Source organism: Streptomyces yongxingensis, assembly GCF_055597465.1.
Genome location: NZ_CM145717.1, coordinates 10158705 through 10216139, shown reverse-complemented (window position 1 = coordinate 10216139; position 57435 = coordinate 10158705). Strand labels below are relative to the sequence as shown.

The 57435-nt window shown below is 71.4% G+C and carries 47 protein-coding genes (2 of these 47 running past the window's edge); 26 read left to right on the top strand and 21 right to left on the bottom strand.

Features of this window, described 5'->3' with window-relative positions:
• The 3 genes from ACZ6TD_RS43260 to ACZ6TD_RS43250 form a co-directional block, all read left to right on the top strand.
• Positions 1–1011, top strand: the 3' portion of a protein-coding gene (locus tag ACZ6TD_RS43260; RefSeq protein ID WP_471347057.1) for an MFS transporter. The gene continues 240 nt to the left of window position 1, outside the view; the window shows 1011 of its 1251 coding nt (coding positions 241–1251); its start codon lies off the left edge, out of view; it ends in the stop codon at positions 1009–1011.
• Positions 1012–1074: 63 nt separating this feature from the next.
• Entirely contained in the window at positions 1075–1278 is a 204-nt protein-coding gene (locus ACZ6TD_RS43255) for an MbtH family protein (RefSeq protein WP_137976358.1), read from the top strand.
• 149 nt (positions 1279–1427) lie between these two features.
• Positions 1428–2291, top strand: a complete 864-nt coding sequence (locus ACZ6TD_RS43250) for an SAM-dependent methyltransferase (protein ID WP_471347055.1) — start codon at positions 1428–1430, stop codon at positions 2289–2291.
• A 20-nt stretch (positions 2292–2311) separates the two neighbouring features.
• On the opposite strand, the gene ACZ6TD_RS43245 is transcribed toward ACZ6TD_RS43250, so the two are convergent.
• Together ACZ6TD_RS43245 and ACZ6TD_RS43240 are read right to left on the bottom strand one after the other, a co-directional pair.
• A complete protein-coding gene (locus ACZ6TD_RS43245; RefSeq protein ID WP_201851960.1) occupies positions 2312–2527 on the bottom strand; it encodes a ferredoxin in 216 nt (71 codons plus the stop codon).
• A gap of 5 nt (positions 2528–2532) precedes the next feature.
• Entirely contained in the window at positions 2533–3726 is a 1194-nt protein-coding gene (locus ACZ6TD_RS43240; protein WP_471347053.1) for a cytochrome P450, read from the bottom strand.
• A 132-nt stretch (positions 3727–3858) separates the two neighbouring features.
• Here ACZ6TD_RS43240 and ACZ6TD_RS43235 point away from each other — a divergent pair, with 132 nt between their 5' ends.
• A complete protein-coding gene (locus tag ACZ6TD_RS43235; protein ID WP_471347051.1) occupies positions 3859–4452 on the top strand; it encodes a TetR/AcrR family transcriptional regulator in 594 nt (197 codons plus the stop codon).
• A gap of 59 nt (positions 4453–4511) precedes the next feature.
• On the opposite strand, the gene ACZ6TD_RS43230 is transcribed toward ACZ6TD_RS43235, so the two are convergent.
• The 4 genes from ACZ6TD_RS43230 to ACZ6TD_RS43215 form a co-directional block, all read right to left on the bottom strand.
• On the bottom strand, positions 4512–7196 hold the full coding sequence (locus tag ACZ6TD_RS43230) for an SMI1/KNR4 family protein (RefSeq protein WP_471347049.1): 2685 nt from the start codon (positions 7194–7196) through the stop codon (positions 4512–4514).
• 131 nt (positions 7197–7327) lie between these two features.
• Positions 7328–8689 carry an NAD(P)/FAD-dependent oxidoreductase gene (locus ACZ6TD_RS43225; protein WP_471347047.1) on the bottom strand — a complete coding sequence of 454 codons (1362 nt, stop codon included), beginning with the start codon at positions 8687–8689 and terminating at the stop codon, positions 7328–7330.
• 73 nt (positions 8690–8762) lie between these two features.
• On the bottom strand, positions 8763–10712 hold the full coding sequence (locus ACZ6TD_RS43220; protein WP_471347045.1) for a beta-N-acetylglucosaminidase domain-containing protein: 1950 nt from the start codon (positions 10710–10712) through the stop codon (positions 8763–8765).
• A gap of 416 nt (positions 10713–11128) precedes the next feature.
• Positions 11129–11563, bottom strand: coding sequence for an SRPBCC family protein (locus ACZ6TD_RS43215; protein ID WP_471347043.1), 435 nt, complete (start codon positions 11561–11563; stop codon positions 11129–11131).
• A gap of 259 nt (positions 11564–11822) precedes the next feature.
• Between ACZ6TD_RS43215 and ACZ6TD_RS43210 the strand changes: the two genes are divergently transcribed.
• A complete protein-coding gene (locus ACZ6TD_RS43210) occupies positions 11823–13340 on the top strand; it encodes a glycoside hydrolase family 28 protein (RefSeq protein WP_471347042.1) in 1518 nt (505 codons plus the stop codon).
• A gap of 102 nt (positions 13341–13442) precedes the next feature.
• Here ACZ6TD_RS43210 and ACZ6TD_RS43205 read toward each other — a convergent pair whose 3' ends face one another.
• Both ACZ6TD_RS43205 and ACZ6TD_RS43200 read right to left on the bottom strand, forming a co-directional pair.
• A complete protein-coding gene (locus tag ACZ6TD_RS43205) occupies positions 13443–15680 on the bottom strand; it encodes a HelD family protein (protein ID WP_471347040.1) in 2238 nt (745 codons plus the stop codon).
• Between the two features lie 137 nt (positions 15681–15817).
• Positions 15818–16777 (bottom strand): NAD(P)-dependent alcohol dehydrogenase, encoded by a 960-nt coding sequence (locus ACZ6TD_RS43200; protein ID WP_471347037.1) that lies wholly within the window; start codon positions 16775–16777, stop codon positions 15818–15820.
• Positions 16778–16867: 90 nt separating this feature from the next.
• Between ACZ6TD_RS43200 and ACZ6TD_RS43195 the strand changes: the two genes are divergently transcribed.
• Positions 16868–17551 (top strand): TetR/AcrR family transcriptional regulator, encoded by a 684-nt coding sequence (locus tag ACZ6TD_RS43195; RefSeq protein WP_471347036.1) that lies wholly within the window; start codon positions 16868–16870, stop codon positions 17549–17551.
• A 1-nt stretch (position 17552) separates the two neighbouring features.
• Here ACZ6TD_RS43195 and ACZ6TD_RS43190 read toward each other — a convergent pair whose 3' ends face one another.
• The 3 genes from ACZ6TD_RS43190 to ACZ6TD_RS43180 form a co-directional block, all read right to left on the bottom strand.
• A complete protein-coding gene (locus tag ACZ6TD_RS43190) occupies positions 17553–18074 on the bottom strand; it encodes a CAP domain-containing protein (RefSeq protein ID WP_471347034.1) in 522 nt (173 codons plus the stop codon).
• 349 nt (positions 18075–18423) lie between these two features.
• Positions 18424–20115 (bottom strand): phospholipid carrier-dependent glycosyltransferase, encoded by a 1692-nt coding sequence (locus ACZ6TD_RS43185; protein WP_471347032.1) that lies wholly within the window; start codon positions 20113–20115, stop codon positions 18424–18426.
• Positions 20116–20246: 131 nt separating this feature from the next.
• Complete coding sequence (locus tag ACZ6TD_RS43180; RefSeq protein ID WP_471358571.1) at positions 20247–20810, bottom strand: TetR/AcrR family transcriptional regulator; 564 nt, start codon at positions 20808–20810, stop codon at positions 20247–20249.
• Between the two features lie 177 nt (positions 20811–20987).
• Here ACZ6TD_RS43180 and ACZ6TD_RS43175 point away from each other — a divergent pair, with 177 nt between their 5' ends.
• The gene (locus ACZ6TD_RS43175) at positions 20988–22553 is read left to right on the top strand and encodes an MDR family MFS transporter (protein WP_471347030.1); all 1566 of its coding nucleotides are present in this window, start codon (positions 20988–20990) and stop codon (positions 22551–22553) included.
• A gap of 12 nt (positions 22554–22565) precedes the next feature.
• Here the strand turns inward: ACZ6TD_RS43175 and ACZ6TD_RS43170 are convergent, their stop codons facing one another.
• Genes ACZ6TD_RS43170 through ACZ6TD_RS43160 form a run of 3 tightly spaced genes read right to left on the bottom strand, consistent with a single transcriptional unit; the run spans position 22566 to position 25829 of the window.
• Positions 22566–23564: a TIGR03842 family LLM class F420-dependent oxidoreductase gene (locus ACZ6TD_RS43170; protein ID WP_471347028.1), complete on the bottom strand. Its 999-nt coding sequence runs from the start codon at positions 23562–23564 to the stop codon at positions 22566–22568.
• 22 nt (positions 23565–23586) lie between these two features.
• The gene (gene hydA, locus ACZ6TD_RS43165; protein ID WP_471347026.1) at positions 23587–24990 is read right to left on the bottom strand and encodes a dihydropyrimidinase; all 1404 of its coding nucleotides are present in this window, start codon (positions 24988–24990) and stop codon (positions 23587–23589) included.
• The gene (locus ACZ6TD_RS43160) at positions 24987–25829 is read right to left on the bottom strand and encodes a nitrilase-related carbon-nitrogen hydrolase (protein ID WP_471347024.1); all 843 of its coding nucleotides are present in this window, start codon (positions 25827–25829) and stop codon (positions 24987–24989) included. Before ACZ6TD_RS43160 ends, hydA begins: the two co-directional genes overlap by 4 nt.
• A 284-nt stretch (positions 25830–26113) precedes the next feature.
• Here ACZ6TD_RS43160 and ACZ6TD_RS43155 point away from each other — a divergent pair, with 284 nt between their 5' ends.
• From ACZ6TD_RS43155 to add, 11 genes are all read left to right on the top strand, one after another.
• Positions 26114–26722, top strand: a complete 609-nt coding sequence (locus tag ACZ6TD_RS43155) for a helix-turn-helix domain-containing protein (protein ID WP_471347022.1) — start codon at positions 26114–26116, stop codon at positions 26720–26722.
• 348 nt (positions 26723–27070) lie between these two features.
• Positions 27071–28438, top strand: coding sequence for an FAD-dependent oxidoreductase (locus tag ACZ6TD_RS43150; protein WP_471347021.1), 1368 nt, complete (start codon positions 27071–27073; stop codon positions 28436–28438).
• The gene (locus ACZ6TD_RS43145) at positions 28435–29625 is read left to right on the top strand and encodes a CaiB/BaiF CoA transferase family protein (protein ID WP_471347019.1); all 1191 of its coding nucleotides are present in this window, start codon (positions 28435–28437) and stop codon (positions 29623–29625) included. Before ACZ6TD_RS43150 ends, ACZ6TD_RS43145 begins: the two co-directional genes overlap by 4 nt.
• Positions 29622–30431, top strand: a complete 810-nt coding sequence (locus tag ACZ6TD_RS43140) for an enoyl-CoA hydratase-related protein (protein WP_471347017.1) — start codon at positions 29622–29624, stop codon at positions 30429–30431. The genes ACZ6TD_RS43145 and ACZ6TD_RS43140 overlap by 4 nt, the downstream gene beginning before the upstream one ends.
• 60 nt (positions 30432–30491) lie before the next feature.
• Positions 30492–31412, top strand: coding sequence for a dihydrodipicolinate synthase family protein (locus ACZ6TD_RS43135; RefSeq protein ID WP_471347016.1), 921 nt, complete (start codon positions 30492–30494; stop codon positions 31410–31412).
• Positions 31412–32185 carry an SDR family oxidoreductase gene (locus tag ACZ6TD_RS43130; protein ID WP_471347015.1) on the top strand — a complete coding sequence of 258 codons (774 nt, stop codon included), beginning with the start codon at positions 31412–31414 and terminating at the stop codon, positions 32183–32185. Before ACZ6TD_RS43135 ends, ACZ6TD_RS43130 begins: the two co-directional genes overlap by 1 nt.
• Positions 32186–32216: 31 nt before the next feature.
• On the top strand, positions 32217–33656 hold the full coding sequence (locus ACZ6TD_RS43125) for an aldehyde dehydrogenase family protein (protein WP_471347013.1): 1440 nt from the start codon (positions 32217–32219) through the stop codon (positions 33654–33656).
• Positions 33657–33790: 134 nt separating this feature from the next.
• Entirely contained in the window at positions 33791–34819 is a 1029-nt protein-coding gene (locus tag ACZ6TD_RS43120) for an ABC transporter substrate-binding protein (RefSeq protein ID WP_471347011.1), read from the top strand.
• 23 nt (positions 34820–34842) lie between these two features.
• Positions 34843–35706 (top strand): ABC transporter ATP-binding protein, encoded by an 864-nt coding sequence (locus ACZ6TD_RS43115; RefSeq protein ID WP_471347010.1) that lies wholly within the window; start codon positions 34843–34845, stop codon positions 35704–35706.
• Positions 35706–36548: an ABC transporter permease gene (locus ACZ6TD_RS43110; protein ID WP_471347008.1), complete on the top strand. Its 843-nt coding sequence runs from the start codon at positions 35706–35708 to the stop codon at positions 36546–36548. The genes ACZ6TD_RS43115 and ACZ6TD_RS43110 overlap by 1 nt, the downstream gene beginning before the upstream one ends.
• The gene (gene add, locus ACZ6TD_RS43105; protein ID WP_471347007.1) at positions 36548–37543 is read left to right on the top strand and encodes an adenosine deaminase; all 996 of its coding nucleotides are present in this window, start codon (positions 36548–36550) and stop codon (positions 37541–37543) included. Before ACZ6TD_RS43110 ends, add begins: the two co-directional genes overlap by 1 nt.
• Positions 37544–37560: 17 nt before the next feature.
• On the opposite strand, the gene ACZ6TD_RS43100 is transcribed toward add, so the two are convergent.
• The 5 genes from ACZ6TD_RS43100 to ACZ6TD_RS43080 form a co-directional block, all read right to left on the bottom strand.
• Complete coding sequence (locus ACZ6TD_RS43100) at positions 37561–40431, bottom strand: NHLP bacteriocin export ABC transporter permease/ATPase subunit (protein ID WP_471347005.1); 2871 nt, start codon at positions 40429–40431, stop codon at positions 37561–37563.
• Between the two features lies 1 nt (position 40432).
• Positions 40433–42715 carry an NHLP family bacteriocin export ABC transporter peptidase/permease/ATPase subunit gene (locus tag ACZ6TD_RS43095; RefSeq protein WP_471347004.1) on the bottom strand — a complete coding sequence of 761 codons (2283 nt, stop codon included), beginning with the start codon at positions 42713–42715 and terminating at the stop codon, positions 40433–40435.
• Positions 42712–43518 carry a hypothetical protein gene (locus ACZ6TD_RS43090; RefSeq protein WP_471347002.1) on the bottom strand — a complete coding sequence of 269 codons (807 nt, stop codon included), beginning with the start codon at positions 43516–43518 and terminating at the stop codon, positions 42712–42714. Before ACZ6TD_RS43090 ends, ACZ6TD_RS43095 begins: the two co-directional genes overlap by 4 nt.
• 107 nt (positions 43519–43625) lie before the next feature.
• Positions 43626–43844, bottom strand: a complete 219-nt coding sequence (locus ACZ6TD_RS43085) for a type A2 lantipeptide (RefSeq protein ID WP_137976382.1) — start codon at positions 43842–43844, stop codon at positions 43626–43628.
• A gap of 464 nt (positions 43845–44308) precedes the next feature.
• Positions 44309–45328: a glutathione S-transferase family protein gene (locus tag ACZ6TD_RS43080; protein ID WP_471347001.1), complete on the bottom strand. Its 1020-nt coding sequence runs from the start codon at positions 45326–45328 to the stop codon at positions 44309–44311.
• A 222-nt stretch (positions 45329–45550) separates the two neighbouring features.
• Here ACZ6TD_RS43080 and ACZ6TD_RS43075 point away from each other — a divergent pair, with 222 nt between their 5' ends.
• A complete protein-coding gene (locus tag ACZ6TD_RS43075; RefSeq protein ID WP_471346999.1) occupies positions 45551–46516 on the top strand; it encodes a DMT family transporter in 966 nt (321 codons plus the stop codon).
• 178 nt (positions 46517–46694) lie between these two features.
• On the opposite strand, the gene ACZ6TD_RS43070 is transcribed toward ACZ6TD_RS43075, so the two are convergent.
• A complete protein-coding gene (locus ACZ6TD_RS43070; protein WP_471346997.1) occupies positions 46695–48272 on the bottom strand; it encodes a helix-turn-helix domain-containing protein in 1578 nt (525 codons plus the stop codon).
• Positions 48273–48511: 239 nt separating this feature from the next.
• On the opposite strand from ACZ6TD_RS43070, the gene ACZ6TD_RS43065 reads away from it, so the two are divergent.
• Positions 48512–48997: a hypothetical protein gene (locus ACZ6TD_RS43065; RefSeq protein WP_471346996.1), complete on the top strand. Its 486-nt coding sequence runs from the start codon at positions 48512–48514 to the stop codon at positions 48995–48997.
• Between the two features lie 68 nt (positions 48998–49065).
• Here the strand turns inward: ACZ6TD_RS43065 and ACZ6TD_RS43060 are convergent, their stop codons facing one another.
• Entirely contained in the window at positions 49066–49674 is a 609-nt protein-coding gene (locus ACZ6TD_RS43060) for a TetR/AcrR family transcriptional regulator (RefSeq protein WP_471346994.1), read from the bottom strand.
• A gap of 174 nt (positions 49675–49848) precedes the next feature.
• On the opposite strand from ACZ6TD_RS43060, the gene ACZ6TD_RS43055 reads away from it, so the two are divergent.
• The 6 genes from ACZ6TD_RS43055 to ACZ6TD_RS43030 form a co-directional block, all read left to right on the top strand.
• The gene (locus ACZ6TD_RS43055; RefSeq protein WP_471346992.1) at positions 49849–51072 is read left to right on the top strand and encodes a cytochrome P450; all 1224 of its coding nucleotides are present in this window, start codon (positions 49849–49851) and stop codon (positions 51070–51072) included.
• A gap of 152 nt (positions 51073–51224) precedes the next feature.
• Complete coding sequence (locus tag ACZ6TD_RS43050) at positions 51225–52367, top strand: amidase domain-containing protein (RefSeq protein ID WP_471346990.1); 1143 nt, start codon at positions 51225–51227, stop codon at positions 52365–52367.
• A 152-nt stretch (positions 52368–52519) separates the two neighbouring features.
• Complete coding sequence (locus ACZ6TD_RS43045) at positions 52520–53281, top strand: GNAT family N-acetyltransferase (RefSeq protein ID WP_471346988.1); 762 nt, start codon at positions 52520–52522, stop codon at positions 53279–53281.
• 258 nt (positions 53282–53539) lie between these two features.
• A complete protein-coding gene (locus ACZ6TD_RS43040; RefSeq protein ID WP_471346986.1) occupies positions 53540–56047 on the top strand; it encodes a beta-glucosidase in 2508 nt (835 codons plus the stop codon).
• A 94-nt stretch (positions 56048–56141) separates the two neighbouring features.
• Positions 56142–56936: an SDR family NAD(P)-dependent oxidoreductase gene (locus tag ACZ6TD_RS43035; RefSeq protein WP_471346984.1), complete on the top strand. Its 795-nt coding sequence runs from the start codon at positions 56142–56144 to the stop codon at positions 56934–56936.
• Positions 56937–57072: 136 nt separating this feature from the next.
• A protein-coding gene (locus ACZ6TD_RS43030; RefSeq protein WP_471346983.1) for a hypothetical protein crosses the window boundary here: on the top strand, positions 57073–57435 show its 5' portion. 306 nt of this gene lie beyond the right edge of the window; 363 of the gene's 669 nt are visible here — the first part of the coding sequence; it begins with the start codon at positions 57073–57075; the stop codon falls past the right edge of the window.

The following is a 57435-nucleotide window of genomic DNA, read 5'->3' as shown; positions in this document are numbered from 1 at the left end:
CGCAAGGCCATCATGCTGGGCTGTGAGGCGACCCAGGCGGTCTCCGCCATCAGCCTGGTGGCCGCCGTGTGGGCGGGCGCGGCCACCGTCTGGCACATGGTCGTCGTGGCGGCGGTGTTCGGGGCGAGCGCGGCGCTCTTCGAACCCGCGGAGAGCGCGTCGCTGCCCGCCCTGGTGGCGGACGAGCAGCTGCCCACGGCGGTGGCGATGAACACGGCACGGGCCTCGATGGGGCAGCTCGCGGGCACCGCGACCGGCGGGTTCCTGTTCGCCGTGGGACGGTTCGTGCCCTTCCTGGTGGACGCCGTGACCCACACGCTCTCCTTCGTCGCCCTGCTCTTCGTCCGGCTGCCCCGGCGCGAGCGGTCCGCCGACGGGGTGGGCCCGCTGGGCCGGGAGGCGCTGGCCGGGCTGCGGTGGGTGTGGCGGGAGCGCCGGATCCGGGTCACGGTGGTGTGCGCGGTGGTGCTCAACCTGTTCTTCAGCGCCTTCTACCTGGTCGTCATCGTGCTCGCCGAGTCCCGGGGGGTGCCCTCCGGGGAGGTCGGTGTGATGGCGGCCATGCTGGGGGTGGGCGGGGTGGCGGGCGCGCTGCTGGCGCCCGTACTGCACCGGCGGCTGGGCCCGTACGGCGGCATCATCGCGGTGTTCTGGGCACTGGCCGTGCTCGCCCCGGTCACCGTGCTGACGGACAGCGGCTATCTCATCGGGGTGCTGTTCGCCCTGATGGCGCTGTTCCCGCCGACGGCGAACACCGCGATCATGACCGACCAACTGCTGCGCACCCCGGACGAGCTGCGCGGCAGGCTCACCAGCACACTCGTCCTGGCCTGTGGTGCGGCGGGCGCGGCGGGCCCCGCGCTGGGCGGGTCGCTCGCCCAGGTCCTGCCGGGCGACCGGGCGATCCTGCTCTGCTCGGCGGGGATGGCGGCCGCGGCCGTCCTGGCCACCGTCAGCCCGACCCTGCGCACGCTGTCCCGCCACCATGAGGCCGGGCGGCCGACCGGCTGACCGCCATCCGGCACTTCACCGACCATCACCACCATGACCCATCATCGACAGGAGAGACCGACCATGGACGACAACGCCCGCTACCAGGTGCTGCGCAACGACGAGGACCAGTACTCGCTGTGGCCGGCCGACCTCGAGGTACCCGAGGGCTGGCACCCCGTCGGCAAGGAGGGCACCAAGGACGAGTGCTCCGCGTACGTCGACGAGGTGTGGACCGACATGCGGCCGCGCAGCCTGCGCGAACGCATGGACAACGTGGCGTCCTGACCCGGGCCTCGTCACGCGGTGCGGCCGGCGCGCGATGGCGCCGGCCGCACCGGGGCCCTCAACTTCCCCGTACGGTCACGCGGTTACCATCCTTTGAACAGTCGACCGCGGCGTGGGAGATCGCGCCCGGATACGGAGGAGAACACCACGTGACCGCGCAAGGGGTAGCATCCCAGACCGGAAGCGGGCCGGAGCCGCCCAACACCCCCCTCAACCAGGGGCGACCGCACAGCGCCCGGATGTACGACTACTTCCTGGGCGGCAAGGACAACTACGTCGCCGACCGTGAGGCCGCGGCCAAGGTGCTCACCCTGTGGCCGGGTGTCATGATCGCCGCCCGGACCAACCGGGCCTGGATGCACCGCGCGATCCGCTTCCTCGCCGCCGAGCGGGGCATCCGCCAGTTCCTCGACATCGGCACCGGCATTCCCACCCGGCCGAATCTGCACGAGGTCGCCCAGGGGATCGCCCCGGAGTCCCGGGTCGTCTACGTGGACAACGACCCCATCGTCCTCGCCCATGCCCAGGCCCTGCTCAAGAGCCACCCCGAGGGCCGCACCGCCTATGTGCACGGGGACGTCACCCAACCCGAGGCCGTCCTCGCCTCGCCCGACCTCACCGAGGTGCTGGACCTGTCCCGGCCGGTCGCGCTGAGCCTGGTCTCGCTGCTGCACTTCGTCCCCGACGAGTGGGGCCCGTACGACCTCGTCCAGCGGCTGGTCGACGCGCTCGCCCCCGGCTCCTTCCTGGTGCTGAGCCACATCACCCCGGACTTCGACCCCGAGGCCACCCAGAAGACCGTGCAGGTCTACCACAGCGGCGGCATCCAGGGGAAGATCCGCACCAGGGACGAGGTGGAGCGCTTCTTCACCGGTCTGGAGCTGGTCGAACCGGGCCTGGAGGTGCCGCACCGCTGGCGGACCGACCTGGCCGAAAGGGACTCCCATGTGGAGACCGGCGATGTGACCGACGAAGAGGTGTCCTTCTGGGCGGGCGTCGCGCGGAAGTCCTGACGCGGTCTCCGGGACAGGGTTCAGGGACGCGGTCCGACGGTCGTCGTGCCGTCGCGGATGGTGATCGCCAGCGCGGGACAGGAGTCCGCCGCGTCCAGCACCCGCTCCTCCTCCGGGACCTCCTCCCGTCGCGGCCGGGCGTGCTCCTCGTCGAGGACGAACAGGTCGGGGGCGATGCCGGCACACATGCCGGACGCCATGCACCGCCCGCCGTCGACCTCCGCCTTCCAGGTCATCCGGCTCACCACCCGATGGGCATGACACGGGGCCCGCGGACCAGCATCTGGCTCTTCCACTCCACGTCCCCGGCCAGCCGCAGGTTCGGGAAGCGGGCGATCAGCGCACCGAGCGCCTCCTGGAGCTCCAGCCGGGCCAGGGGCGCGCCCAGGCAGTGGTGCACACCGTGGCCGAAGCCCAGGTGCTGGGTGGCGGGGCGGGCGACGTTCAGGGTGCCCGGCTCGTCGAAGCGCAGCGCGTCGCGGTTGGCCGAGCCGACCGCGACGAGCACGGGTTCCCCGGCACGCACCAGGGTGCCGCCCACCTCGATGTCCTCGGTGGCGTAGCGGGGGAAGGAGGCGGCCATGCCCAGCGGGACGAAGCGCAGCAGCTCCTCGACGGCGCCGTGGAGCAGGGCGGGCTCCTCGCGCAGCCGGCGCAGTTCGCCCGGGTGGTCCAGCAGCGTCAGCACGAAGTTGGGGATCTGGGTGGCCGTGGTCTCGTGCCCGGCCACCAGGATGCCCACGCACAGATCGACGAGCTCGAGCTCGGACAGCCGGTCACCCGCGTCCCTCGCCTCGATCAGCGACGTCATGATGTCGTCCCGCGGGCTGACGCGATGGTCCTCGATCAGCCCGGCCATGTAGGCGCGCAGCTCCTCGGTGTTGCGGTTGAACTCGTCGGCGGTCAGGGAGCTGGTGGACAGCGCGGCGTCGCTCCAGACGCGGAACTTGGGGCGGTCCTCCTCCGGGACGCCGAGCAGGGCGCAGATGACCCCGACCGGAATGGGCAGCGCGTAGCGGTCCACGAGATCGGCGGGTGGCCCCGCGGCCTCGAGGTCGTCGAGCAGGTCATGGGTCAACTGCCGGACCCACGGGCGGAGTTTCTCCACCTGGTGGACGGTGAACGCCTTGGCGACGAGGGTGCGCAGCCGGGTGTGGTCGGGCGGGTCCATGGTCAGGATGCCGCCGCTGTCGCGCCGGCCCTCGGACTGCCGTGGCTCGTCGTGGTGGAGCGCCGCGGCCCGGCTGAAGCGCCGGTCCCCGAGCACCAGCCGGGCGTCGGCGTACCGCGTGGCCAGCCAGGCGGGCTCGCCGTAGGGCATGCGCACCCGGAGTAATCCGGTGTGGTTCCTGGCCTGGTCGTACGCCTCGCTGAGCGCGAGCCCTTCGGCGGAGTTGAAGGGATAGGCGATGGGTGTCGTCTCCGCTGTGGTCATGTGACCTCCCTTGCGTAAGCACGTGCTTACAAACGTAGGAGGCGGCGGCTGGTACGGTCAACGGCCCCTTTGCGCCGTTGATCTGACGGGACGTGAGGGAAATCGCCGGAGGCAGACGAGAGGGGTGTCGTGATGGGGACGACCGTGTCCGAGGGGCAGCGCCGGGACGCGCGGAACACACGTCGGCGGCTGCTGGAGGCCGCGGCGGCGCTGTTCGCCGAGCGGGGCTATGACCGGGCGACGGTCCGGGACATCGCCGATCGCGCGGGGGTCAACCAGGCGCTGCTGTTCCGCTATTTCGGCTCGAAGAGAGCGCTGTTCGGCGAGGTGATCGCGCACAACGGGGAGGAGCAGTTGCGCACCACCCCACCCGATGAGCTGCTGGAGGCCGCCCTGCGCGGGCTGCTGGGCCACGGCGGCAAGGAACCGGGCGGCCGTGCGCTGGCCACCCTGCTGCGCTCGGTGGACAGCGGCGACGAGATCGGTACGGCGGTGCGCGCCATCAGCGACGACTACGCGCGGGTGCTGGCCTCCCTGTCCAGCGCCGACAACCACGAACTGCGGGCGGATCTGGCGCTGTCCTGGCTGCTCGGCATAGGGATGATGCGGGTGCTGGTGGGCAAGGAGCCGCTGGCGGACGCGGACCCGGACGAGGTGTGCGCGCTGGTCACGGCCGCGCTCGGCACCCTCCTGGACGGCCTTCCGGCAGCGGACGGCAGGCCATAGGAGGCCATGTCGGAGGAGGGCAGGTCTCGGAGGAGGGCCGGGCCGTAGGAGACCGGGCGCTATTCGCGGAACTCCCCGCGGGGCGTGGTCACGACGCGACGGGCCCGGGCCGGGGTGACCACCTCGCGGAAGGCCGGATCGGTGAGCAGGACGACCGGGGCGATGCGGTGCGGGGAGTCGCAGTGCCAGTGCGGCAGGGCGGCCTCGATCACGGCCCAGGACTGATCGGTGGCGCCGCGGTCGGCCAGCGCCCTGGCCAGGTCCAGGGCCTGCTGGAAGGTGCGGGACTCGGGCAGGGCGGGCGGGACGAAGGCGGCGGCCCTGGCCATCCAGGCGGCGGTGTCGTCGCCCTCGGTGGCCGCGCCGCTCGCGGCCACGCCGCCCGCGCCCACGACACCGTCCACGCCGTCGGGGAGCCGCGGCAGGATGTCGCCGAGGGCCGAGAGATAGCCTCCGGGGGCGCCGGTCCACTCCTCGGCCGCGCAGCGCAGATAGAGCGGGGCGGCCTCGGCCCGTAACTGCTCCATGCCGATCGCCTCGAGGACACGCGGGTCCCCCAGGATGCCGGTGCGTATCCAGTGGTGGGCGGCGCTGATGTCGAGGAACGCCCCCAGGATGATGCCCAGATACGCGCCGGCGCCCGAGCCCTTGACCGCGGCCTGCTCGAAGGTGGCCATCGCCTTGCGTACTTCGCCCCGCAGGGCCTGCGCCCTGCCCTCGGCCACCAGTTCCTCGGCGGTCCCGGGACGCCCCGTACGGACCTCATGGGCCGCCTGGTCCTCGAAGCCGGTGCGCTCCTCGGCGACCAGCTCGGCGAACGAGGCGTGCCGGTCCCCCAGGGCCGGATACCAGCTCGCCCAGATGTACGCGGCCCACTCCCCGTCCTCGGACACATCGGCGGGGTCCAGCAGCCAGTGCTGGGCGTCGCCTTCCTCGGAGACCAGCAGGGCCCGGTCCATGAACGCGGTGTCGTCCCAGTCCTCGCCCTCGCCGCCCCGGATGACGCTCCAGGTCTCGGGGTCGGCCTCGCGCAGCCAGCCGACGGTCTTGGCGGGGCGCATCCGCCACATGAACGGACTGATGTTCAGCCAGCCGTCGGAGGCGCCCAGGAAGGCGCGGTAGCTCGGCGGGAGCCGGGTGCCGAGCCGCTCCTCCAGGGCGAGGATGCTCTCCTCGTCCGCGCCCTCGAACCCGAGCCACCCGGCGGCCCGCTGCTCGTCGCTGACCTCGCTCAGCTCCTCCTCGTCGGCCACCCGCAGGATGGCCGCGCTGTACTCGGCCAGATAGGACCGCCACTGCTCGACGGTGCGCGGCGGCGCCGTCGCGGACTCCGGATCCGGGGTGGCCGACACCGATGTGCCGCGGTATCCGGTGGGTGCCTCGCCCGCCCGCTGGTAGTGGCCGATGAAGCCCTTCGGCTGGGGGGCGGAGGTGAAGAGGCGGACCTGGGAGAGCTGGATCTGGCCCTCCCCCGCGTTCCGGGTGATCTCCAGGCGGTAGTGGCGGTAGGCCGTGGTGGCGGCGAAGGTGAACCCCCGGGGCTGGTGGCGGTGCGCGAAGCTCTCCTCGACGCGGGAGTCCAGGTCCACCCAGTGCTCCCCGTCGTTCGAACCCTTGAGGGTCCAGTCCTTCGGGTCGCGGCCCGGGACGTCGTTGGCCGAGGTCAGGACGTAGTGGCCGACGGCCGCCGGGCGCCGCAGGGTGAACTCCAGCCAGGCGCGGTCGCCGTGGCCCAGCCACTTGTGCCATGAGTCGTGCAGCAGGTTTTCCGCGACCTCGCCCACCTCCGCGAACTCGCTGTGCGCCCGGACCTTGGTGACCAGGTCGGTCACCTCGGCCTCCGGGCCGGGCTCGGCGGCCAGCAGCGACACCGCGCCCGAGTGCCCCGACGGATCACCCCAGATGACCCGCTCGACGGGCGGCCCCCCGTCCTCGATCAGCAGGCGCAACTCCTGGTGGAGACCCGGGCCGCCGGACCCACCGCCCTCCACCGTGCGAAAGCGGTGCATCACCTCCTCCAGCGCGCTGTCCCGCAGCGGCGAGCGGCCCTCCAGCACCCCCCGGTACTCGGTGAGCCTGCCGTCGGCGGCCCGGCGGTGCCCGTAGAACTCCGTCATCGCCGGCTGGAAACCGATCGACGCCTCCGCGCCGTCCTGCCGGCGCCAGGCGAGGCGGACCGGCAGCGAGCCCTCGCCCCGGTCGAGATGGACCAGCAGCCGCGGGGCGGGCCGCCATTCGGCGGAGCCCGGGGCGCGCCACTCGGTGCGGTAGGCGCACACCGCCGCCTCGGCGGGCCGCTCCTCCGCCATGAGGTGTGTACGGGCGCAGATGCGGGAGGGCTCGACGGTGATCCGGTACAGCCAGAGCAGACCGCGCGCCTCGGCGCAGCCGCGGACGCACAGCGTGTTCAGGCCCGTCACGAGCGCCTCACCGGGGACCGCGAAGGCCACCTCCCGGGGGCGGGCGCCACCGGGCACGGTGAACCGCGAGATCACCGCATGCCCGTTGACGGTGATGTCGATGGGCGCCCATCCCAGGGACTCCCCCAGCGGTGAGACCCGCGCGATCAGGGTCAGCGTCAGCTGCTCCGGCAGTTCGCCGCCGTCCAGCGCGAAGTCGAGCTCGACACGTCCGCCCGCGCCGATCGCGAGACGGTCCCGGTCGGGATGGCACCGCACGTACCGGGCCGTGCCATTGCCGAATCGAGGCGGATCGATGGTGAAATCCGCAAAAGTCGCTCGCACGCTGTGCTCCTGATAGGGCCATCTGGTCCATTGACATGTCGTCGGGGCATGGGTGCGGGTGGCCTCACCACACCCGGATGCTGCCGATGCTAGGGCGGCCGACCGGCACCGTCCGTGATCCGCGACGATCACTAGGGGGATGCGGGTCGGCCCCTCCCTCCCCCGCGCAGCACGGCCCCGAGGACGGCGGGGCGCATCAGCGCGGTGGGCGCGGCGACCATCGACATCACCTCGTGCAGGGCCTTGCAGACCCCCGGGTCGACGGTGGCCCGCCGGATGACCCGGTCCAGATAGCGGTGCTGGGCCCGCACCCCCACTCCGGCGGGGCCGCCCGTGGTGGTGGGGAAGCGCACGTCCTCGCTTGAGGACAGCATCCACGCGGTGTCCGTGGCGGCCGCGATGCCCTTACGGGCGGTGTGCGCCGTGCGGTGGCCGATGCCGCCGTGGCGCTCGGCGGCGGCCCGCAGGGCGCGGGCACCGAGCGCGGACACGGTGATGCCCTGGCCGTAGACCGGGTTGAAGGTGCACACGGCGTCGCCGATGACGACCAGCCCCCGCGGCGCCCGGCGCTCGTAGTGACGCCGCACACCGGGGCCGGGCCAGAAGCCACGGACCGCACCGGCGGGCTCGGCCCCGGCCAGCAGCTCGCGCAGGCTCGGGTCCCGCAGCAGACGCAACTGCCGGTCGAAACCGGCCACACCAGGCTCGGCCTGCGCTCCGCGCATGCTGCCGACGCTGGCGATCCACCGGCCGCCCTCCACGGGCAGCACCACGCCGAGCCTGGGCGCGTCGGGGGCCTTGGTCTGCAGATAGAGCGCGTCGAAGCCCGGATCCGCCCCGGCGGGGCGGTGGTACATCCGGCTGGCGTACGACACGCCCGCGTCGACGCGCTCCTCGGCGGTGTGCGGGCAGCCCAGCCGGGCCAGCCAGGCGGGGACCGAGGAGGTGCGCCCGGAGGCGTCGACCACCATCTCCGCGCGCAGCTCGCGCACCCGGGCGCGGGCGTCGCCCCGCGCCCGGACCTGGACGCCCGTCAGCTCGCCCGGGGTGCCGAGGAGTCCGACGACGTCGGTGTTCTCCAGCCATCGCACCGTGGGCTCGGCGCGCACCCGGCGCAGCACCGTGTGGTCGAGCAGCGGTCTGGTGCAGGAGAGGAACGCGACCTCGCTCTCGTACTCCGCGAGCCACCCGGCCGCGCTGAGCCAGCGCACGCCCGACATCGGCACCCGCACCGCGCCGGCGGCCAGCAACTCCTCGCGCGCGCCGGGCATCAGCTCCTCCAGCGCCCGATGCCCGGCCTCGAGCAGCAGATGTGCGTGACGCGCCTGCGGAACGCCCGAGCGGAACGCGGGCCCCTCGGGATAGCGGTCACGCTCGACTATGACAATGCGCTCGGCATATCCCCGCAGCGCCCATGCGGCCAGCAGCCCGGCGAGACCTCCACCGATCACCACCGCGGTCCCTCGCTCCGCACCTTCCCCCGGTACCCCCATACTACGGAGCGTAGTGCAGAATCATCCGAGCGTCACCACCCCCAAGGGTGGCAAAGACAACCGCGGCGGCGACTCAGGCGCCTTCGGCCGCCTCGGTGATGAAGGTGTCGAGCACTCCGTCGGCGATGCGGACCGGGCCCTCGGGGCGGGTCTCGCCCGGGAGGGTGCGGATCTCCCCGGCCCGCCGCGCGTCGGCCGCCGCCTCGGCGAACCACCGCGCCGCCCGGGCGTCATGGCCGTCGAGACGGGCGCCCAGCGCGTCCAGGGTGCGCCCGAAGGCGCGCCCCCACAGCGACAGCGCGTCCAGCCAGGGCGCACAGTCCGCCACGAATCCCCGGTCCGCGACACCCGCTCTGATGCGCTCGGGGGCGGCGGCGAGCAGGTGCGCGTATGGACGCAGCTCCCGCAGGGCCGCTCGCTCGCGCCCCGCCTCCCAGGCGGTGTGGAACCGGTCGAGCCGGGCGGCGAGTTCGGGGGCCTGCGGCTGCCAGGGTTCGGCGCCGAAGGTGGGTGCGAGGTGCTGGGTGTCGAAGAAGGCCAGCAGCGAGCGAACGGTCCCGTCCGTACGGCCCGGGTGCGCGCCGGGGCCGTCCCCGGCCAGGTAGCGCGCGGCGGCCTCCCATGTGCGGGTGGCGTCGTAGCCGGTGTCGTTCCAGGCGAAGTCCGCTCCGCCGAAGAGGGCGACCTTGCTGGCGGCGGCCTGGTTCATCGGGTTGAGGACCAGACCGGAGAGCTGCCGATGCAGTCCGGGCTCACGGGCGTCGTAAGGAGCGAGCAGCAGCCGCCCCTCGGCCTGGCCGTAGTCGTTGACCGGGTAGTTGTCCCAGACGAAGACCTTGCGGCCCCACACGGTGGCGGCCCGCTCCGCGTCGGCCACGGTGATCCGCGGCGGCACCACATCGGTTCCGGTCCACATCACCTCGACCCGCGAGTCCAGCCGCTCGCGCAGCACGCGCTTGTACGGGGTGTCGGTGACGTCCCCGTACTCGGTCGGCACCATCTGGAGCGGCCGGGTGCCCGCCCGCTCGTCCAGGAAGGTCTTCTGCACCGTGTTGAGCAGGTCGGACTGGGCCTCGGCGGCGGCCTCCGCCGAGGGGTTTCCGTAGGCGGCGCGGTCGGATTCGCAGTTCCATCGGGTGTAGCTGATGTCGTCCAGCGGCATGGAGAAGCTGCGCACCCCGAGGTCGTAGACCGCGTCCAGCTTGGCCTCCAGCGCGGCGATGTCGGCGGGGTCGCTGTAGCAGATGGAGTTGCCCGGGGAGACGGCGAAGGTGAACCGCACATGGTGGTCGGTGGCCTGCCGGACGAGCTCGCCGAGCTCGGCGAGTTTGGCGGCCGGATACGGCTCGCGCCACCTCTCGCGGTGGTACGGGTCGTCCTTCGGCGCGTAGATGTAGGTGTTCATCTTGACGTCCCCGTAGAACGCCAGCTGGTCCATCCGCTCGGCGTGGGTCCAGGGGCTTCCGTAGAAGCCCTCGATCACCCCGCGCAGCGGCATCAGCGGATGGTCGGTGACCGAGACGGACGCGATCGTCCGGTGGCCGGACACCAGCTGACGCAGCGTCTGCGCCGCGTAGTACGTCCCGTCCGAGTCGGCGCCCGCGAGCGCCACCGAGCCGCGCCCCGCGGCGAGTGCGTAGCCCTCGGCGGGCAGCGGGCCGGGCACCCGTCCCCCGGCGGCCCGAAGCGCCCGCGCGACCCGTGGCTCGGCGATCCGGCCGACGGTCACGGTCAGCTTCGGCCCGGGGCCGTCCTGGAGCCGCGAGGCCCCCGCGCGGCGCAGCACGGAGGTGACGAGATCGCGGGTCGGACGGTCCACACCGTCCGATACGACGAGGCGGACGCGGGCGGGGACGTGGACGTCCGCTCCGATACGGGACATCTCCTGTGGGCGCGGGGTGACGACCGGCAGGGGCCGTGGCGCGGTGGCGGCCGCAGCGGCGACCGCGCCGGTGGGCAACAGCAGGGCGAGGAGGGTGAACAACACCGTGACGGGTGCCAGGGTTCTGGAGCGACTGCGCATGGGACATCTCCTCCGTGGCGTTCGGTGGCCTTCGGGGCCGGTGCGGTGCCGTGCGGTGCGGTGATGCCGGGGGTGGTGTGCGGTGTGCCGTGCGCGGAGCGAGCCCGCGGCGGGCCCGGCGTATCCCTACCCAGCGATGGGCACAGATGATCGGCCCGCCGTCGGTCGTCAAGCGCCGTGCCGGTCGGGCCACTTACGGGGTGCCCGTCGAACCACGCGGCGGAGCCGCATGTCAATGCCGCGCGAAGGGGCGCAGCCCCGGTATCGGGGCCTGGGGCGCAGCCCCGGTTTCGGGAAGGGGCGGGGAGGGGAACAGCCCGCCGCAGGCGTCACGATCCGTCGGACACCCCTTGGGCCGAGGCGCCCGGAGGGCGAGGCCACCGGCGGGCCGGGTCACCGGCGAAACCGAGGCGCCGTCACCCCTTGAGCAACGCGTCGACCACTCGGCCGAAGAGCAGCCGGCCGGACCAGGCCGTGGGCGGGTCCAACAGGCGGGGCAGTCCCCGGAGTCGCGCCTCCTCGCGCCACACCACCTCGGATCCGCCACCCCGGGGGCACACCTCGATCTCGGCCCATCCGAGGACCACCGAGCCGCGCTTCTCCAGCCTGCAGTTGCCCGGAGTGTCCCCGGTGGGCGGGTCCCAGCGCACGACCTCCATGGGGTCGTCGAATCCGGCGCGGCCGACACCGGTGCGCACCACGACCACGGTGCCCACCCGGGTCGGCCCCGCCGGGCGCACGGTGACGCCGCTCAGCGGCACATGGGCGCCGTGGCGCGGCCAGTCGGTGAGCCGTCGCCAGGTCTCGCCGACGGGCAGTGGGGAGCGCCGCTCGATACGGAAGGGGGCCACAGCGGGATCGTAGGCGATCGGCGGCCGGGCAGGCGGTCGTGGCGGCGGCACGCCGAGCGCGTCGTCCCCGCCGTGTGGCGGCGGAGGCCATTGACAGCCCGGATCCGCCTGTTACCTTCCACAGAAGAAGAGAGATCCTACCTTTCTGGTCCGGCATAGACGTAAGTCGCCCCACCAGAGGGATCCTCGCAGCTCAAGCAGGTCCAGACCTTCCAACACGTCGGATCTCCATGGCTCCACAGGAGAAGGAGAACGAGAGATGAAGAGACTCGCCGCAGGCGCGGCGCTCACCCTCGCCGCCGTCTTCGCGTTATCGCACGTGCCGCAGGCGGCCGCCGCCCCCGCGCAGGGGACGGCCACCACCGCGGCACCGGTGTTCAGCGTGATGGACTACGGCGCGAAGGCCGACGGTTCGTCCAATGACTCGGCCGCCATCGAGAAGGCCATCACGGCGGCCAACAGCGCCGGGGGCGGAATCGTCCGCTTCCCGTCCGGGCAGTACAAGTCCAAGAACACCGTCCACCTCAAGAGCGAGGTGACCCTCCAACTGGACTCCGGGGCCACGATCCTCGGTTCGAGCGCGGACACCTACGACAAGCCCGAGTCCAATCCGAACGACGACTACCAGGACTACGGCCACAGCCACTTCCACAACGCGATGTTCTACGGCGACAAGCTCACCAACATCGGGTTCACCGGTTCGGGCACCATCGACGGCGCGGGCAACCTCATCACCGGCACCCCCGACTCCGGCGAGGCGGACAAGATCATCTCACTGACCCGCTGCGACGGGCTGACCCTCGACGGGATCACCCTGCGGCGCGGTGGCCACTTCGCGGCGCTCATCAACGGCTGCGACAACGTGACCTCGGACCACCTCACCATCGACACGGCGAGCGACCGCGACGGCTGGAACATCATCAGCACCACCAATGTGACCATCACCCATGCCGATATCGCCGCCAACGACGACGCGCTCGTCTTCAAGAGCGACTACGCCCTGGGCGCCAAGCTGTCCAACGGCCATGTGAGGGTGACCGATTCACATCTCTCCGCGAAGTGCTGCAACGCCCTGATGTTCGGCTCCGAGACCTGTGGTGACTTCTCGGACTACACCTTCCAGGGCATCACCATCACGGGTGCGGACAAGTCCGGGCTCGGCATGGTCTCGATGGACGGCGCCAACATCTCCGATGTGCACTATCGCGACATCACCATGACCAATGTGCACTCCCCCATCATGCAGAAGATCGGGACGAGAAAACGGTGTGGCGGAAATCCGGGAGTCGGCCACATCAGCGACATCACCTACGACAACATCACCGGGACCGGGAACACCCCCTCCTTCAGCCCGACGCTGTGGGGCGAGTCCGGTGGCAATCACATCAGCGGTGTCACCTTCAACCATGTGAATCTCACCGTGCCCGGCGGCAACGGCACCATGTCCACCGGCGTTCCCAGCAACACTGCCGACGACTACAACCCGAAGAGCATCGGCACCCGCCCCGCCTTCGGCTGGTATCTGCACAACGCGGATCACATCACCTTCAACGACAGCTCGGTGCGGTTCGCCAAGAACGACGGCCGTCCGGCGGTCATCGCGAACTCCGGGAGCGCGCTGCGCTTCAACCACTTCACCGCACAGCGCGGCAGCGACAGCCCGGCGGACGTCATCGTCCAGAACATGTCCGGCTATTGCCTCGCCGACAGCGCCAACACCTCCGGCGGAGCGCTGCGGGTGAGCACCAACGGATCCAGCGAGAACTGCTCCTCATGACCCACGACGGCTGACCACACCCCCATCGGGGCGGGCAGCGGTTCCGGCCACCGGCGCCCGCCCCTTCCCGGCCGGTGAATACACGGCGGGGAGCGTCGGCGCCTACACCATGTCGGCCAGGTCGCGCAGGCCCTCCGGAAGCGGCCCGGTGTGCACCACGCCCAGCCGCTGGGTGGCCCGGGTCAGCGCCACATAGAGGTCGCTGGTGCCGAACTCCGCGGGCTCGGCCACGATCACGGTGTCGAACTCAAGACCCTTGGCCTGCCGGGGGTCGAGCAGCACCACCGCGCTGGTCAGGTCCGGGGACCGGCCGGTGGACGCCTGCGGGAGCGCGGCCGACAGCGCGTCATGGCGGTCCTTCGGGGCGATCACCGCGAGACGGCCCTCGGTGCGGGTCTCCCGTGCCACGGCCGCGGCCACCGCACCGGGCAGAGCGCCGGTGTGCTCCGCCCACGGCCGCACCCCGGTGGCGCGGACCGAGCGCGGCGGCTCGAAGGCGGGGTCGACGGTACGGGCCACCCGCGCCGCGACCTCCATGATCTCGGTCGGGGTGCGGTAGTTGACGCCGAGCCGGCTGTGCTCCCAGCGGTCGCCGACGTACGGCTCCAGGATCGAGGACCAGGAGCCGCAGCCACCCGGCTCCGCGGTCTGCGCGGGGTCGCCGACCAGGGTCATCGAACGGGTCGGGCTGCGCCGCATCAGCAGCCGCCACGCCATCGCGGACAGCTCCTGGGCCTCGTCCACGATGATGTGGCCGAAGGCCCAGGTGCGGTCGGCGGCGGCGCGTTCGGCGGCGCTGCGGTGGTCGCGCTCCTCGGCCCGGTCGGCCAGCCGCTCGGCGTCGATGAGGTCGTGGGCGGCCAGCACCTCCGACTCCTCGTCCTCGCGGTCCTCGAACTCCTGGGTGCGGGAGCCGTAGGAGAGGTCGAGGACACCCTGTGCGTACTCGATGCGCTCCTGGCGCTCGGCCTCCGCGGCGGCGCGGGCCGCCGCGTCGTCGTGGCCGAGGAGTTCGGCGGCCTCGTCCAGCAAAGGGACGTCGGCGGGGGTCCATTCGCCGTCGGTGCGGCGGATCGCGGCGGCGTCGGCGTCGGAGAGGTGGACGGGGTCGCCGAGGAAGTCGGCCACGAGCTGCTGCGGGGTGAGCGCCGGCCACAGCTCCGCGATGGCCGCGTGCACCTCGGGGTTGACCGCGATCGCCTTGCCGAGCTGGGCGACGTCGTCGGCGCCGAGGAGGTTGGGCCCGCCGAAGGGGTCCGCGCCGATCCGGTCCACGAGCTGGTCGGTGAGGGCGTCGATGACCCGGAAGGCGAAGTGCGGACGGGCGAGGTTGTGCGGCAGGCCGGTCTCCCGGGCCTTGTGGCCCGCCTCGGACGCGATGTCCCTGTCCAGTACCAGATCGCCGTCGTCGTGCTCGATGACGATCGCGGGGTCGGGCAGCGTCTGCCGGTCCCGTACGAAGCGGGCCAGCGCATCCGCCATCTGCGCGCTCCCCTTGACCTCGGCGGCCTCGGGGGTGTCGGTGCCGGTGGCCGTCACACCGGGGAAGAGCTCGCCGAGCGTGGCCAGGAGCACACCGGTCTCGCCGAGCGAGGGCAGCACCTCGCCGATGTAGCCGAGGAACGCCGGGTTGGGCCCGACGATCAGCACCGCGCGGCGGGCCAGCGACTCCCGGTGCGCGTAGAGCAGATACGCGGCGCGGTGCAGCGCCACGACGGTCTTGCCGGTGCCGGGGCCGCCCTCCACGACGTGGACCCCGTGGTGCGGGGCGCGGATGATCTGGTCCTGTTCGGCCTGGATGGTCTGCACGATGTCATGCATCCGGCCGGTCCGCGCGGCGTCGAGCGCGGCGAGCAGCACGGCGTCCGCGTCGGATCCCTCATGCCCGGTCCGTATGGTGTCCGAGAGGTCCAGGATCTCGTCGTGCAGCCCGGTGACCTTGGGGCCCTCGGTGGTGATGTGGCGCCTGCGGCGCAGCCCCATGGGAGTGTGCCCGGTGGCGAGGTAGAACGGACGCGCCACATCGGCCCGCCAGTCGATGACCAGCGGGGTGCGGTCCGCGTCATCGCGCCGGATGCCGATGCGGCCGATGTGGTAGTCGCGGCCGTCGCGGAACAGCAGCCGGCCGAAGCACAGCCCCCGCTCCCCCGCCTCGAACGCGGCGAGCAGCCCGGACCGCTCGGCCACCAGCACATCGCGCTCCAGCCGCGCCTGGAAGGTGGTGCCCTCCAAGGACAGGGCCTCGGTCACCGACTCCTCGGCTCGTGCCCTGAGCTCGGCGAGGCGCCCGTTGAGCAGATCAAGGAATTCTTGCTCACGGTCCCATTCCTCGTTTGACAATTCGACTCCCGCCGGGATACGATGACTTCATCAGGTTTCCTCATGCCGTAAATGCAATGGCACAAGGAAATCCCCAATATACGCCGAGAAACGCCCCGGCCGTCAAGGCAGCCGGGGCGTTTCTCTGTTTTATGGCCTCATTTCACCTGGATGACGTGTTTGCCGCGGACACCGCCGGCTTCCATCGCTCGATGGGCCTTTGCGATGTCGGAGAGCGGATGAACGGTGTCGACGACCGGCCGGATCGCCCCGTTCTCCACATACGCGGCGAGGTCCGCGAAGAGCTGGTGCAGGGGGTTTCCCGAGAAGAACCGCACCCGCCGTGCGCCGTGCACGGTAGAGAGGAGCATGGAGCCCAGTGAGGACAGCGGGCGGTCGGTGTCGAAGGCGATGGCCACCATCCGCCCGCCGGGCGCGAGCAGCCCGCGGTAGGCGCCGAGCTCGGTGCCCACCGTGTCCAGCACCGCGTCGAACGGCCCGAGGGCGGCCGGGCCGGTGGTCCGGTAGTCATGCGCCTCATCGGCTCCGAGCTCCCGGACGAGGTCGAGCGTCTTCGCCCCGGCGAGCGCGGTGACATGGGCGCCGAGCGCGTGTCCGAGCTGGACGGCGACGCTGCCGACACCGCCGGCCGCGCCACGCACCAGCAGCCGCTCGCCACTCAGCAGGCCGATCTTGTCGCGCAGCGCCGTGATGGCCGTGGTGCCGACCCCGGGCAGGGCCGCGGCCCGGACGAGATCGATGCCCTCGGGGGCGTAGGAGAGCTGACGGGGCCGGACGGCCACGTACTCGGCGGCCGCCCCGAACCTGAAGTGCGGCATCGTGCCCCACACCCGTTCACCCACCGCGAGATGGCGCACGGAGGAGCCCACCTCGGCGATCTCCCCGGCGATGTCGATGCCGGTGCCCTGCGGGAACTTCCGCCCGGTCACCAGTTTCACCTTGCCCGCCCGGCCCGAGAGCTCGCCGCCGTTCACGCTCGTGGCGTGCACGCGCACCAGCACCTCGCCCGGACCGGCCACCGGCTTCGGCAGTGTGCCCTCGTACAGCACCTCGGGAGGTCCGTACCGGTCGTACCGCGCCGCGCGCATCTCACTCATCGTCCTCATCGTCCCTTTCGCACATCGGGGTTGCCGCCACGCTAATGCGCGCGAAAGGGGAAACCGCCCGGTCGGCGTAAGGTGAGAAACATGCCTGCTCACGTCTCTCATATAGGGCCCGCCACCGGTGTTCGGGACGCCGGAAGGCCGGGGTTGCGGTCCGACGCGGCGTCCAACCGCCGGCGCGTCCTCGAGGCGGCCCGGACGCTGTTCGTCTCGCGTGGGCTCGATGTGCCGATGGCCACCATCGCCCGTCGTGCCGGGGTCGGGGTGGCCACGCTCTACCGGCGCTTCCCCACCCGGGAGGCACTGGTCACGGAGGTGTTCTCGGACGAGTTCTCCGCCTGTGCGGCGATCGTCGACGACGCCCTGGCCGACGACGACGCGTGGCGGGCCTTCCGCCGGACCGTCGAGACGGTGTGTGCTTCGCAGACGCGGGACCGGGAGTTCAACGACGCCTTGCTGTCGTCGTTCCCCGACACGGTCGGCTTCGAGCGGGAGCGGCTGCGCCTCGAAGAGGGCTTCGCCGAGGTGGTCCGGCGCGCCAAGGCCGCAGGACGGCTGCGCGAGGACTTCGACGTGTCCGACCTGAGCCTCGTCTTCATGGCCAACAGAGGTGTCATCGGCGACGCCGCGACCGCACCGGCCGCGTCCCGGCGGCTGGTCGCCCACCTCCTGCGGTCCTTCGAGGCGGGGCGGGCCGCACCGGCCCGCCCCCTCCCGCCACCCGCCCCGCTGGGGCTGGGCCGGTTGCCCCGGACGCCCGGGGGATGAGCTATCGGGCGGTGCCGAAGTCCTGCGTCCAGTAGTTGCCGGGCTGTGCCAGGCCGACGCCGATCTCCTTGAAGTCGCAGTTCAGGATGTTGGCCTTGTGGCCGGAGCTGTTCATCCAGCCCTCCATGACGCTCTTGGGCGATTCATAGCCGTAGGCCACGTTCTCGCCGTAGGCGCTCCAGGAGTAGCCCGCGCGCTCGATCCGGTCGCCCGGGGAGGAGCCGTCGGAGCCGGTGTGCGACATGTTGCTGTGGGCCGCCATGTCCTCGCTGTGGTCCTGGGCGGCCTTGGTCAGCTTCTCGTTCACGGTCAGCGGCTTGCAACCGGCCTTGGCGCGCTCGCTGTTGACGAGATCCACCACTTCCTGCTGGTCGCCGGCGGCCGCGGAGGTGGCGGAGGGGGAGCCGGCGGGTGCGGCGGACTGCGACGCCATCGCGGCCGAGGGAACGCCCACGGCGGCCACGGCGAGCGTGGCGATGGCTATCTTGCGGCGGTGCGTCGTGCTGCTGCGGTGCTTGCTCATTCGGGACCTCACACTCGGTTGAGGCCCGTCATTCTTGGAGCCGTCCGCCACACGGGCAACACACGTGTTCGTACGACACGAGTTCGTAGCGAGGGCGGAACTTGCGCTCAGCGGCGAGTCATGCTGAGCGGGTTCCGGGGAAGGCCGCGGTGGCACGACGCGCCATCAGAAATCGCGGCAACCAGGCGAGTGGGTGGCGGGTCCGCGGTGCCGGAGGTCGGGGCGACAGGGAATCCGCCATGTCCGACAGGGAAGACAAAGACCACTATGCCGCCTAGTCGGTATGCACCGCTACGCCCCCTTTACTCCGGCGCTCGGTGTGAGAGATGTCATGACATGGCGGTGGCGGTCAGCGGCGGTAGATGGTGATCGAGTGGCCGACCTCGTCGATCGGCTCGCTGCCGTCGATCAGCGCCGCCAGTCGGCCGGTGGCCTGGGCGATCGAGGAGTCCGAGACCACCAGCAGCCCGCGCACCTCGTCCGGGGCGGCCCGGCGCGGGTCGGAGGCGTGGATGCCGTAGGCGGACGGCACACCGCTGCCCTTGTAGACGAGCCAGATCCGCTCGCCCCGGTAGCGCTCGCGGAGGCGGTCGGCCAGCCGCCCCAGGTCCTGCCCCCAGTCGACGTTCGAGTCGTGCAGCCTCAGATGGGTTCGGGACGGGCCGCCGAACGCCTCGTTGGAGTACGGCAGGTAGTACGGATACGTCCGCAGCGAGCTGACCGCGACGAACAGCACCAGCGCCAGCGTGGCCCCGTACGCCCATCGCCGCCGCACGGCCATCAGCCCGGCCGCCGCCACCGCCAGGAACATCGGCAGGAAGATGGCGTACCGCACCCCGAGGTTGCGGGCCCCGTCCAGAGCGGCGAGCAGCAGAGCGGCCGCGGGGACGAGCACATACGGCGCGGCGGGCCGCAGCCGGGGCGCCACCAGCATCGTGACCGCCCCGGCCGACCAGAGCGCGAGCATGCCCAGGGGTGTCTTCACCAGCAGCGCGACGGGCAGGTAGTACCACAGCGACCCGAGGTAGCGGCGGCCGAGCAGAAAGCCACGCCAGGTGTCCTGCTCGAAGCCGAACTGGACGCGCATCCCGTCGCGGTACGCCTCCGGGAGCGGCAGCCAGTGCACGGCGAGCCCGCGCAAGCCCTGGACGGTGGGCACAGGCTCGGTGGGCGTCCAGCGCAGCCGGGGGTCGACCAGGAAGTAGGTGGTCCACACCACGGCCACCGCGATCAGCGCCACGGCCACCGCCGCCGCCACTCCGATCCCGAGCGACCGCACGTGGTCGCGCGGTGTGCGGTGGTGCGTACGGCGTGCGTACCAGACGGAGAGCACGGCCAGGAGCAGCAGCACCGGGACCGCGGCCAGCATGCTCATCTTCGTGGCCAGAGCGGCGCCGAGCACCACCCCCGCGAGTGGGAGGTGCCATCGTGGCCGCCGCCGCGCCCGCCACAGCAGCCAGACCGACGTCAGCAGGAAACCGGCCGCCGGTACGTCGAGCGTGGCGAGGGAACCGTGCGCGATGACGTCCGGCGAGAAGGTGTACAGGGCGAGCGCCACCGCCCCGCCCACGGGGCCGGTCAGTTCGCGGGCGAACGCGAACACCACCAGCCCGAACAGCAGCGTCAGCGCGATCATCGGCAGCCGTGCGCACAGCATCAGCCGCCAGGGGTCGTTCCCCGCCTCGTACAGCACATGCCGCCCGAGCGCCGTCTGGTCACCGGTGAACCCGTCGCCGAGGTGCGGCCGGGCGAACGCCACCCCCGTCGCGATGATGAGCTTGCCCAGCGGTGGGTGCTCGGGGTTGTACCGCACCCGGTGATGGTGCAGGGAGTCCACCGCCGCGCCGACGTACACCGGCTCGTCGATGGTCGGCGTCTGCTCCACCGCCGTGGTGACCATCGCGACCGCCATCTGGACGAGGAGCGCCGCGACCGCGGCCACCACCAGCCACCGCCGGTGCCGCGCCGGCGCCGCCGACCACCGGCCCTTCGGCCCGCCGACGGTCCTGGTCACGCTGTCGATCACACCGGCCCACCGCATAGCGACAGACGCTAACGCCCTCGTGCCCCCGCATCCGGCATCCGCCCGAAACTTGCGCCAAGTCCGCAAACAGGGCCGGACGTTGCCGTGGGCGTCGTCTCACCGGCTGCTAACCGGCCGCTAACCGGCCGCTAACCGGCCGCGGGCCAGCCGTGTTCGAGGAGGGCGAAGGCGGCCTCGATGGCCTGCCGGGGGTCGGCCCGGCCCCGGGCGAAGCTGACGGCTTCCAGCGCGAAGTGGGCGAGCGCCGCACACCCGGGGTCGTCCTCGGGGGCGCCGGTGGCCTCGGCGATGGCGGCGGCGAGAGCGGCCTCGTGGCGCATCCACATGCGGCGGCCGTACTCCCGCAGCGCCGGGGTGCTCTCCGTCAGCTCGACGAACCGCGCCATCGCGGGGTCGCCCGTGCCGTCGGAGTGCATCCGCAGCGTGTGCTCGCGCAGGGCCCGGGGGACGGACATCCCCTCGGGCCGGTCGCGCACGACGGCTATGAGCGCGGCTTCCCGGTCGGAGTCCTGGTCGAAGAGCAGGGCCTCCTTGCTGGGGAAGTGCTTGAAGACCGTGGTGGTGGAGACGTCGGCGGCCTCCGCGATGTCCCGCACGCTCACCTGGTCGAAGCCGCGGTCGAGGAACAGCCTCAGGGCCGCGTCCGCCAGCGCCTGGCGGGTGGCGGCCTTCTTGCGCTCACGGCGCCCCATCGTCTCGCTCACGGGGACCACCCTACCCGCAGGTGGACCGAATAGAAAAGTTGAGTCGTTGCACTTTTTTAGTCGGTGTGCTCTTCTGTTCGGGACCCCGCCCTTTCGGCCCCGTCTTTCGGAACCCCGCTCTTTCGGAACCCCGCGCCGAGCGCGTTGAGAAGGAAGTGATCAGCCATGTCCGTATCCGACGCACCGCTGTCCGGCAGTTCCGCCCCGCCGGAGGCCACCCCGAAAAGCGTCCGTCTGGCCCTGCTCGGTGTGCTGCTCGCGATGCTGCTGTCGATGCTCGACTCCACGATCGTCGGCACCGCGATGCCGACGATCGTCGGCGACCTCGGCGGCCTGGAGCACATCTCCTGGGTGGTGACCGCCTACACCCTGGCCACCGCCGCCTCCACCCCCGTCTGGGGCAAGTTCGGCGATCTGTACGGCCGCAAGCAGATGTATCTGATCGCCGTCGTCGTCTTCGTGCTCGGCTCGGCGCTGTCCGGCGCGGCCCACACGATGACCCAGCTGATCGTCTTCCGGGCGCTGCAGGGCCTGGGCGCGGGCGGGATCGGCGCCGGCGCCTTCGCCCTGATCGCCTCGCTGGTGCCACCCCGGGAGCGGGGCCGCTACCAGGGCATGACCGCCTCCATCATGGCCATCGGCACCATCGGCGGCCCGCTGCTCGGCGGCTTCGTCACCGGCCACCTCGGCTGGCGCTGGGCCTTCTTCATCAATCTGCCGCTCGGCGTCCTCACCCTGGTCTGGTGCCAGCTGATGCTGCGGCTGCCCGCCACCCGCGCCAAGGCCCGCATCGACTGGCCGGGCATCACCGTGATGACGACGACCGTGTGCGCCCTCACCCTGGCCGCCACCTGGGCCGGCTCCACCTACGCGTGGACCTCGTGGCAGATCCTGGGCCTGTTCGCCCTGGCCGCGGTGGGCGTGGCCGCCTTCGTGGCGCGGCAGCGGCGCGCGGCCGAACCCCTCATGCCGCTGCGCATCTTCACCGGACACCGCAACTTCTCCCTGGCGTCCTCGCTGATCCTGGTGGGCGGGGTGGTGATGTTCGGCTGCTCGCTGTATCTGCCGCTGTACCAGCAGACCGTCCAGGGCGTCTCCGCCTCCCGCTCCGGTCTGCTGCTGCTCCCCCTGATGATCCCCGTGGTGATCATGTCCCAGGTCGGTGGCAAGGTCATGTCCGCCACCGGCCGGTACAAGGTCTTCCCCATCGTGGGCACCGTCTGCATGGCGGTCGGCCTGTTCCTGCTGGCCACCATGGACACCACGACCTCCCGCACGGCCACCGGCTGCTTCATGGCCCTGGTGGGCACGGGCATGGGCTGCCAGATGCAGATGGTCACCACGATCGCGCAGAACAGTGTGGAGATGCGCGACATGGGAGCCGCCTCCGCGTCGGTCACCCTCTTCCGCACCATCGGCGGCTCCCTGGGCGTGGCGGTCTTCGGTTCGCTCTTCACCGGCGCCGTGCGGGGCCACGCGCCCGCCGGGGCGGAGGCGGGCGAGGTCCGGCCCGATCCGGCGGCGCTGGCCCGGCTGCCGGAGTCCGTCAGGGACGGCTATCTCCACGCGGTGGCCACCGGCACCCAGCGGATCTTCCTGACCGCGGCCGTCGTGTGCACCGTGGCCTTCATCGCCGCCCTGTGCGTCCAGGAGGTCCCGCTGCGGGGCAGGCCGGGCCCGGCGGCCCAGCCGCAGAAGGCCGAGGAGGCCCCCAGCCCGGCCGCCCCGTAGTGCCCGGGGCCGTCAGCTCAGGGCGGGGATGACCTCCTTCTCGTAGGCGTCGATCGTGGACTCCACACCGTCGTGCATCGCATACAGGGCGAACTGGTCCACGCCCAGGTCACGCAGCTGCTTGAGCTTCTCGATCTGGGCGTCGGCCGGGCCGAGGAGGCAGAAGCGGTCGACGATCTCGTCGGGCACGAAGGCGGTGTCCGGGTTGCCGGTGCGGCCGTGGTGGGCGTAGTCGTAGCCCTCACGGGCCTTGATGTACTCGGTCAGTTCGGCCGGCACCATGCGGGAGCTCTGACCGTAGCGCGTCACCAGGTCGGCGACATGGTTGCCGACCATGCCACCGAACCAGCGGCACTGCTCGCGGGCGTGGGCCAGATCGTCGCCCACATACGCGGGGGCGGCGACGCAGATGGTGACCGCGTCGGGGTCGCGTCCGGCCTCGGCGGCGGCGTCCCGTACCGCCTTGACCATCCACTCCGTCAGATAGGGGTCGGCGAGTTGCAGGATGAAGCCGTCGGCCTGACGGCCGGTCAGTGCGAGGGCCTTGGGACCGTACGCCGCCATCCACACCGGCAGCCTGCCGCTCCTCACCCAGGGCAGACGCAGGGTGTTGCCGTCCACCGTGGCCTCACGGCCCTCGGCCAGCTCCTTGATGGTGCGCATGGCCTCGCCGAGGCGGGCCAGGGTGTTGGGCTTGCGGCCGGCCACCCGCATCGCGGAGTCGCCGCGGCCGATACCGCAGACCGTACGGTTGCCGTACATGTCGTTGAGGGTGGCGAAGGTGGAGGCGGTCACCTCCCAGGTGCGGGTGCCGGGGTTGGTGACCATCGGCCCGACGATCAGCCGCTCGGTGTGTTCGAGGATGCGGCTGTAGATGACGAACGGCTCCTGCCACAACACGGCCGAGTCGAACGTCCAGCCATAGGTGAATCCCGCGTCTTCCGCGCGCCGCATCCGGTCGACGACCGCGGAGGCGGGGGGATCGGTCTGCAGGACGATTCCGAAGTCCATCGCATGCTCCGTGTGGTGGGCGCTAGAGGTACTGGCAGATGGCGCGGGGCAGATACCGGCCGTGGCCGGTCCGGCCGAGGTACGCGTCGCCGTCGACGACGACGTGTCCCCGGGAGAGGACGGTGCGCACCCGCCCGGTGATCTGCTTGCCCTCGTACGCCGAGTAGTCGACGTTCATGTGGTGGGTGTCGGCCGACAGGGTCTGCCGCGCCTCCGGGTCGTAGAGAACGATGTCGGCGTCGGCCCCCGGCGCGATGGTGCCCTTGCGCGGATAGAGGCCGAACATCCTGGCCGGGGTGGCGCAGGCGATCTCGATCCAGCGGCGGCGGGAGATACGGCCGTCCACCACGGCCTGGTGGAGCAGGTCCATCCGGTGCTCCACGCCCGGCATTCCGTTGGGGATCTTGGAGAAGTCGCCCCGGCCCAGCTCCTTCTGCCCGGCGAAGCAGAACGGGCAGTGGTCGGTGGAGACCACCTGGAGGTCGCCTGTCCGCAGCCCCCGCCACAGCGCGGCCTGGTGCTCCACGGGCCGCAGCGGGGTGGAGCAGACGTACTTGGCGCCCTCGAAGTCCGGTTCGGCGAGGTTGTCCGTGGACAGGAACAGATACTGCGGACAGGTCTCGCCGAAAACCGGAAGCCCCAGGTCACGGGCTCCCGTGATCTCCTGGACGGCCTGTTCGGCGGAGACATGGACGACGTAGAGCGGGGCGCCGGCCACCCGGGCGAGCTGGATGGCGCGATGGGTCGCCTCCGACTCCAGCAGCGCCTTGCGGACCTCACCGTGGTAGCGGGGGTCGGTCCTGCCCTCGGCCAGGGCCTGCTCGACCAGGACGTCGATGGCGATGCCGTTCTCGGCGTGCATCATGATCAGCCCGCCGTTGCCGGAGGCGCGCTGCATGGCCCGCAGGATCCGCCCGTCGTCGCTGTAGAAGACCCCCGGATAGGCCATGAACAGCTTGAAGCTGGTCACGCCCTCGCCCACGAGGGCGTCCATCTCCTTGAGCGCATGCTCGTTGACGTCGGCGAGGATCATGTGGAACGCGTAGTCGATCGCGCACTGGCCCTCGGCCTTGGCGTGCCACGCGTCCAGTCCCTCGCGCAGCGTGGCGCCGACGGACTGGACGGCGAAGTCCACGATCGTGGTGGTGCCGCCCCAGGCCGCCGCCCGGGTGCCGGTCTCGAAGGTGTCGGAGGCGAAGGTGCCGCCGAACGGCATCTCCATATGGGTGTGGGCGTCCACCCCGCCCGGAATGACATACAGCCCGGCGGCGTCGATGACCCGGTCCGCTCCGCGTGCCCAGCCCTCGGTGACCTCGGTGCCCGAGGTGGCGACGGCGGCCACGCGCTCACCGTCCACGAGGACGTCGGCGGCCAGCTCTTCGCCGGCGGTGATGACCAGCCCGCCCTGGATCAGCGTGCGGGTCACGGCCGCACCAGCCCCTCGTAGGCGTCGGGGCGCCGGTCGCGGTAGAACGCCCACTGCCGGCGCACCTCGTCGATCAGGCCGAAGTCGAGGTCGCGGACGATCAGCTCCTCCTCCTTGTCACTGGCCACATCGCCGACGAACTGGCCGCGCGGATCGACGAAGTAGCTGGTGCCGTAGAAGTCGTTGTCGCCGTACTCCTCGGTGCCGACGCGGTTGATCGCGGCGATGAAGTACTCGTTGGCGACGGCCGCCGCGGGCTGCTCCAGCTGCCAGAGGTAGCCCGACAGGCCGCGGGAGGTGGCCGAGGGGTTGTAGACCAGCTGTGCCCCGGCCAGGCCCAGCTCGCGCCAGCCCTCGGGGAAGTGACGGTCGTAGCAGATGTACACCCCGACCTTGCCGACGGCGGTGTCGAACACCGGCCAGCCCAGGTTTCCCGGCTTGAAGTAGTACTTCTCCCAGAACCCCTTGACCTGCGGGATGTGGTGCTTGCGGTACTTGCCGAGGTAGCTGCCGTCCGCGTCGATCACGGCGGCGGTGTTGTAGTAGAAGCCCGACTGCTCGACCTCGTACACCGGCGCCACGATCACCATGCCGGTCTCCCTGGCGAGCGTCTGCATACGCCGCACGGTCGGCCCGTCCGGCACCGCCTCCGCCCACCGGTAGTGCTCCGCCTCCTGCACCTGGCAGAAGTACGGCGCGTTGAACACCTCCTGGAAACCGATCACCTTGGCGCCCTGTTCCGCGGCGGCGCGGGCGTACTTCTCATGGAGTTCGATCATTGATTCGCTGTCGCCCGTCCACTTCGTCTGGACCAGGGCAGCGCGCACGATATCGGCCATTGTGAACTTCCCTCATGAAACCGCGACTCACTGGGTCGCGGACTGGGACAGGGATAAACGGCTGCGGCAAAACCGTAAGGCGAAAGTACGAGTCCGTAAATGGCCACGGCAATATTCTGCGAGTTTCTTTTGCGTTTCCCGTCGGTAAAAAACTGACAGGCCGTCATGCGTCGGCCCGGGCGGCGGGACCCGAGGCCGGGGACCAGGACGCCACCCCTTGACATGTTGAAGAACTTCATTATGGTGAAGTCACCGTTCCATGGTGACCGGACGAGGAGCGACGCATGAGCAGCAGCTACGCGGGCGACAAGGACAACCGTCCCGACGCCGATGCGTCCATCGCCTCGTTGGGCGAACAGATCCGATCCCTCCGCAAGCATCTCGGACTCACCCTGGAGGAACTGAGCAGCCGATCCAATGTGAGCACGGGCCTCATCAGTCTGTTGGAGCGAGGAAAGGGAAATCCTTCCTTCGCCAGTCTGATCCAATTGGCCCATGGGCTCGATGTGCCGATCGGCCGGCTTTTCCATGGTGAAACCCCCACCAGTCCGGTGGTGCGCGCAAAAGAGCGCCGCACTCTGGAATGGCATGGAAATGAAAAGCTCGACGGTGCCCGTTACCAGCTCCTCACCCCGTCCCTGAAAGGGGCGCTCGAAGTGGTCTGGGTGGAAACGGAGCCCGGCCATGACACCAGCGGTACTCCCTTCCGGCACAACGGCGAGGAGTTCGGCATCGTTCTGTCCGGGGTGAAGGACGTCTTCCTCGACGGCGTCCGGCACCGACTCGAGGCGGGTGACTCCATCACCTACTCGTCGAGCATTCCGCACTGGTACGTCGCGGTCGGCGATGAGCCGTCGACCGCGATCTGGGTGATCACCCCGCCCACCTGGTAGAGCCAGGCCCGTCGGGCCGTTCCACCCCACTTCCCGAACCGGTACGCGTCAGGGCAGCGTCGCCCGCGCCACTTGCATCTCCCCCGCCTCCCGCCCGGCTTTCCCCGCTTCCCGGCCGGCCATGAGGGCGGGGGCGTTCCCCGACTCACCTCGCGGCACAGCCGTGTGTCCGGTGTTCCCTCCGGGCGCCGTGTGCCGTCCTCCCCTTCCCTGATCACCGTTTCCGCCGTGACTCCTCGCCCGTCGGCGCGGCACGGCGGCCTCCGCGACGCCCGGAGCCGGGCTCCCGGACACGCGCCCGGTCCACGGACGCCCGGTGACGCGACGCCGTATTCGAAAGGAGACAACGTGGCCGACCTCAACGGGTCCGTGACTCTGGAGGCCATCGACGCACCGATCGTGCGCCGCAGTGACGTCGTCGTGGTGGGCGGAGGCCCGGCGGGTGTCAGCGCCGCGGTCGCCGCCGCACGGGCCGGTGCCGAGGTGACGCTCCTGGAGCGCTATGCGGCGCTCGGCGGCCTCGCCTCCGGCGGCATGGTCCTGGTGCTCGACGACATGTGCAACGCCGATGAGATCACCGTGACCGGTGTGGTGGACGAGTACGTCGAGCGCATGGCCGCCATGGACCTGGCCGTCTACCCGCCCCCGGAGGAACGGGTCTCCTCGCCCGAGGCATGGGCCAAGTGGAGCCGCTGGGGCGCCTTCGACTTCCACTCCCATGCCAGCCCCAAGCCCATCTGCTACGCCGTCGCCTTCGACCCGGACGGCTGGAAGCGGGTCTCCAACGACCTCGTGCGCGAGAGCGGCGTCCACCTGCGCCTGCACAGCTGGTTCTCCCGGCCGGTGATCCAGGACGGCGCGGTCAAGGGCGTGGTGTGCGAGACCAAGGCGGGCCCGCAGGCCGTCCTCGGTGATGTCGTCATCGACACCAGCGGGGACATCGACGTGGCCTCGCGCGCGGGAGCCCCGTACACCGAGGGCCGCTACATCGTCACCCTCGTCTCCCGCCTCGGAGGGGTGGACACCGACACGGCACAGCGTTTCGAGACGGAGAACCCTCGTGAGTTCCGGGCCGTCAACCGCAAGATCAAGCGCATGCTCGGGGGCGCCTGGGACCTGTGGTGGCTCAAGACCCCCGTCCCGGGCGTCGTGTGGTGCAACTGCCCGCACCTGACCGGCTACGACGGCGCCGACCCGACCTCCCTGACCGCGGCGGAGTTCGACGCCAGGGCGCGGATGGGAGCCGTGGTGGAGTACGCCAGGCAGTACCTCCCCGGCTTCGAGAACTGCTATCTGCTGGACGTCGCCGAGCAGATGGGTGTCCGGCAGACCCGGCTGCTCGACGGGGAGTACGTCGTCACCAAGGACGACATCGTCTCGCGCCGGCACTTTCCCGACACCGTCGCCCGCGGCCGTGACTACTACTACCCCTATCGGTCGTTCGTTCCGCGGAGCGTCGATCAGCTGCTCGTCGCCGGGCGGCACTACTCGGCCACCCCGGACGCCCAGCGGATGTCCCGGGAGATTCCGCCCTGCATGGCGATGGGCCAGGCCACGGGTATCGCCGCGAGCATCGCGGCCGACCGCGGCATCCTCGTCCGCGACGTACCGACGGGGGATATCCGGAAGCTGATGCGTGAACAGGGTGCCGACCCGGGCGACGTCCCCTCGGAGAACGCCACGATCGACGAGACGAACAGTGAGGCGGCCGCATGAGCACGCGACGGCTCCCGCTCGACGGCGTGGTCGTCGTCGACTTCACCCAGGTGTACGCCGGACCGTCCTGCACCCAGATGCTCGGCGACTTCGGCGCGGATGTGATCAAGATCGAGCGCCCCGGCACCGGTGATCTGTCCCGCACCTCCTTCCCCGACGAGGCGGGCCTCGACAACCCCGTCTTCTGGAGCATCAACCGCAACAAGCGCAGCGTCAGCATCGACACCCGAACCGAGGAGGGCAAGCGGGCGGTTCTCGACCTCGTCGCCCGCGCCGACGTGGTGACCTCCAACTTCCGGGCCGGCGTCATGGACCGGATCGGCTTCGGCTACGAGGCGCTGCGTGCCGTCAACCCCCGCGTCATCTGGGCCTCCGCGACCGGATTCGGAGAGAAGGGCCCGTACGCCCACAAGGGCGGCCAGGACATCCTGACGCAGGCGTACACGGGCGTCATGTGGCGCAGGGCCTCCGACGACACTCCGGTCAGCATCTATCCGACCAGCCTGTGCGACTACACCACGGGCATGCACATGGTGCAGGGCATCCTCCTGGCTCTGCTCCACCGGGAACGCACCGGGGAGGGGCAGAAGGTGGAGATCGCCATGTACGACTCCATCCTCCATACGCAGATGCAGGAGGCGGCCACCCGGATGAACCGGGGCGCGGAGATCAACTGGGCCGCGATGCCCCTCACCGGGGCGTATCAGACCACCGATGGTGCCGTGGTCATGGTCGGGGCGTTCAAACGGAACCCGCTGCGGGACATCTGCGCCGCCCTGGAGATCGGCGAAGACCTTTCCCTCCGCCCGGAGTACGCCACCGCGGAGGGACAGCAGCGGCACCGCCCCGAGCTGCGGCGGATCTTCGCCGAGCGGTTCGCCACCGGGACCACCGCCCACTGGATGAAGCGGCTGGAGGCACAGGACCTGCTGTGCGCGCCTGTGCGCACCATGGAGGAGGCGCTCCGCGATGAACAGACCATCGTCAACGGCATGATCATCGAGATGGAGCACCCCGCCGAGGGCTTGGTGCGGGTCCTGGGCAATCCGGTGCATCTGTCCGTCACCCCGGCCGAGGTACGCAGGGTGCCTCCGGGGCTCGGAGAACACGGTGACGAGGTGCTGGGCGAGGTCGGTTACGACGCGGCCCGGCTGCGTGCGCTGCGCGAGGCGGGGGTGCTGCGATGAGCGGCGGCGAGGCGGTTCGCGACGAGGTGCGCTGCGTACGGGAGCACGACGGGCGGGTGGCGCGTGTCGTGATCGACCGCCCCCGGGTCCTCAACGCCGTGGACCGGGTCACCACCGAGCGGCTGAAGGAGATCTGGGCCGGGATCGAGGCCGACCGCGACATCCGCGCCGTCGTCGTCACCGGGGCGGGCGAGCGGGCCTTCTCCACCGGGGCCGACATGTCGGCGGGCGCGGTCGCCAGAAGCGGTCTGGAGTACTGGGCCGGCCTGGATCCCGACGGCTTCGGGGCCTTGAGCCTGCGCGAGACCCTCGATGTCCCGGTCATCGCGAGGGTCAACGGCTATGCCCTGGGCGGTGGCATGGAGATGGTGCTGGGCTGCGACATCGTGATCGCCGCCGAACACGCGCGGTTCGGCCTCACCGAGCCCAGAGTCGGGCGCGTCCCCCTCGATGGGGGAGTGTTCCGGCTCATGGAGCGGATTCCGCACACCCAGGCCATGGGGCTGCTGCTCACCGGCCGCAAGGTCCCGGCCGCGGAGATGTACCGCATGGGCCTGGTGAACGAGGTGGTACCTGCGGAGCGGCTCGACGAGGCGGTGGATCGCTGGCTCACCGATGTGCTGGCCTGCTCGCCGGTGTCCCTGCGAGCGATCAAGCAGATGGCGCGCGCCGGGGCCGGGCTCACGGCCCGTCACGCGCACGCACTGCGGCTGCCGGCCCTGATGGACGCGGTGGACAGCGAGGACGCCGCGGAGGGCGTACGCGCTTTCCAGGAGAAGCGTCCGCCCATCTGGCCCGGCCGCTGACCCCGGCCCCGATCGAATGCCACGGCCACCGGAACAGGCCGAACAGCGAGGAGAGAACCCATGTCCATCCCACCGCAGCCACTGCCCCCCGGCGTCTGGGGCGTCGTGGCGACGCCTTTCGCCGGTTCGACCCTCGACGTCGATGAATCTGCCCTGGCCCGGCTGGTCGAGCACTACGCGGAGCTCGGTGTCACCGGGCTGACCGTGCTCGGTGTCTTCGGCGAGGCCGCCCAACTCTCCCGCCCCGAGCGCCGGGCCGTCCTGGAGGTCGTCCACGACACCGTCGATCTGCCGCTGGTGGTCGGGGCCACCGGTCTGTCCACAAGACCGGTCGTCGAGGAGGCCGAGCTGATCGGCGAGGTGGCGGGCGACCGGGTGGCCGGGCTGATGACCCAGGTCAACTCCCCACACCCGGAGACGGTTGCGAACCATTTCAACGCCGTGCACGAGGCCACCGGCATCGGGCTCGTCATCCAGGACTACCCGGCGGCCAGTGGGGTCTCCATCCGCCCCGGGGACCTGGCCGCCGTGGTGCGCCGGGTGCCGTCGGCGGTCGCGGTGAAGGCGGAGGCGCCGCCGACGCCCGCCGTCATCGGCGTCCTGGCGGAACGGACCGGCATCCCCGTCTTCGGCGGGCTCGGCGGGCTCGGTCTGCTGGACGAACTGGCCGCGGGGGCCGCCGGGGCGATGACCGGTTTCTCGGCACCCGAAGGGCTGATCGCCTGCGTCGATGCCTACCGATCCGGTGGCTACGAGGCGGCGCGCGAGGCGTATCTGCCCTATCTGCCGCTGGTCAACTTCGAGGCACAGGCGGGGATCGGGCTCGCGCTGCGCAAGGAGGCGCTCCGGCAGCGTGGCCTGATCATGGAGGCCGGGGTCCGGCCGCCGGCCCGTGCGCTCCCCGAGAGCCTCGTCCCTCAGCTCCTCCGTCATCTCACCGCGCTGCCCCCGGCGGAGCGCGTGCTGGAAGGGGCGCGCTGATGGACCTGGGGCTGACGGGACGTACGGCCGCCGTCGCCGCGTCCACCGGAGGGCTCGGCCGCGCGGTGGCGGAGGCGCTGGCCGCCGAGGGAGCGCGGGTGGTGGTCTGCGGCAGGCGCGGGGAAGTCGCCAAGGAGGTGGCCGCCGGGCTGCCCGAGGCGATCGGTGTCGAGGTGGACCTCACCGCGCCGGACGGCCCGCGCACCCTCATGGACGCGGCGTACGCGGCGTACGGGCACGTGGACATCCTCGTCCTCAACGGCCCAGGTCCCGAACCGGGCCCGGCGGCCGGCGTCAGCGACACCGCTCTGGCCGGGGCGACGGAGAGTCTGCTGCTCGCGCAGGCGCGCCTGGTGGCGGCGGCGCTGCCCGCGATGCGCGAACGTGGCTGGGGCAGGATCCTGGCCATCGGTTCCAGCGGTGTCACCGCGCCGCTGCCGGGCCTCGCCCTGTCCAACGCGGGCCGGGCGGCGCTGGCCGGGTATCTCAAGACGCTGGCCGCGGAGACCGCCGCGGACGGGGTGACCGTCAACCTGCTGCTGCCGGGCCGGATCGCCACCGCCCGGGTCGCCCAGTTGGACGCGGCCAAGGCCGAACGGGAGGGGCGCACCACCGCGGAGGTGGCGGCCGCCTCACAGGCCACGATCCCGGCCGGTCGGTACGGCACCACCGACGAGTTCGGCGCCGTGGCCGCATTCCTGTGCGGGGCGCCCGCCTCGTATCTGACCGGCACCGCCGTGCGCTGCGACGGCGGTCTGGTGCGCAGTCTGTGATCCGCGGCGTGATGAACCGAGAGGCACACCGATGACCGAATCCACCGCTCTGCGGATAGCCAACCACCTCGCCGGTTCGGCGGCGGGAGAGCCCACGGTCGAGCGCCGCAACCCCGCGGACCCCACTGACCTCGTGGCGGTGACCCCCGTCTCCGACGCGGCCGCGGTGACCGAGGCGGTTACGGCCGCCGAGGGAGCGCAGCCCGGCTGGGCGGCGCTGCCCGCCCCGGCGCGGGGCACCGTTTTGATGGACGCGGCCGAGATCCTGCGCGGCCGGCATGAGGCAGTGGCCCGCGATCTGACGCGGGAGGAGGGCAAGACCCTGGCCGAGGCGCGCGGCGAGGTGCGGCGCGCCATCGACGTGCTGCGCTACTTCGGCTCCGCGGGCTGGCGACTGGGCGGGCGGACGTTCCCCAGTGCCACGCCCGATACGACGGTGCACACGCGGCTGGAACCGATGGGGGTGGCCGGGCTGATCACCCCGTGGAACTTCCCCATCGCCATCCCCGCCTGGAAGATGGCGCCCGCCTTGGTGAGCGGGAACAGCGTGGTCGTCAAGCCCGCCGAGCTGACCCCGGTGTCGGTGCGTCATCTCACGACGGCCCTGACGGAGGCGGGTCTGCCGCCCGGAGTGCTGAACGTGGTGCACGGCAAGGGGTCGGTGGTGGGCGAGGCGCTGGTCGCCGACCCGCGGGTGGCGGCGGTTTCCTTCACCGGCTCCACCGCTGTGGGCAACCGGATCCGTGAGACGGTCGAGCGCCGTCACGGCCGGGTCCAGCTGGAGATGGGCGGTAAGAACGCCGTAGTGGTGCTGGACGACGCCGATGTGGAGCAAGCCGCCGCGCTGGCGGCCGCGGGGGGCTTCGGTCTCACCGGGCAGGCGTGCACGGCCTCTTCGCGGATCATCTGCACCCCGGGGGTGCATGACGCGTTCGTCGAGGCGCTGGCCGCACAGGCCGCCCACTACCGGCCGGGCGACGGGCTCGCGGCAGGGACGGCGATGGGCCCCGTGGTCAGCGCCTCTCAGCTGGAGACGGATGTGGCGGCGGTAGAGCGGGCACGGGCCGAGGGCGCCACCGTCGTTACAGGCGGAGCGGCACCGGACGGGCTGTTCCTGGCGCCGACCGTGCTCGCCGGGGTCGGCCCCGACCACTCCTCGGCCCGGGACGAGATTTTCGGTCCGGTGGTGGCGGTTCTCCCGGCCGAGGGCCTGGACGAGGCCATCAGCCTGGTCAACGATTCGGTCTACGGCCTCGCGGCAAGTATCTGTACCCGGGATCTGGCGGCCGCCCAGCATTTCGTGGCAAGGGCGCAGGCAGGGGTGGTCAAGGTCAACCGTCCTACCACCGGGCTCGATTTGAACGTCCCGTTCGGCGGGGTCAAGGACTCCTCCACCAATACCTTCCGCGAACAGGGGCCGACCGCCGTGGAGTTCTTCACCTGGTCGAAATCCGTCTATCTCGGCTGGTGAGTTTCGTCGCGGTAAACAGTGACATGCGACGACGTTCCACCATTGCTGGTTCGAAGAAATGCTGATGTAGTGAAGGAAGCTATCGGAAGCAGCAGTTCCGTTTCGTTGTTTCCGCCTCCGGAATTGAGGTAGTCATGAGCGACAAGGTTTCCCGGCGGAGATTCCTCGCCGTCGGCGGCGGTCTCGCCGTGGGCGGTTTCGTCACGGCCTGCGGTGGTGGGCCCGGCGGAGCGGGCGGCGCCGGCGGCACCGCCAAGTACCAGATCGCCTGGACGGGTGACAACGGCGTTCTCGGTGAGGTCGTCGCAGAGGCGAAGGGCTGGTACAAGGAGGCCGGGGTCAAACTCACCTTCCAGCCCGGTGGCCCCAATGTGAACGGTGTGACGCTGGTGTCCGGCGGTGCCGCGGCCTTCGGTCAGAACGCGTCCAGCCCCGCGGTCATGATGGCGCGCTCCCAGGGGCAGCCGGTGCGGGCGTTCGCCGTGGGCGTGCAACAGCATCCGCTGGCCTACATCTCCCTGCCCGGCAATCCGGTCAGAAAGCCGGAGGACTTCATCGGCAAAACGGTCGGCATACAGACGGGCGGCGATGTGATCCTCGACGCGGTGCTCGCGGCGAACAATATCGACAAATCCAAGGTCAAGGTCCAGGTGGTCGGATCCGACTTCACTCCGCTCAAGCGCGGGACGGTCGATGCCATGGCGGGCTGGATCACCAACCTCGAGGCGTTCTCCATCCTGGACGAATACGAGACGCTGCGGGTGTGGGACTCGGGCGTCCATCTCTACGGCAATGTCTACTTCGCCACCGACACGACGATAGAGAAGCGCCCGAAAATGCTCCAGGCATTCGTGGAGGCGACCGCACGCGGCTATGCATACGCTCATGGGCATCTCGACGAGGCTGTCGATCTGCTGGTGAAGAAGTATCCCAGCCTGAAGAAGGAATCCCAGTTCAAGGCCAGCCAGGTGCTGATGAAGCTCATCTTCACCGAGGCCACCGCCAAGGACGGATGGGGCGCCATGAGCAGGGACGTCTGGCAGCGGCAGATCGGCCAGTACACCCGGCTCAAGCAGTTCACCTCCAAGCCGCCGGCCGTGGACAAGGTCATGACGACCGACGTTCTGCGGGCCACGGCGGCATCCCGACCCAAGCTCGGCTGACCGCCCCCGAGGGAGGAACTCCCGTGACAGCCAAGACAGCCATGGCAGCCGGATCAACGACCGCCGCGGACACCACGGACTCCGCGACGACGACGCAGGGCGGGGCCGAGCCCCGGAACAGCGTCGAGCTGAAGGACATCACGGTCACCTTCGCCACCGAACGCGGAGAGGTGACCGCCCTGCGCGACATCAGCCTCGCCGTCGAGAACGGCGGATTCGTCTCGCTCCTGGGCCCGTCCGGATGCGGCAAGTCCACTCTGCTGCGCGTGGTGGCGGATCTGCTCACCCCGACCGCGGGCACGGTATCGGTGCTCGGCACCTCGGCACACCAGGCGCGGACCTCCCGCCGGCTGGGCTTCGTCTTCCAGGACTCGGCGCTGCTCCCCTGGCGCACCGCGGTGGAGAACGTCCGGCTGCCGCTCCAGGTCGGCGGCGGCATCAAAGCCGTACCGGACGCGGCGGACGCTCCCTCCCCCGAGGAACTGCTGGCACTGGTGGGCCTCGCGGGGCGGGAGAACGCCTATCCGCACGAACTGTCCGGCGGAATGCGCCAGCGCGTCTCGATCGCCCGCGCGCTGGTGTGTCGACCGCGGGTGCTGCTGATGGACGAGCCCTTCGGCGCCCTGGACGAGATCACCCGTGACCGGCTCAACGAGGAGCTGTTGCGCATCTGGGAAGCGACCGGGACCACCATCCTCTTCGTCACCCACAGCATCGCCGAAGCCGTGTTCATGTCGCAGCAGGTCCTGGTGCTCTCCTCGCATCCGGGGCGGGTCCGTGAGCTGGTCCCGGTGGATCTGACCCATCCACGCACTCTCGACGTCCGCGAGACCCCCGAGTTCACCGCGCTCGCCGCCCGCCTTCGCCGCCTGCTGGAGGACTGCTGATGACGACTGCCACCACCACGACACCGTCGGCGGCCGCCGACGGCGATGTGACGTCAGCCGGGCGCGGGCGAGGTTCCGTCCGCGGCGGCGCCCGTGCGCTCCGCGCGCTGCTGCCGGTGTCCGCGGCGCTCGTTCTGCTCGCCCTGTGGGAGCTCGGCTGTCGCGTCTTCTCAGTGCCCCAGTACGTGCTGCCGATGCCCTCGGACATCTGGCGCTCCCTGACCGAGGACTCGGCCCTGCTGATGGACAACGCCTGGCCGACCGTCATCGAATCCGCTCTGGGCTTCGCGGTGGGCAACGCGGTGGCGGTACTGCTGGCCGTCGTCTTCGTCCACTACCGGCCGGTGGAGCGGGCGCTGATGCCCGTCGCGCTGTTCATCCGCACCATACCCATCGTGGCCATCGCGCCCGTCCTCGTCATCATGATGGGCAACGGCTATGCCCCGAAGGTGGCCATCGGCGCGCTGATCTCCTTCTTCCCCACCCTGGTCAACATGGTGCGCGGGCTCCAGGCGGTGGACAAGCAGTCGCTGGAGCTGCTGCGGGTGCTGTCCGCCTCTTCCTGGGAGGTCCTGTTCAAGGTGCGGATGTACGCCTCGCTGCCGTATCTCTTCTCCTCGCTGAAGATCGCCACCGGTAACTGTGTGATCGGGGCGATCGTGGCCGAGTGGATCGGCTCCCAGCAGGGCCTCGGCTATCTCATCATCCAGACCACCTACAACTTCAACACCCCACAGTTGTACGCCGTGATGGTCATCGCGTCCGCCATCGCGATCGTCTTCTACGCACTGGTCGGCACGGCGGAACGGCTGACGGTGCGTTGGGAGGCCAAGGCCCCCTGATGGAGCGGAAACCACTGGCCGCGGCCGACTTCCTGACCCTGCCGAAGGCCGAACTGCATCTGCACACCGAGGCCGCGATGCGCCCGGACACCGCGCGGGAGTTCAGCGAGCGGTACGGACTGCCGATGCCGCCGCTGAGCGACGCGTATCCGACATGGCCGGAGTTCAACCACGCCTATGAGAGCTGCCGCGCGCTTGTGGGATCGCTGGAGGATCTACGCCGGGTGGTCAAGGAGGTCTTCGACGCGGCTTTGGACGCGGGTGTCGTCTGGACGGAACTCCACCTGGGCCCACACCTCTACCGGGGTCGACTGGGCCCGCCCGAGGCCCTGGTGGAGGCCGCGCTGGACGGCCTGGCCGCGGCAAGCGGCGACGGCGGCATCATCCTGGGGATCGGGCGCGACCGGAGCCCGGTGGAGGCGGCCGAGGTGGCCGCGCTCGCCGTCCGCCGCCGCGACCACGGCGTCGTGGCGATGGGCCTGACCGGAAACGAGGCGGGCCGTCCCGCCGACGACTTCGCCGAGGCGTTCCGCGTCGCGCGCGAGGGAGGTCTCGCAGTGGTGCCGCACGCCGGGGAGAGCGGTCCCGCCTCGAGCGTGCGCAACACCGTGGACCTTCTCTCCCCCGATCGGGTGTGCCACGGGGTGCGCGCCGTCGAGGACCTCGAGCTCGTCCGCGAGCTGGCCGAGCGGCGCATCTGCCTGGACATCGCCATCACCGGCAACGTCATGCTCAAGGCCGTCGAGTCGGCCGCGGCCCATCCGCTTCCGGCCCTGGTCCGTGCGGGCATCCCGGTGACGCTGAACAGCGACGCGCCGTATCTGTACGGCATCGGCATCCTCGACGAGTACGCCACGGCGCACAGCCGCTACGGCCTGAGCGCCAGCGACCTCGCCCGCATCGCCGCGGACTCGCTCCGCTTCTCGGCCGCCGGGCCGGATCTCGCGGTCCGGATGCGGGACCGGATCGACGCCTGGGCGGCCCACCACGGCTGACCGCCGGGATGACGCCCCTAGAGCGTCTGGCGGCGCACCAGCTCGTGCAGCTTGCCGCCCGCGACGGCCATCAGCTCGGCCGGGGCGCCCTGCTCCACGATCCGGCCGTCCTCCATGACCAGCACCCGGTCGGCGTCCATGACGGTCGACAGCCGGTGTGCGATCACCAGCCGGCTGGCGTTGAGCCGGCGGGTGCTGTCGATGACGATGCGCTGGGTCTCGTTGTCCAGCGCGCTGGTGGCCTCGTCGAAGAAGAGGATGCGCGGACGGCGGATGAGCGCTTGGGCGATCATCAGCCGCTGCCGCTGGCCGCCGGAGATGGCGCCGCTGCCGGAGATCATGGTCTGGAGCCCCATGGGCATCTGCCGGATGTCCTCGGCCAGACCCGCCAGTTCGGCGGCCTCCATGGCCTCCTCGGGGGTGTACGGCTCGGCGCCGCGGATGCAGTCGAGGATCGTGCCGCCCAAGGGCTGGGCGTTCTGGAGGACCACCCCGCACTGGCGGCGCACGGCCGCCTGGTCGAGGGCGGCGAGGTCCTGGCCGTCGTAGAGCACGCTGCCGGACACCGGCCGTTCGAAGCCGATGAGCAACCGCAGCAGGGTCGACTTGCCGCAGCCGCTCGGGCCGACGACGGCCACGAACTCGCCCGGCCGGATCTCCAGCGAGACATCGTCGAGCACCAGTGGCCCGTCGTCGCCGTAGCGGAAGGTGAGGTTTCGGGCCCGGAGGTCACCGGAGAGCTGCCCCGGCTGGGCGCTGCCGCCGCGCACCTCGGGCGGCTCGTCCAGGATCGGCTTGACCTGCTCGAACATGGGCAGGACGGCGACCACCGAGACCAGGGAGTTGGTGAGCTGCGTGAGGGAGGTGAGCAGCATGGTCACCGAGGTGTTGAAGGTCAGGAAGGCGCCCGCCGACATGCTCCCCCGCGCCGGACCGGCCAGCAGCATGAACACGGCGAGGGAGACCAGCGGGAGGTAGACGGAGTCCAGCACCTGGGTGAGGTTCTTGATGCGCCCGGTGCGCTGGTGCAGATCGCGGGAGTGGGCGAAGCCACGGGCCCAGGCCGCGTAGGCGAAGTTCTCGGCCGCGGCGACCCGCAGCTTGGGCAGGCCGCGCAGGGTCTGGAACGCCTGGTTGTTGAGCTTGTTCTCGCTCTCCACCAGCCGTCGTTGCCAGCGCACCTGCCACAGCCCCATCCCGAGGAAGACCCCGGAGACCACCAGCAGTACGGCGATCACCGCGAGCGCCAGCGAGGCGCTGTAGTACAGCAGCAGGGCGAGGTTCATCGCGCCCACGGTGCCGGCCTGGAGGATCGTCGGGGCGATCCCGGACATCACCCGGCGCATGGTGCTGATGCCGAGTGCCGCGCTGGCCAGCTCTCCGGTGGAGCGCTGGGCGAAGAAGGTGGTGGGCAGCCGCAGCAGCCGGTCCCACACCGCGGGCTGGAGGGTGGACTCCAGCCGCCCCTCGAGGCGCAGCAGGGTCAGGTTCTGCAGCAGCATGAAGGCGGCCGCCACGACGCCGGCGACGATCAGGGCCAGGGAGATCTGGACGATGGGGCTCTTCTCGGCGCGGGGCACGAAGCCGCCCAGCACCTGTCCGGTGGCGAGCGGCACCAGCGCGCCGAGCGCCACCGTCACCAGCCCGCCGATCAGGAGGTTGCGGACGTCCCCGGCGGCGCCGCGCACGCTGAAGCGCATCAGCCGCCACACCGTCATCGGCCGGTCGGGCAGCGGACGGTAGAACATCACGCCCCGCGGCTCGAACTCCTCCGCGTTGCCACCGCCCACCCGGATCCGCAGGCCGGAGGCGGGGTTGACCGCCTCGTACCGGCCGCGCCGCCACAGCAGCGCCACCGGGGCCCCGGACTTGGCGCGGTAGCCCACCAGCGGTCCGGCGTCCTCCCGCCACCAAGAGCCCTCCAGCCGGACGGCCCGGGTGCGGATCCGGGCGTGGGCGGCGATGCGCTCCACCGGGTCCGTACGGTCGTCGGTGGCGCGGCCCCTCGGCGGGTCGGGCAGGGTGATCCCGGCGGCCTCCGCCACCGCGCGGCACACCGCGTGCACGGCGTCGTCGGTGCTCTCCTCCGACGGCCGCCGGTCCCGCCGGGGCCCTCCGATGGAGGCGATCAGCGCCTGGTCGGCGCGGGTGCGCACGGCCTCACCGGCCCGGATACCGGCCGCCGTGCGGTCGGCGTGGGCCCGCTCCATGGTCTCGATCCAGCGGTCCACGGCGGTGCCGAGGCGGTACTGCTGGTTGACCATCCGCTGCCACAGCGCGCCGTCGATCAGCAGGTCACCGGCGGCCTGGGCGCTGTACTCGGCGCCGTAAGCCACACTGCCGGGCGGCACCGGAAGCCAGAGCAGGTCCTCGTCGGCCGCCTCCGCGTCGGGCGCGGCCCCGCCGTCCAGCGGGGCCTGGAAGAGGACGCCGAGGCTGCGGCTCACCCCGAGCGCCACGGCGTGCTCCAGCGGGGTGGGCGGGGTGTCCTGGAATCCGCCGCCGTACGTGGCGTACGGATCGCCGGACTGGCCGGTGCCGTACGCGTCGTAGCCTTCCGGGCGGTACAGCTCGCGCAGCGGGATGCGGCGCACCAGGCAGTCCTGTGAGGGCCGGCCCAGCAGGGTGTGGCGCGGCCCGTCGACCGGGCCGGGGAGCGCCGCGCCCGTCTCGAGCCGGCCGAGGAAGTGCCACTGCCCCTCCTCGGCGGCGTCGACCGCGAACAGGTCCAGGGCACCGCCGACGACGAGCCAGAGCACCTGCGGGCCCTCCAGCGGGAGGCTGCGCAGCCCGGCGCAGTCGACGGGTGTGCCGAGGGCGCCCAGCGCCTGGACCACCGCGTCGCCGCCGTCCGCGGCCACCGCCGCGGCCGGGTGAACGGACGCCATGTCAGTGCTCCTTCATCAGCTCGGCGTACGGGCCTCCGGCGGCGGCGAGGTCCTCGTGCCGTCCGCGTTCGACGACCGTGCCGCGGTTCAGGACGAGGATCTCGTCGCTGTCCCGCACGGTGCTGAGCCGGTGGGCGATCACCACACACGCACAGCCGCGGCGGCGCAGGTTGTCCATGACGAGCTGCTCGGTCCGCGCGTCCAGGGCGCTGGTGACCTCGTCCAGCACCAGCACGCTGGGGCGGCGCACCAGGGCGCGGGCGATCTCCAGCCGCTGCCGCTGGCCGCCGGAGAAGTTGCGGCCGTCCTGCTCCACCCGGCAGTGGATCCCCTCCGGCCGCCGTGCGATCACATCGTCGTAGAGCGCGGCGTCCCGCAGGGCCTCCACCACCGCCTCGTCCGGGATCGACGGGTCCCACAGCGCCACGTTGTCCCGCACGGTCCCCTCGAACAGGAAGATCTCCTGGTCGACGAAGGAGACGGAGGCGGCCAGGGCGCCGCGGGGGATGTCCTCCAGGCGCTGTCCGTCGATGCGGATGACCCCCTCCCAGGGGGTGTAGAGGCCGGAGACGAGCCGGGAGACGGTGGACTTGCCGCTGCCGGAGGCGCCGACCAGCGCCACCTGCCGACCGGGGCCGACGAACAGCGAGAAGTCGCGCAGCAGCGGCTCGTCCAGCGGGTTGTAGCCGAAGGTGATGTTCTCCAGGGTCACCTGCCCGGTCAGCCGGCGGGTGTCCTCGCGCGGCTCGTCGCGGGTGTAGAGGGAGTCCACCGGGAAGTTCTCCACGTCCTTGAGCCGGGCCACGTCGGCGGAGAAGTCCTGGATGCGCCCGGCCACTGAGTTGAGCCGGGTGATGGGCGCGGTGAAGCGGGCCACCAGCGCCTGGAAGGCCACCAGCAGACCGATGGAGATATGGCCCTCGACGGCCCGCAGCCCGCCGATCCAGAGGATGAGGGCGCTGTTGAGCGTGGCGAGGGTGGGGGCGACCACGGCCAGTACGGAACTCGGCACGCCGAGGCGCTGCTGCTCCTCCAGGGTGATCGCGTGCTGACCGGCCCAGCGGCGGAAGTAGCCCGCCTCGCCACCGGTGGCCTTCACCGTCTCGATGAGCTGGAGACCGGTGTACGAGGTGGTGGTCAGCCGCGCGGTGTCGGCCCGCAGCTTCTGGGTCCTGGTGGCCCGCAGCCGCACCACCACCCGTATCGCCACCACGTTGAGCAGCGCCAACCCGACGCCGATGACGGTGAGTTGGGGGTCGTAGGCCCACAGCAGCACGGCGTAGAGCACCACGACGACCCCGTCGACGGCAGCGGCGGCCAGATCGCGGGCGAGCGTCTCGGCGACGGTGTCGTTGGAGCGCAGCCGCTGGACCAGGTCGGCCGGGCTGCGCTGGGCGAAGAAGGTGACGGGCAGCCGCAGCAGATGGCGCAGGAACCGCGCGCTGCTGAGGGTGGAGGAGATGATGCGCCCGCGCAGCAGGTTCGCCTGCTGGACACCGGTGAGCACGGCGGTGAGGACCACCGCCACGGCCATGGACGCGAACAGCGGCTGGAGCGTCGAGTCCTGGCCGGCGATCAGGAAGGTGTCGATGAAGGTGCGGCTGAGCGCCGGGACCGCGGCCCCCACCGCCACCAGCAGCAGGCTGGCCAGCAGCGACGCGAGCAGGGTGCCGGTGGTGCCGCGCATGCGCGGGGGCAGGGCGCCCAGCACCCCGGGGCGGCGCCCGCCCCGGCGGAAGGAGTCCTCGGGTTCGAAGACCAGGACCACACCGGTGAAGCTGGTGTCGAACTCCTCGATGGGGACGAAGCGGCGCCCCTTGTCGGGGTCGTTGATGTGGACGCCGCGCCTGCCGAACCGCCGCCCCATGCCGTCGTAGACGACGTAGTGGTTGAACTCCCAGAACAGGATGGCCGGGGCCTGGACCTCCACGAGGGCCTCGGGCTCCATCTGCATGCCCTTGGCGCGCAGGCCGTAAGCCCGGGCGGCCTTGAGTAGATTGCTGGCGCGCGAGCCGTCCCGGGAGACCCCGCAGGCGATCCGGAGCTCCTCCAGCGGCACATGGCGCCCGTAGTGTCCGAGCACCATGGCGAGCGACGCCGCACCGCACTCCAGGGCCTCCATCTGGAGCACGGTGGGGGTGCGTACGGTACGGCGCCGGGGTTTCCTCGGCCCGGCTCCGCCACGCGGGGCGCGCCGCCGTCCGCGGGCCGGCTGGGGGCGGCGTGCCCCGCTGCTTCCGGCGGGTGCGGGCCGGGGCGGTCCGGCCTCGTTCGTCGCGGTCACGGGAGCAGCCAATCGATGGGGTGCTGGGCGTCCAGGTGGACGGTGCCGTCGGTCAGGGTCATGGAGCCGAGGGCGAACGGCGGGCCCTCGGGGGACGACCAGCGGTAGCCGGAGCGGGTGCCGCGCTCGCGGTCGAGGCGTACCTGGACGGCGACCGGCGGGCCGTGCTTGGAGAACTCCTCGCCGAGTTGCTCACTGCCGAGGTAGGAGCCGATCTGCTGGCTGGACTGGGCGGTCCGGCCCACGGCCCGCACCTCACCGCGGAGCACACCGTAGGTCTGCGTCGGCGCGGACTGCACACTGAGGTCGACCGACGCGCCCACCCGCACCGAGGCCGCCCGGTCCGCGGGGACGTACAGGGTCGCGACCAGAGGGTCGTCGGAGTGGCGGACCCGCTCCACGGAGGCCACGTTCGCGCCGGTGTTCAGCACGGAGCCGATCGAGGCGGAGAGGGTGGTGAGCCGGCCGGCGGCGATGGTGCGCACGACCGTGGTGCCACGGGCGGTGCGGACCTTCAGCAGCGGCGCGCCCGCCGGGAGGGTGCTGCCCTCCTGTGCGAGAACGGAGGTCACCTGGCCCGCGATCGGGCTCTGCAGCACATAGCTGCCCTGGCCGTGGGTGAGGATCCCGGTGGCGTCGAGGGTGTTGGACACGGTGCCCGTGACGGCCCATACGGCGGCCCCGGCCATGACCACCACCGTGACCGCCAGTGCCAGCCATCCCTGGGGACGGGCGTAGCGCACCGGCAGGTCGATGTCCTCTGCCGACTGCGCCTTGGAGAGGGCCTGCTGGCGGAACTGCACGAGAGTCTTTCCTCAACCGCGAAGGGAGTGATCGAAAAGGGGTCCGTGGACCGCCGAGTGCCCCGGACCAGGCAGGCCCGGGGCACAGGGAAGGCGGTGCGTCAGCCTCAGAGGCTGCCGACGACCCCACCGACGATGCCGGTGGTGTTCAGGCCGGTGAGACCGTCAACCGTGCCGGTAGCGGTGCCGACGGCGCCGGTCACCGGGCCGGTGACGGTGTCGACGGTGCCGAGGACGTCGCCCACCGGGTTGCCGATCCCGCCGGCCACGTTGTCCAGTTCGGCGTCGGAGATCTCCTGGGTCGCGACCTTGGGCGCGTTGTTCATTGTTGCGTCTCCCTTGGGTGACTGTCTCGTTGAGCTTGCAACAGCGCATGGGTGCCGAGGGGAATCGGCACCCACGGCATGGTCACGGGGTTCCGGTGGGAACCGGGGATCCGTGGATGCCTTAGCGCGGAAACGGATGTAATCACGGGGCTCGCCAACGCTGCGAATCAGCCACGGCCCGGAACCGGGCATTCCGCCACTTTCCGATCACACGGCAGGCACATGCGCGCACCTCATCGACGCCGTTCCCTCACAGAAAGGTCACCGAACTCACCTGACACCGCGTCCCTTGTGCGAGGTGACGCGCGTCATGTCGGGCCTGGCCGCCGCGGCTGGGGCCGAGGTGGCACGCCGGCCGGGGCGCACACATGGCATCTGTGTAACAGGTGTGCCGATCACTTGAAGACCGGGCGAACGAAGCGACATGCGGCGCCGGGCGGCACGGGAATGCGACATGTGCGACTTCAAGCCACCCGGCCCTCTTCCGGCACCACCTCGCCGTCCGGCACCGGCCCGGGTGCGGTGCCGTCGCCGAACGGGCGCCCGCCCAGCTCCTCCCGGTGATGCGGCGTCAGCCACCCGGAGAGGTCGGGGCCGAGCGGGACGATGCGGCGGGGGTTGATGTTGGTGTGCACCTGGTAGTAGTGGCGCTTGATGTGGTCGAAGTCGACGGTGTCCCCGAAACCCGGCGTCTGGAAGAGGTCGCGGACATACCCCCACAGCACCGGGTCCTCGCTGAGCTTGTTGCGGTTGCACTTGAAGTGGCCGTGGTACACGGCGTCGAACCGGACCAGCGTGGTGAACAGCCGGATGTCGGCCTCGGTGATGGTGTCGCCGACCAGATACCGCCGCGTGGCCAGCCGCTCGGACAGCTCGTCGAGGCGGGCGAAGAGCCGTCGGTACGCGTCGTCGTAGGTGTGCTGGTGCTCGGCGAAGCCCGCGCGGTACACACCGTTGTTCACATCGCGGTAGATGCCCTCCGCCACGTCGTCGATCTCGTCGCGGTGCTCCTCGGGGTACAGATCCGGGGCGCCCTCGCGATGGAGGGCGGTCCACTCGGTGGCGAGGTCCAGGGTGATCCGGTGGTAGTCGTTGGTGACCAGTTGGCCACTGGGCACGTCCACCACCGCGGGCACGCTCACCCCGCCCGGATATCCCGTCTCGCGGGCGTCGTACGCCTCGCTGAGGAACCCGATACCCAGCACCGGGTCCCGGTCCCCCGGGTCCAGGGTGAAGCGCCAGCTCCGCTCGTCCTGGATGGGGTCGGTGACGGCCAGCGACAGGGCCGGCTCCAGGCCGAGCAGCCGCCGTGAGACCAGCGCGCGGCTCGCCCAGGGGCAGGCCCGGCTGACCACCAGCCGATAGCGCCCGGCCTCCACCGGCCAGCCGTCCCGGCCGTCGGCGGTGATCCGGTCGGCGAAGTGCGGCGCGGAGCGGCGGAACTCCTCGCGCTCGCGGGGTGTCTCCTGGTCAGCGGTGTTCAACGGGACCACCTACCACCTTCCGAAGCGGGAACCGTCGTGGACGGTCCGGGTCGCGGGTCGGCTGCCGAGGCTCTGGTGCCACGGGTGACACCTACCCGGTTCCACATCTCGGGACGGGGTATTCCTCACGCAACGGACAGGGTGGCGATACGGAACGGGTGGCGCCGGGGCGGCGCACCAGCGTTCAAGACCGGAGGCGAGGCCACGGGCCAGGGTCGGGACATGCCTGAAGACAAGGGATGGAAGAGCCCGTACCTCCTGCTCACGGTCACCATGCTGCTGTGGGGCAGCGCCTTCTCCAGCTCCAAGTCGGTGGTGGCCCAGCTGCCGCACTCCGTGGCGGCGCTGCTGCGCTTCGGTGGCGGGGCGGTCGCCCTGCTGGCGGCGTTGGCGGTCTTCGGCAAACCGGCGGCCACCCCGGTTTCCGCGCGTGGCGGCGGGCGGCGGGCGGCGCTCGCGGGCGTCCTGGGGGTCTTCGCCTACAACGGCTTCTTCTTCTGGGGGCTGTCCCTGGCGCCCTCGCTCGACGCGGGTATCGTCATCCCCGTCCTCAGCCCGGTGCTCACCAGCGCCTTCCTCCTGGTCACCGGCCGTGAGCGGGCCTCCGGGGGGCGGCTGGCGGGGCTCGCACTCGGGCTCGCCGGGGCGGTGGTGTTCTTCTTCGGCGCGGGCGGCAGCGCACACGGCGGCACCACCCGGCTCTCGGGCGATCTGCTGTATCTGCTCAGCGCGGTGTGCTGGGCCGCGTACACGCTGATCGGGCCCCGGGTGCTGGCCGGGATCGACCCGCTGCGCGCCACCACGTACGCGACGTGTGCGGGGGCGGTGCTGCTGGGGGCGCTCGCCGCACCCGACCTCGGCGAGGTGCACTGGGACGGACTGCCTACCGGCCTCTGGCTGAACGTGGTGTTCCTCGCCATCGGCCCGGCCGCCGTGGCCAATCTCCTGTACTACCGGGGAGTGGGTGCGGTGGGTCCCGCGTCCGCGTCCTTGATGATGTTCATGGTCCCGGTGGTCAACACCGTGTGCGCCATGGTCTTCCTGGGCGAGTCCTTCGGCGGTCTGCAGGCACTGGGCGCCCTGGTGCTGTTGTCGGGTGCGGTGCTCGCCGTCACTCGGGGACGTGTACCGGCACGTCCCCGAGCGCGAACCACGCCCACCGCGGGAAAGAGGCCCTCGGAGCTGTGAGCACCGTACGGCGCCGGTCTGCATCACTCCCCTCGTGGTGATACAGACCGCCCGCCACGCTGGGAGGCGGGGCTTCGTTCCCGCGCGGTGCGGCAGGAGTGACGCTAAAGCCGATCATGCAGGCGGACAACGGTGCACGGTGCGCATCGCCCGCCCGCGACATGTGCACGGTGCGCAGTCAGTCCGCCGGGTGGAGCCCGGTGATGTGCAGGGCGTGCACCAGGTCGTGGATCCCGGAGCCGGTGGTGAGCAGGTCCCGGCCGAGCAGGTGTTCGGCGGCCCGCAGATGGGCCCTGACGGTGTTCCGGCTGAGACCGAGACGGCGGGCGGTCCGCTGGGCGTCGGTGTTCGCGTCGATCCAGGCGCGCAGGGTGGTGTGCAGATCGCGGGAGCGGGTGTCCTGGAGCGGGCGGAGGAACTCCCGCGCCCAGGCGTGGGTGGGCTCGGTGCGGAACAGCTCGTCCAGGGTGGGCACCGGCCGCCCGCGCTGGGCGCCGAAGCCGCCATCGGGCTGCCCTCCGGTCAGGCAGAAGGCCAGGTCGAGTGCGGCCCGGGTGCGTACGTCGCCCAGGTCCAGGCCGAGGCTGGCCTCCACCCGGCTGAGGTGGTGGGACACGGTGTTGCGGCTGATGTCCAGCAGCCGGGCCACGGCGGACCGGGGGAAGGTGACGGCGAGCCGGGTGATGTCCAGGGTGGCTCTCGGGGTGGACCCCAGCGGCCGCAGCAGGGCGTGGGCCCAGGTGTCCGCCTCCGCGTGGGACAGCAGGGGCATCAGCGGTGTCCGGCCGAGGTACGCGGCCACCCGCTCGGGCGTATGGCGCGCCGCCGCGAGGGCGTGCAGAGCCTGTCCGTACGCCTCGGCCGTCGCGCCGAGCGGATACGGGCTGCTGATGCCCAGCGCGTAGTGCGGGTTGTCCCGCACCAGGCGGCGCAGCACCGCACCCTGGCCGTGGGCCGTCTCGGCGTCGGCGGCGGAGCCGTGGGGGGCGGCGTCGGGCTCGGCGTCGAACCGGCCGTCGGCCTCGTCGGTGGACCCGTCGTCGGACCCGTCCGCGGACCCGTCCGCGACGAGACAGATGAGGTGCTCCTTGAAGGCCGGGCAGTGCACCATCAGACCCGTGCCGTGATACCCCGAGCCGTCCTGGTAGGTCTGCGCCAGCCGGTCCCGGTCCTCCGGCGGGCAGTGCAGCAGATAGACGCGCAGCCGCTCCGCGTCCAGCAGCGCGGGGACGGCGCCGGTGGTCATCCGGCGGGCCAGGGTGAGATCTCCCGCGAGCAAGGCGCTGAAGACGGCGAACCGCAGCTGGCGCGCCTTGTACTGGTAGCCGCGGAAGGTGGTGTCCGCGCCCCGCGCCCGGTCCAGGAGCGCGATGAGACTCCCGGCGTGCGACACCAGCGACGCCGCTTCGCGGGTGGGCGCCGAGGTGCCCGCCACCACCAGCACGGGGCGTGGCGCGTGCGGGCCGAGCGCCTCGAGACGCACCTGAAGGGCGCCGCTCTCGGTGGCCGCCGCGGCCATCTGCCCGCCGGACAGCCGTGCCAGCGTCGGTTCGAGCGCGGGCAGGATCTGCCGCGGGAAGCGCGCGGTGGAGGTCTCGACCGCGCCCGCGCCGCCGACCAGCGCGACATGGGCGTCGATCTGCCGGCCCAGCCAGTCGAGTACCGGCCGCGGATCCGCCCCGGTCCCCCGGCTCATCTGCCGCCGCACCTCGTGCAGCAGCTCGTCCAGCCGCCCGGTGTGCGCCCGTGCCTCCACAGCCGTACTCCTCCTCACCCCCGCGCCACGTCGTCCCGCGCGGGCCGATCGGCGATCCGCGCTCCGACGTACTTTATTGACCGGTACACGGGGCCTCGGCCGGTGCCGTACGTATCAGGCCGGTTTCGCGGGGGCGGGCCTGTCGCATCGGGAGTGTCCGCGCAGGCCAGGGCCCTTCATGGGGGCGTGGCGGGGCCTGTTAGGTTGACGTGCTCAGTTGTACGGGGAAAGGAGTTCACGTGCGCAAGGCAGTGCACATGGCGGTCGCTTCGGTCATTGTCGGCCTTGTCGTCAGCGGCTGCGGAGGCGGCGACGACGGGAAGAAGGAATCGAAGCCGAGCGGCGGAGCCACCAAGGCCACTCAGTCCGCCCAGCGGTCGCCGAGTTCGGGCCCGTCGGCCCGGGGCACGGTCATGGAGCGCTCGGCGGGCTCCTGGAAGTCCATCGTGGCGGCGAAGTCCGCCGACGACCTGGAGACCCTCACCATCGCGGACGGCAAGGTCACGGCGAAGGGCCCGAAGCTCGACTGCACGGGCACGCTCGAGCCCGGTCAGAAGGGCGGCGAGGACGAGCCATCCCTGACCCTGTCGTGCAAGGGCGGCAGCGATGGAGGGCGGGGCCAGGGCACCGTCGGGATGAAGGGCGACGACGCGCTGGCGATCAACTGGAAGGGCCCCGAGGGCGGCTTCGGCGGCCCCATCGACAGCTTCCGCCGGGCGGGCTGACCCTCAGGACACACATCAGCGTTCAGCCGCTTGACGAAGCACCACGCCGAACGGCTCGGGACCGGCCTTCAGGCCACCGAACGGAACAGGCCCTCCAGCGCCCTCGCCACCTGGTCGGTGGAGAGCGGGTCGTCGACACCGCCCGCCGCGTAGATGCCCCGGTCCAGCTTGATGCCCCGCGTCATCGCGCCGAGCAGCGCGGCCAGTTCGGTGCCCCGCAGGGCGGGCCGGTGGCCGGCCCGGTCGAACAGCCCGTCCAGCATGGTGCCGATGCGGCGGCTGAACCGCTTCTCGTGGTCCACCAGCGCGACGGCGGCGTCGCCGTCGCGGAGCGCCATCAACCGGAATTCGAGGTGGATGAAGACCCAGCGGGTGTCCAGGTGCTCGCCGTTGAAGATCTCGGCGAAGGTCCGGGCGAGCTGGGGGGCCAGGTCCCGCTCGGTGTCCATCTCGTCGATGCGCTCCCCGATGTAGTCGGCGGTGCGGTCGCTGTGCCGTCGGAAGACATCGAGGAAGAGCTTCAGTTTGCTGTCGTAGTTGGAGTAGAAGGCCCCGGTGGTCCTGCCCGCGCACTGGCAGATGTAGCCGATCGACGCCCCGTGGAAGCCGCGTTCGGCGAACGCTCGCTCCGCCCCGACGATCAGCGCTTCCACGGTCTTGGACCGCTGCGGCGGCATCCGTGTGCCCCTCTCCCCCAGCTGTTCGGAAACCTGGCCAGATCCGTACGGTAGCCGATCTGTCCCTCTGTTCAGTAGGGAACCCTATCGGTAGCGTTCCCTATCGAAGGCTGCGGCTGACGGCTCCGGGACGTTCGCCCCGGGACAGTTCGAGGATCACGAAGGAGAGCCATCGTGAACGCTCCGATGCCCACGACCCATGACGACCTGCGAGACCTCCACGACCTCCCTTCGTATCCGAAAGAGCGGGACGACTACATCAACCCGGCACGCGCACTGCTGACCGGGCCGCCGATCAGCCCGCTGAGGTTCGCCGGCGGCAGCGTCGGCTGGCTGGTGACCGGCTATCACGAGGCGCGGGAGGTGCTGCGGGACCCCCGGTTCAGCGCCGAGCGCTGGCGTGGCGACGACACGATGCGGCCGGTCCCCGAATCGGTCCGCCGGGACCGGAGCAGCGGGGCGGGGTCGTTTCTGGCCATGGACGCGCCGGAGCACGGCCACTACCGGGGGCACCTCACGCGGTACTTCACGGTGCGTCGGATGCGGGAGCTGGAGGCCCGCATCGAGGACATCGTGGCCGACCAGCTGGACGCGCTGGAGGCGGCGGGCAAACCGGCCGATCTGGTGCGACACTTCGCCCTGCCCATCCCCTCACTGGTGATCTGCGAGATGCTCGGCGTGCCGTACGAGGAGCGGGAGCTCTTCCAGTCCGTCGCCGCACGGCTGCTCCGCCAGGACCGCACCGATGAGGAGTTCGTCGCCGGGAAGACCGAGCTCGACACCTTCCTGCGCACCCTGGTCGAGGCCAAGCGCAAGGACCCGCGGGACGATCTGATCTCCCTGCTGACCGCCGTCGACGAGCTCAACGACGAGGAGATCGGCGGCATCGCGGGACTGCTGCTGATCGCCGGCCACGAGACCACCACCAACATGCTCAGCCTCGGCACCTTCGCCCTGCTGCGCGCCCCCGAGCAACTGGAGCGGCTGCGGGCCGACGAGTCGCTCCTCCCCCAGGCCGTCGAGGAGCTGCTGCGCTACCTGAGCATCGTCAACGCCTTCCCCGTCCGTATCGCGCTGGAGGACGTCGTCGTCGGCGGTGTCACCGTCGCGGCGGGCCAGTCCGTGGCCGTCTCGGTCCCGGCGGCGAACCGGGACCCGGCGCTGGTGGACGACCCGGACACGCTCGACGTCGGACGGCCCCGCAGCAGCCACCTCGCCTTCGGCTACGGCATCCATCAGTGTCTGGGGCAGCATCTGGCCAGGATCGAGCTGGTGGCGGGCTACCGCGGACTGCTCCGCCGGTTCCCGGGGCTGCGGCTCGCCGTGCCCCCGGAGGAGGTCCGGATGCGCAGCGACATGGTCATCTACGGAGCCCACGAACTGCCCGTCACCTGGTGACGGCCCCCGGGCGGGGCCCGGTCTCCGCACAACGGACACCGTCCGGTTTCCACACAACCGAAATCATCACATGACCTCCACAGGAACGGAGTTCATGTGATGATTCGGTGACCCCGGCCCGTCCGGTCCGGGGGTGTGGAGGGGAAATACACGTGAAGTCAACGACCTTCAGATCCGCCGTGGGGGCCGTGCTGACGGCGGCCCTGTCCGCCGTGGTCCTGCCCGCCTCCGCCGCGAGCGCGGCGGAGAGCCCGGCGGCGGCCGGCACCGTGGACACCGCGACCGCGCGGTCCTTCGGACGGCTGGCCGACGCGGTGCTGACCCAGCGCACGGCGGCTCTGCTGGACAACAACAAGCAGTCGGTGCGGCGCGCGGCCCCGCTCGCCGAGAGGAACGTCCGCCTGTCGGCCGGGCAGACCCGGACCGAGGACACCGCGCTGTCCACGCTGCGCACCCGCAAGGCGCGGCTCGCGGCCCTGGGCGAGGCGTACACCTCCGCCGACACCCGGGTGACGGTGGACCGGATACGAGTCGAGGCCGGGCACGCCACGGTCCGGGCCACCGAGACCACGACGCTGACCTACAAGAAGATACGTGGCGACGAGCCCGCGACCACCGGCTTCCAGGCGCACCACCGGCTGAGCTTCGCCGCCACGGCGGACGGGAAGTGGCAGCTGACCGGCCTCGCCTCGACCGACGACGGCCCGCTGGCGGTCAACGAGCCCGCCACGGGTCGGGTGGCGACGGCCGGGACGACGGCCCTGCCCGAGGCGACGCCCGCCGCCATCTCCAAGCCGTCCCAGCCGCAGACGAAGCCCGCGGGGAGCTACAACTACGCGGCGATGGCCTCGTACGCCGAGAAGTACTGGCAGAACTACAACCCCGCGTACCGGAAGTTCAACGAGGCCGGTGGGGACTGCACGAACTTCGTGAGCCAGTCCCTGAAGGCGGGCGGCTGGGCCAACAAGTCCGGCGACGCCGAGGACTACCGGAGCTGGTGGTACGACACCTCGTACCAGTCGACGTCCTGGGTGGGCGCCAACGAGTGGTCCTGGTTCACCCTGGACGCCAAGCGGGCCACCAACCTGGCGAACGTCTACTACATGGGCGTCGGTGACGTCATGCAGATGGACTTCGACAAGGACGGGTCCAAGGACCACACCATGATCGTCACCTACCGGAGCTCCAGCGGGGTGCCGTACATGACCTACCACTCGGTGAACACCTACCGGAAGTCCGTGGCGAGCATCATCGCCTCGTACCCGAACTCGCTCTACTACGCCTACCGCACCTGAGGCGCCCAGCGCCCACCCGTGTCCCCCCGTGACAGTGGACCCCGCCCCCGGGCGGGGTCCACCGCGTTTGCGCCCGGCCAGGGGCGGTGTGTCAGAGTGGACCGCCGCCCTCCCCATCCCCTCTCCCCTGTGAGCTCCTTCCCCCGAGAGTGATGCAGTCCACGACGTTCCCTTCCCGCACCGCGGATCTGTTCACCCAGGGCCTGGAGAACCGCCCGGGCTCCGCCCTGCTGCGCTTCGGCGCGGCGCGCCGACGGCCGGCCGACCGGCTCAGCTGGGCCGGTACCGGGGCCGTGGCCTGGCTCGACGGCTCCCGTGGCCATGTGTGGAGCGTCGGGGAGCCGGTGCCCGCCGCCGGGCTGGTGCTGGGCGCGGCACAGCGCCTCCCCGACCATGTGAGGGAGTTCACCGGCCCCCGTGGCACCGACGCCCTGGTCTCCCGCCATCTGCCACTCGCCGATGTGGTCGAGTGGGTCTTCCGCTGGACGCCGGACGAGCCGCCCGCCCATCCGGGTGAGGAGCGGGTGGTCGAGCTCGGCGAGCGCCACCACGAGGAGCTGCTGGCCTTCCTGCGGGAGCACAGCCCGGGCCATTCGACGGGCCCCGGCTCCGCCGGTATCAGCCTGTGGGCCGGGATCCGGGACGAGGACGGGCGGCTGGTGGCCTGCGGCGCGCTGAGCAGCCTGCGGGACAGCGGCGCCCCGCTGATGGCGTCCGTGGCGACCGACGCCCGGCTGCGCGGCCAGGGGCTCGGCGCGGCGCTGACCTCCTGGCTCACCCGGTACGCCGTACGCCGGTACGGCTTCTGCACCCTGTGGCAGCTCGCCGACAACGCCCCCGCCGAACGGCTCTACACCCGCCTCGGCTATCGCGACGAGGACCTCTGCGTGGCCGCGCGGATCGCCGCGCGCTGAGAGCCTGTGCGCCGCGCGCTGAGAGCCTGTGTCATACCCCCGGCCGGGCGTGCGAGGCCCGGCACGCACGCTGATCCGGCCGGGGATACGACACAGGCTCTGACCGGCGACACCTCGATCCCGAAACCCGGCGCACCCCGACGAGCGGCCGACCCCGTGATGTGATGTCCGCACGGTGTTCACCCGACGGACACCGCAGCCACGTCAGCACGCCTGCGTACACACACGTCTTCGAGCCGCGAGAGATGGAGTGACGCCATGCCGGGCGCCCTGTCACGCCGTTCCGCCCTGTCCTTCCTGGGAGGGGCGACGGTCATCGGCGTCACCAGTGGGGGCGGATGGCCGGTGGCCGCTGCCGAGCCCGCTTCCGGCCCCCGAACCGCCTCCGGACTCGCCCCCGAGCCCGGCTCGCGGGTGGACTCCCTCATCGGCCGGATGACGCTCGGGGAGAAGCTCGCGCTGCTGCACGGCGCGAAGGATTCCCACAGCCTCGGGCAGGCGGGCTACACCCCCGGTGTCCCCCGGCTCGGCATTCCGCCACTCCGGCTCGCGGACGGGCCCGCGGGCGTACGGGTCACCCGGCATGCCACCGCGCTGCCCGCGCCGGTGCTGCTCGCCTCCGCCTTCGATCCGGCCCTGGCGCGGGAGTACGGGCGCACCCTCGGGCGCGAGGGCCGTGCGCTGGGCCAGGACGTGCTGCTCTCCCCCATGGTCAATCTCATCCGCACCCCCTACGCCGGGCGCAACTTCGAAACCTTCGGCGAGGACCCCCTGCTCGCCTCCGAGCTGGTGGCCGAGGAGGTGCGCGGTATCCAGGGCGAGGGTCTGATCGCCACCGTCAAGCACTTCGCCATGAACAACCAGGAGCGCGACCGGGGGTCGATCGATGTCATCGTCGACGAGCGGACGATGCGGGAGATTGAGCTGCCCGGCTTCGAGGCGGCCGTACGGGCGGGCGCGGGGGTGGTCATGGGCGCCTACAACAAGGTCAACGGGGTCTTCGCGTGTGAGAGCGGGCCACTGCTGACCGGGGTGCTGCGCGAGGACTGGGGCTTCGACGGCTGGGTGATGACCGACTGGCACGCCGCCCACAGCACCGCGGCGGCCCTCGGCGCCGGGCTCGACATGGAGATGCCCGACGGCACGTACTTCGGCGGGGCCCTGCGGAAGGCGGTGGCCGACGGGACCGTACCGGAGGCCGAGGTGGACCGTGCGGTCGGCCGCGTCCTGACCGTCATGGACCGCTTCGGGCTGCTGGACGGCGGCGCCCCGGCCCGGCCCGGCCGGGACCCGGGGGCCGGGGCGCGCACCGCGCTGAAGGTCGCCACGGCGGGGGGCATCCTGCTGCGCAATGAGCGCGGCACACTGCCGCTGACCGGGCCCGCGGCCCGGTCGATCGCCGTGGTCGGGCCCACCGGCTCCGTCCCCTTCGTCAGTGGCGGCGGCAGCGCCCATGTGGTCCCCGACCACGCCGCGAGCCCGCTGGAGACGATCCGGGAGCGCGCCGGAAAGAGGGCCCGGGTGGACTACGCCCTGGGCGAGGACGTGTTCGGCAAGAAGATCCCCGCCGCCGCGCTCTCCCCGGCCACCGGGCTGGAGAAGCGGAAGGTGGCGGCGGGGAAGAGCTGGACGTACGAGGGCACCCTCACCGTCGCCGAGGCCGATGAGTGGACGTTCGTCCTGCACTTCAGCGGCCCGCCCACCGGCCGCCCGAAGGTGCTGCTGGACGGCGAGGAGCTGTTCCCGTTCCGGCCCGGCCTGGGCGAGTACTTCACCGGTGGCTTCCTCAGCGCCGCCCCGGACGGCCTCGCCGTGCGCCGGGCGGCCGTCGGGCTGACGGCGGGGAAGCACCGGCTGAAGGTCACCGCCGAGGGCGGCGGAAAGGGGCTGACCTTCCGGCTGCGCCGCACCACCTCCGCCACGCGCGCCGCCGATGTGGCCGAGGCCGTGCGCGCCGCCCGCGCCGCGCACAGCGTGGTGCTCTTCGCCTACGAGGACGCCACCGAGGGCAGGGACCGGACCACCATCGCCCTCCCCGGCCACCAGAACGCGCTGATCGCCGCCGTCGCGGGGGCCAACCCGCGCACGGCCGTCGTCCTCAACACCTCGTCGTGCACCTCGATGCCCTGGCTGAAGCGCACCGGCGCCGTCCTCCAGATGTACTACCCGGGTCAGGAGGGCGCCGCCGCCACCACCGCCCTGCTCTTCGGCGACGCCAACCCCGGCGGCAGGCTCACCCAGTCCTTCCCCGTCTCCGACGACCGCCATCCGATGGCCGGAGACCCCCGGCGCTACCCCGGGGTGAACGGCCGCGAGGAGTACTCCGAGGGCGTCCATGTCGGCTATCGCTGGTACGACGCCGAGGGGGTGCGGCCGCTCTTCCCCTTCGGCCACGGCCTGTCGTACACCACCTTCGCCTATGCGGGGCTGCGGCTGCGGCGGCGCGGAAGCGGCCTGGAGGCGGTCTTCACCGTGCGCAACACCGGGCGGCGGGCCGGGGCGGAGGTGGTCCAGGTGTATGTGGGGCCCTCGCCCGATCTGCCGCTGGACCAGGCCGAGCGGACCCTGGCGGGCTTCCGGCGGGTCCATCTGCGGCCCGGCCAGGCGCGGAAGGTGACGGTGCGGGTGGCCGCCCGGACGCTGTCCGCATGGGACTCCGAACGCCATGAATGGGTACTGGGCACCGGGCGCCGGACCGTGGAAGTGGGCTCCTCCTCGCGGGATCCGAGGCTGCGGGGGCATGTCGAGGTCCGCCATGGGTCCTGAGCGGCCACGGCCGTCGGCGCATCGGGCTACGCTAGTATGACGCGTGTGCAACTAAAGGCGCACGCAAGCAATAAGGCATCGACGAAGGAGCGCCGTGCAGATCGACCTTTCCGGTAAGACCGCCCTGGTCACCGGCTCCACGCAGGGCATCGGATTCGCCATCGCCGCCGGGCTGGCGCGGGCGGGTGCCCGTGTCGCCGTCAACGGGCGTCGGCAGGAGTCCGTCGAGGCCGCCATCGAGAAGCTGGAGGAGGACACGGAGGGCGGCTCGTTCGTCTCCGCTCCCGGCGACATCACCTCCGAGGACGGCGCCCGCCAGGTCACCCGTGCCGTGCCGGACGCCGATGTCCTGGTCAACAACCTCGGCATCTTCGGCGCCACTCCGCCGCTGGAGATCAGCGACGATGAGTGGCGGCGCTATTTCGAGGTGAACGTCCTGGCCGCCGTCCGGATGATCCGCGGCTATCTGCCCGGGATGAAGGACCGCTCCTGGGGCCGGATCCTGAACGTCGCCAGTGACTCCGCCGTCGTCATCCCCGCCGAGATGATCCACTACGGGACGTCGAAGACCGCGCTGCTCGCCGTCACCCGTGGCTTCGCCAAGGATGCCGCCGGTACCGGGGTCACGGTCAACTCGCTGATCGCCGGGCCGACCCACACCGGCGGGGTCGAGGACTTCGTCTACGAACTGGTGGACCCGGAGCTGCCCTGGGACGAGGCCCAGCGGGAGTTCATGGCCAAGCACCGGCCGCAGTCGCTGCTCCAGCGGCTGATCGAGCCCGAGGAGATCGCCAACATGGCGGTCTACCTCAGCTCCTCATTCGCCTCGGCCACCACCGGCGGAGCCGTGCGCGTCGACGGCGGCTACGTCGACTCGATCCTCCCCTGACGCTGGCCGCGGCGCCTTCCTGATGCCTGCGTCGCCGCCCCCCGATCCCCGCTTCCGCGCGCCCTTCCGGTGGGAACCGTTCCGCGCGGACCAGGGTTCCTAGGGAGCGAAGAAGCAGACGACCCGGGGGGTTCTGTTGAGCAATGACGCACTCGCGCATCCCGACCGCATCAGAGCGAGCCACTGGATCACCGTCCTGATACGGCGATTCCCCGAGCTCCAGGCCGAGTTGACACCCTCCCCGCGCGGTCCCGGCCTCGGTCGGCAGCGGGGAGGCGCCGACCGCCGCGGGCCCTCGGAGCCGCTACGCCTGCGGGTCTCCGACACCGTACGCGACATCACCGACGGCGTCGTGGAACTGGAGGAGGCCGTGCACGACCGGCTCGGGCTGCCGCCGGCCGGCAGGGGAACGGTCGAGGTCAGACTGGCCCGTCTCGCGGGGCTGCTGGGACGGGTCGAGGCCGACCCGGTGCTGATGCGCCATCTGCTGGACGAGGTC

What these genes read in the sequence shown, in the direction of transcription:
- ACZ6TD_RS43100 (WP_471347005.1), bottom strand. Translation starts at nt 40,431, where the DNA reads ATGGCGTCCGTTCACCCGGCCGCGGCGGTGGCCGCGGACGGCGGCGAC.
- ACZ6TD_RS43160 (WP_471347024.1), bottom strand. Translation starts at nt 25,829, where the DNA reads ATGGCCGATATCGTGCGCGCTGCCCTGGTCCAGACGAAGTGGACGGGC.
- ACZ6TD_RS43140 (WP_471347017.1), top strand. Translation starts at nt 29,622, where the DNA reads ATGAGCGGCGGCGAGGCGGTTCGCGACGAGGTGCGCTGCGTACGGGAG.
- ACZ6TD_RS43045 (WP_471346988.1), top strand. Translation starts at nt 52,520, where the DNA reads ATGCAGTCCACGACGTTCCCTTCCCGCACCGCGGATCTGTTCACCCAG.
- ACZ6TD_RS43145 (WP_471347019.1), top strand. Translation starts at nt 28,435, where the DNA reads ATGAGCACGCGACGGCTCCCGCTCGACGGCGTGGTCGTCGTCGACTTC.
- ACZ6TD_RS43200 (WP_471347037.1), bottom strand. Translation starts at nt 16,777, where the DNA reads ATGAGTGAGATGCGCGCGGCGCGGTACGACCGGTACGGACCTCCCGAG.
- ACZ6TD_RS43110 (WP_471347008.1), top strand. Translation starts at nt 35,706, where the DNA reads ATGACGACTGCCACCACCACGACACCGTCGGCGGCCGCCGACGGCGAT.
- ACZ6TD_RS43185 (WP_471347032.1), bottom strand. Translation starts at nt 20,115, where the DNA reads ATGCGGTGGGCCGGTGTGATCGACAGCGTGACCAGGACCGTCGGCGGG.
- ACZ6TD_RS43220 (WP_471347045.1), bottom strand. Translation starts at nt 10,712, where the DNA reads ATGCGCAGTCGCTCCAGAACCCTGGCACCCGTCACGGTGTTGTTCACC.
- ACZ6TD_RS43170 (WP_471347028.1), bottom strand. Translation starts at nt 23,564, where the DNA reads ATGGACTTCGGAATCGTCCTGCAGACCGATCCCCCCGCCTCCGCGGTC.
- ACZ6TD_RS43190 (WP_471347034.1), bottom strand. Translation starts at nt 18,074, where the DNA reads ATGAGCAAGCACCGCAGCAGCACGACGCACCGCCGCAAGATAGCCATC.
- ACZ6TD_RS43085 (WP_137976382.1), bottom strand. Translation starts at nt 43,844, where the DNA reads ATGAACAACGCGCCCAAGGTCGCGACCCAGGAGATCTCCGACGCCGAA.
- ACZ6TD_RS43155 (WP_471347022.1), top strand. Translation starts at nt 26,114, where the DNA reads ATGAGCAGCAGCTACGCGGGCGACAAGGACAACCGTCCCGACGCCGAT.
- ACZ6TD_RS43240 (WP_471347053.1), bottom strand. Translation starts at nt 3,726, where the DNA reads ATGACCACAGCGGAGACGACACCCATCGCCTATCCCTTCAACTCCGCC.
- ACZ6TD_RS43245 (WP_201851960.1), bottom strand. Translation starts at nt 2,527, where the DNA reads ATGACCTGGAAGGCGGAGGTCGACGGCGGGCGGTGCATGGCGTCCGGC.
- ACZ6TD_RS43060 (WP_471346994.1), bottom strand. Translation starts at nt 49,674, where the DNA reads ATGCCGCCGCAGCGGTCCAAGACCGTGGAAGCGCTGATCGTCGGGGCG.
- ACZ6TD_RS43175 (WP_471347030.1), top strand. Translation starts at nt 20,988, where the DNA reads ATGTCCGTATCCGACGCACCGCTGTCCGGCAGTTCCGCCCCGCCGGAG.
- ACZ6TD_RS43225 (WP_471347047.1), bottom strand. Translation starts at nt 8,689, where the DNA reads ATGGGGGTACCGGGGGAAGGTGCGGAGCGAGGGACCGCGGTGGTGATC.
- ACZ6TD_RS43135 (WP_471347016.1), top strand. Translation starts at nt 30,492, where the DNA reads ATGTCCATCCCACCGCAGCCACTGCCCCCCGGCGTCTGGGGCGTCGTG.
- ACZ6TD_RS43120 (WP_471347011.1), top strand. Translation starts at nt 33,791, where the DNA reads ATGAGCGACAAGGTTTCCCGGCGGAGATTCCTCGCCGTCGGCGGCGGT.
- ACZ6TD_RS43040 (WP_471346986.1), top strand. Translation starts at nt 53,540, where the DNA reads ATGCCGGGCGCCCTGTCACGCCGTTCCGCCCTGTCCTTCCTGGGAGGG.
- ACZ6TD_RS43180 (WP_471358571.1), bottom strand. Translation starts at nt 20,810, where the DNA reads ATGGGGCGCCGTGAGCGCAAGAAGGCCGCCACCCGCCAGGCGCTGGCG.
- ACZ6TD_RS43255 (WP_137976358.1), top strand. Translation starts at nt 1,075, where the DNA reads ATGGACGACAACGCCCGCTACCAGGTGCTGCGCAACGACGAGGACCAG.
- ACZ6TD_RS43195 (WP_471347036.1), top strand. Translation starts at nt 16,868, where the DNA reads ATGCCTGCTCACGTCTCTCATATAGGGCCCGCCACCGGTGTTCGGGAC.
- ACZ6TD_RS43235 (WP_471347051.1), top strand. Translation starts at nt 3,859, where the DNA reads ATGGGGACGACCGTGTCCGAGGGGCAGCGCCGGGACGCGCGGAACACA.
- ACZ6TD_RS43130 (WP_471347015.1), top strand. Translation starts at nt 31,412, where the DNA reads ATGGACCTGGGGCTGACGGGACGTACGGCCGCCGTCGCCGCGTCCACC.
- ACZ6TD_RS43075 (WP_471346999.1), top strand. Translation starts at nt 45,551, where the DNA reads ATGCCTGAAGACAAGGGATGGAAGAGCCCGTACCTCCTGCTCACGGTC.
- add (WP_471347007.1), top strand. Translation starts at nt 36,548, where the DNA reads ATGGAGCGGAAACCACTGGCCGCGGCCGACTTCCTGACCCTGCCGAAG.
- ACZ6TD_RS43125 (WP_471347013.1), top strand. Translation starts at nt 32,217, where the DNA reads ATGACCGAATCCACCGCTCTGCGGATAGCCAACCACCTCGCCGGTTCG.
- ACZ6TD_RS43210 (WP_471347042.1), top strand. Translation starts at nt 11,823, where the DNA reads ATGAAGAGACTCGCCGCAGGCGCGGCGCTCACCCTCGCCGCCGTCTTC.